46 protein-coding genes and 3 pseudogenes (1 of these 49 running past the window's edge) are annotated in these 57,398 nt (G+C 68.5%); 24 read left to right on the forward strand and 25 right to left on the reverse strand.

The annotated features are described in order from the left end of the window. The coding region (locus ACZ4N5_RS34995) for an RNA-guided endonuclease InsQ/TnpB family protein (protein ID WP_467761063.1) at window positions 1-561 on the forward strand (561 nt) is incomplete at its 5' end. Window positions 562-1,057: 496 nt separating this feature from the next. Here ACZ4N5_RS34995 and ACZ4N5_RS35000 read toward each other — a convergent pair. The 4 genes and pseudogenes from ACZ4N5_RS35000 to ACZ4N5_RS35015 form a co-directional block, all read right to left on the reverse strand. Further along, window positions 1,058-1,522, reverse strand: coding sequence for a DUF4279 domain-containing protein (locus ACZ4N5_RS35000; RefSeq protein WP_467761064.1), 465 nt, complete (start codon window positions 1,520-1,522; stop codon window positions 1,058-1,060). 531 nt (window positions 1,523-2,053) lie between these two features. Continuing rightward, complete coding sequence (locus ACZ4N5_RS35005) at window positions 2,054-2,881, reverse strand: class I SAM-dependent methyltransferase (protein ID WP_467761065.1); 828 nt, start codon at window positions 2,879-2,881, stop codon at window positions 2,054-2,056. Between the two features lie 1,592 nt (window positions 2,882-4,473). Next, the gene (locus ACZ4N5_RS35010; protein ID WP_467761066.1) at window positions 4,474-5,049 is read right to left on the reverse strand and encodes a DUF6461 domain-containing protein; all 576 of its coding nucleotides are present in this window, start codon (window positions 5,047-5,049) and stop codon (window positions 4,474-4,476) included. 97 nt (window positions 5,050-5,146) lie between these two features. Beyond that, a pseudogene (locus ACZ4N5_RS35015) lies at window positions 5,147-5,266 on the reverse strand (DUF6461 domain-containing protein); the annotation flags it as partial. Between ACZ4N5_RS35015 and ACZ4N5_RS35020 the strand changes: the two are divergent. The 3 genes from ACZ4N5_RS35020 (at window position 5,265) to ACZ4N5_RS35030 (ending at window position 11,109) form a co-directional block, all read left to right on the forward strand. Beyond that, complete coding sequence (locus tag ACZ4N5_RS35020) at window positions 5,265-5,813, forward strand: hypothetical protein (protein WP_467761067.1); 549 nt, start codon at window positions 5,265-5,267, stop codon at window positions 5,811-5,813. The pseudogene ACZ4N5_RS35015 and the gene ACZ4N5_RS35020 overlap by 2 nt on opposite strands. 178 nt (window positions 5,814-5,991) lie before the next feature. Beyond that, a complete protein-coding gene (locus ACZ4N5_RS35025; protein ID WP_467761068.1) occupies window positions 5,992-10,068 on the forward strand; it encodes a beta-galactosidase in 4,077 nt (1,358 codons plus the stop codon). Between the two features lie 90 nt (window positions 10,069-10,158). Beyond that, window positions 10,159-11,109 carry an IS110 family transposase gene (locus tag ACZ4N5_RS35030; protein ID WP_467761069.1) on the forward strand — a complete coding sequence of 317 codons (951 nt, stop codon included), beginning with the start codon at window positions 10,159-10,161 and terminating at the stop codon, window positions 11,107-11,109. 31 nt (window positions 11,110-11,140) lie between these two features. On the opposite strand, the gene ACZ4N5_RS35035 is transcribed toward ACZ4N5_RS35030, so the two are convergent. Further along, entirely contained in the window at window positions 11,141-11,416 is a 276-nt protein-coding gene (locus ACZ4N5_RS35035; protein ID WP_467761070.1) for a hypothetical protein, read from the reverse strand. 902 nt (window positions 11,417-12,318) lie between these two features. Between ACZ4N5_RS35035 and ACZ4N5_RS35040 the strand changes: the two genes are divergently transcribed. Further along, a complete protein-coding gene (locus ACZ4N5_RS35040) occupies window positions 12,319-12,522 on the forward strand; it encodes a cold-shock protein (protein ID WP_097282459.1) in 204 nt (67 codons plus the stop codon). A gap of 918 nt (window positions 12,523-13,440) precedes the next feature. On the opposite strand, the gene ACZ4N5_RS35045 is transcribed toward ACZ4N5_RS35040, so the two are convergent. Continuing rightward, a complete protein-coding gene (locus ACZ4N5_RS35045) occupies window positions 13,441-14,181 on the reverse strand; it encodes a DUF6292 family protein (protein WP_382314815.1) in 741 nt (246 codons plus the stop codon). A 1,007-nt stretch (window positions 14,182-15,188) separates the two neighbouring features. On the opposite strand from ACZ4N5_RS35045, the gene ACZ4N5_RS35050 reads away from it, so the two are divergent. Continuing rightward, on the forward strand, window positions 15,189-15,527 hold the full coding sequence (locus ACZ4N5_RS35050) for a MerR family transcriptional regulator (protein WP_355589134.1): 339 nt from the start codon (window positions 15,189-15,191) through the stop codon (window positions 15,525-15,527). A gap of 501 nt (window positions 15,528-16,028) precedes the next feature. Here ACZ4N5_RS35050 and ACZ4N5_RS35055 read toward each other — a convergent pair. The 5 genes from ACZ4N5_RS35055 to ACZ4N5_RS35075 form a co-directional block, all read right to left on the reverse strand. Beyond that, entirely contained in the window at window positions 16,029-16,745 is a 717-nt protein-coding gene (locus ACZ4N5_RS35055; protein WP_467761071.1) for a ParA family protein, read from the reverse strand. A gap of 192 nt (window positions 16,746-16,937) precedes the next feature. After that, complete coding sequence (locus ACZ4N5_RS35060; protein ID WP_467761072.1) at window positions 16,938-17,507, reverse strand: helix-turn-helix domain-containing protein; 570 nt, start codon at window positions 17,505-17,507, stop codon at window positions 16,938-16,940. Beyond that, window positions 17,504-18,727, reverse strand: a complete 1,224-nt coding sequence (locus ACZ4N5_RS35065; RefSeq protein ID WP_467761073.1) for a helix-turn-helix domain-containing protein — start codon at window positions 18,725-18,727, stop codon at window positions 17,504-17,506. The genes ACZ4N5_RS35060 and ACZ4N5_RS35065 overlap by 4 nt, the downstream gene beginning before the upstream one ends. Before the next feature lie 701 nt (window positions 18,728-19,428). Beyond that, a complete protein-coding gene (locus ACZ4N5_RS35070; RefSeq protein WP_467761074.1) occupies window positions 19,429-20,544 on the reverse strand; it encodes an FAD-dependent oxidoreductase in 1,116 nt (371 codons plus the stop codon). 343 nt (window positions 20,545-20,887) lie between these two features. After that, window positions 20,888-21,859, reverse strand: coding sequence for a Clp protease N-terminal domain-containing protein (locus ACZ4N5_RS35075; RefSeq protein WP_467761075.1), 972 nt, complete (start codon window positions 21,857-21,859; stop codon window positions 20,888-20,890). Window positions 21,860-21,926: 67 nt separating this feature from the next. Here ACZ4N5_RS35075 and ACZ4N5_RS35080 point away from each other — a divergent pair, with 67 nt between their 5' ends. Next, window positions 21,927-22,286 carry an excisionase gene (locus tag ACZ4N5_RS35080; RefSeq protein WP_467761076.1) on the forward strand — a complete coding sequence of 120 codons (360 nt, stop codon included), beginning with the start codon at window positions 21,927-21,929 and terminating at the stop codon, window positions 22,284-22,286. A 268-nt stretch (window positions 22,287-22,554) separates the two neighbouring features. Here the strand turns inward: ACZ4N5_RS35080 and ACZ4N5_RS35085 are convergent, their stop codons facing one another. Both ACZ4N5_RS35085 and ACZ4N5_RS35090 read right to left on the reverse strand, forming a co-directional pair. Beyond that, window positions 22,555-22,971 (reverse strand): nitroreductase family deazaflavin-dependent oxidoreductase, encoded by a 417-nt coding sequence (locus ACZ4N5_RS35085; protein WP_467761077.1) that lies wholly within the window; start codon window positions 22,969-22,971, stop codon window positions 22,555-22,557. A 67-nt stretch (window positions 22,972-23,038) separates the two neighbouring features. Beyond that, the gene (locus tag ACZ4N5_RS35090; protein WP_467761078.1) at window positions 23,039-23,722 is read right to left on the reverse strand and encodes a hypothetical protein; all 684 of its coding nucleotides are present in this window, start codon (window positions 23,720-23,722) and stop codon (window positions 23,039-23,041) included. 211 nt (window positions 23,723-23,933) lie between these two features. On the opposite strand from ACZ4N5_RS35090, the gene ACZ4N5_RS35095 reads away from it, so the two are divergent. Together ACZ4N5_RS35095 and ACZ4N5_RS35100 are read left to right on the forward strand one after the other, a co-directional pair. Beyond that, complete coding sequence (locus tag ACZ4N5_RS35095; RefSeq protein WP_467761079.1) at window positions 23,934-24,392, forward strand: MarR family winged helix-turn-helix transcriptional regulator; 459 nt, start codon at window positions 23,934-23,936, stop codon at window positions 24,390-24,392. A 469-nt stretch (window positions 24,393-24,861) separates the two neighbouring features. Continuing rightward, complete coding sequence (locus tag ACZ4N5_RS35100) at window positions 24,862-25,335, forward strand: hypothetical protein (protein WP_467761080.1); 474 nt, start codon at window positions 24,862-24,864, stop codon at window positions 25,333-25,335. Window positions 25,336-26,056: 721 nt separating this feature from the next. Here ACZ4N5_RS35100 and ACZ4N5_RS35105 read toward each other — a convergent pair. Next, window positions 26,057-27,598, reverse strand: a complete 1,542-nt coding sequence (locus ACZ4N5_RS35105; RefSeq protein WP_467761081.1) for a hypothetical protein — start codon at window positions 27,596-27,598, stop codon at window positions 26,057-26,059. A gap of 200 nt (window positions 27,599-27,798) precedes the next feature. Between ACZ4N5_RS35105 and ACZ4N5_RS35110 the strand changes: the two genes are divergently transcribed. The 3 genes from ACZ4N5_RS35110 to uppS are packed head-to-tail and all read left to right on the forward strand — an operon-like array spanning window position 27,799 to window position 29,373. Continuing rightward, on the forward strand, window positions 27,799-28,116 hold the full coding sequence (locus tag ACZ4N5_RS35110) for a hypothetical protein (protein ID WP_467761082.1): 318 nt from the start codon (window positions 27,799-27,801) through the stop codon (window positions 28,114-28,116). Continuing rightward, window positions 28,116-28,661 (forward strand): NUDIX hydrolase, encoded by a 546-nt coding sequence (locus ACZ4N5_RS35115; RefSeq protein ID WP_467761083.1) that lies wholly within the window; start codon window positions 28,116-28,118, stop codon window positions 28,659-28,661. Before ACZ4N5_RS35110 ends, ACZ4N5_RS35115 begins: the two co-directional genes overlap by 1 nt. Continuing rightward, the gene (gene uppS, locus ACZ4N5_RS35120) at window positions 28,654-29,373 is read left to right on the forward strand and encodes a polyprenyl diphosphate synthase (RefSeq protein WP_467761084.1); all 720 of its coding nucleotides are present in this window, start codon (window positions 28,654-28,656) and stop codon (window positions 29,371-29,373) included. Before ACZ4N5_RS35115 ends, uppS begins: the two co-directional genes overlap by 8 nt. Window positions 29,374-29,379: 6 nt before the next feature. Here uppS and ACZ4N5_RS35125 read toward each other — a convergent pair. The 5 genes and pseudogenes from ACZ4N5_RS35125 to ACZ4N5_RS35145 all read right to left on the reverse strand — a co-directional run. Beyond that, a pseudogene (locus ACZ4N5_RS35125) lies at window positions 29,380-29,595 on the reverse strand (transposase family protein); the annotation flags it as partial. A 129-nt stretch (window positions 29,596-29,724) separates the two neighbouring features. After that, window positions 29,725-30,144, reverse strand: a complete 420-nt coding sequence (locus ACZ4N5_RS35130; RefSeq protein WP_467761085.1) for an FKBP-type peptidyl-prolyl cis-trans isomerase — start codon at window positions 30,142-30,144, stop codon at window positions 29,725-29,727. A gap of 543 nt (window positions 30,145-30,687) precedes the next feature. After that, window positions 30,688-31,665, reverse strand: coding sequence for an SGNH/GDSL hydrolase family protein (locus ACZ4N5_RS35135; protein WP_467761086.1), 978 nt, complete (start codon window positions 31,663-31,665; stop codon window positions 30,688-30,690). A 317-nt stretch (window positions 31,666-31,982) separates the two neighbouring features. Further along, a complete protein-coding gene (locus tag ACZ4N5_RS35140; protein WP_467761087.1) occupies window positions 31,983-33,713 on the reverse strand; it encodes a RecQ family ATP-dependent DNA helicase in 1,731 nt (576 codons plus the stop codon). A gap of 365 nt (window positions 33,714-34,078) precedes the next feature. Further along, entirely contained in the window at window positions 34,079-34,549 is a 471-nt protein-coding gene (locus ACZ4N5_RS35145) for a hypothetical protein (RefSeq protein ID WP_467761088.1), read from the reverse strand. A 324-nt stretch (window positions 34,550-34,873) separates the two neighbouring features. Between ACZ4N5_RS35145 and ACZ4N5_RS35150 the strand changes: the two genes are divergently transcribed. From ACZ4N5_RS35150 to ACZ4N5_RS35170, 5 genes are all read left to right on the forward strand, one after another. Then, window positions 34,874-38,029 carry an AfsR/SARP family transcriptional regulator gene (locus ACZ4N5_RS35150; RefSeq protein WP_467761089.1) on the forward strand — a complete coding sequence of 1,052 codons (3,156 nt, stop codon included), beginning with the start codon at window positions 34,874-34,876 and terminating at the stop codon, window positions 38,027-38,029. 59 nt (window positions 38,030-38,088) lie between these two features. Beyond that, window positions 38,089-38,421, forward strand: coding sequence for a CHAP domain-containing protein (locus ACZ4N5_RS35155; RefSeq protein WP_467761158.1), 333 nt, complete (start codon window positions 38,089-38,091; stop codon window positions 38,419-38,421). 2 nt (window positions 38,422-38,423) lie between these two features. Further along, window positions 38,424-38,954, forward strand: a complete 531-nt coding sequence (locus tag ACZ4N5_RS35160; protein ID WP_467761090.1) for a hypothetical protein — start codon at window positions 38,424-38,426, stop codon at window positions 38,952-38,954. 378 nt (window positions 38,955-39,332) lie between these two features. Next, window positions 39,333-39,950, forward strand: coding sequence for an RNA polymerase sigma factor (locus tag ACZ4N5_RS35165; RefSeq protein ID WP_467761091.1), 618 nt, complete (start codon window positions 39,333-39,335; stop codon window positions 39,948-39,950). Further along, window positions 39,943-40,920, forward strand: a complete 978-nt coding sequence (locus tag ACZ4N5_RS35170) for a CU044_5270 family protein (protein ID WP_467761092.1) — start codon at window positions 39,943-39,945, stop codon at window positions 40,918-40,920. Before ACZ4N5_RS35165 ends, ACZ4N5_RS35170 begins: the two co-directional genes overlap by 8 nt. A 454-nt stretch (window positions 40,921-41,374) precedes the next feature. On the opposite strand, the gene ACZ4N5_RS35175 is transcribed toward ACZ4N5_RS35170, so the two are convergent. The 3 genes from ACZ4N5_RS35175 to ACZ4N5_RS35185 form a co-directional block, all read right to left on the reverse strand. After that, on the reverse strand, window positions 41,375-42,718 hold the full coding sequence (locus ACZ4N5_RS35175; protein WP_467761093.1) for a chloride channel protein: 1,344 nt from the start codon (window positions 42,716-42,718) through the stop codon (window positions 41,375-41,377). A gap of 252 nt (window positions 42,719-42,970) precedes the next feature. Continuing rightward, window positions 42,971-43,300: a hypothetical protein gene (locus ACZ4N5_RS35180; RefSeq protein WP_467761094.1), complete on the reverse strand. Its 330-nt coding sequence runs from the start codon at window positions 43,298-43,300 to the stop codon at window positions 42,971-42,973. Window positions 43,301-43,335: 35 nt separating this feature from the next. Continuing rightward, a complete protein-coding gene (locus tag ACZ4N5_RS35185; RefSeq protein WP_467761095.1) occupies window positions 43,336-43,479 on the reverse strand; it encodes a hypothetical protein in 144 nt (47 codons plus the stop codon). Between the two features lie 176 nt (window positions 43,480-43,655). Between ACZ4N5_RS35185 and ACZ4N5_RS35190 the strand changes: the two genes are divergently transcribed. Together ACZ4N5_RS35190 and ACZ4N5_RS35195 are read left to right on the forward strand one after the other, a co-directional pair. Next, complete coding sequence (locus ACZ4N5_RS35190; RefSeq protein ID WP_467761096.1) at window positions 43,656-45,335, forward strand: glycoside hydrolase family 27 protein; 1,680 nt, start codon at window positions 43,656-43,658, stop codon at window positions 45,333-45,335. A gap of 258 nt (window positions 45,336-45,593) precedes the next feature. Then, complete coding sequence (locus ACZ4N5_RS35195; protein WP_467761097.1) at window positions 45,594-45,794, forward strand: hypothetical protein; 201 nt, start codon at window positions 45,594-45,596, stop codon at window positions 45,792-45,794. Window positions 45,795-46,033: 239 nt separating this feature from the next. Here the strand turns inward: ACZ4N5_RS35195 and ACZ4N5_RS35200 are convergent. Together ACZ4N5_RS35200 and ACZ4N5_RS35205 are read right to left on the reverse strand one after the other, a co-directional pair. Beyond that, window positions 46,034-46,612, reverse strand: a pseudogene (locus ACZ4N5_RS35200) (IS5 family transposase); the annotation flags it as partial. 301 nt (window positions 46,613-46,913) lie between these two features. After that, window positions 46,914-47,570, reverse strand: a complete 657-nt coding sequence (locus ACZ4N5_RS35205; protein WP_467761098.1) for a TetR/AcrR family transcriptional regulator — start codon at window positions 47,568-47,570, stop codon at window positions 46,914-46,916. Between the two features lie 133 nt (window positions 47,571-47,703). On the opposite strand from ACZ4N5_RS35205, the gene ACZ4N5_RS35210 reads away from it, so the two are divergent. Both ACZ4N5_RS35210 and ACZ4N5_RS35215 read left to right on the forward strand, forming a co-directional pair. Beyond that, window positions 47,704-50,925: a bifunctional cytochrome P450/NADPH--P450 reductase gene (locus ACZ4N5_RS35210; RefSeq protein WP_467761099.1), complete on the forward strand. Its 3,222-nt coding sequence runs from the start codon at window positions 47,704-47,706 to the stop codon at window positions 50,923-50,925. Between the two features lie 159 nt (window positions 50,926-51,084). After that, window positions 51,085-52,131 carry a zinc-binding dehydrogenase gene (locus ACZ4N5_RS35215; RefSeq protein WP_467761100.1) on the forward strand — a complete coding sequence of 349 codons (1,047 nt, stop codon included), beginning with the start codon at window positions 51,085-51,087 and terminating at the stop codon, window positions 52,129-52,131. 743 nt (window positions 52,132-52,874) lie between these two features. Here the strand turns inward: ACZ4N5_RS35215 and ACZ4N5_RS35220 are convergent. Continuing rightward, a complete protein-coding gene (locus ACZ4N5_RS35220) occupies window positions 52,875-53,528 on the reverse strand; it encodes a TetR/AcrR family transcriptional regulator (protein ID WP_467761101.1) in 654 nt (217 codons plus the stop codon). Window positions 53,529-53,665: 137 nt separating this feature from the next. Here ACZ4N5_RS35220 and ACZ4N5_RS35225 point away from each other — a divergent pair, with 137 nt between their 5' ends. The 3 genes in view from ACZ4N5_RS35225 to mhpA are tightly spaced (each overlapping or abutting the next) and all read left to right on the forward strand, a layout consistent with a single transcriptional unit that may run on beyond the window. Beyond that, window positions 53,666-54,811: a VOC family protein gene (locus ACZ4N5_RS35225; protein WP_467761102.1), complete on the forward strand. Its 1,146-nt coding sequence runs from the start codon at window positions 53,666-53,668 to the stop codon at window positions 54,809-54,811. Next, a complete protein-coding gene (locus tag ACZ4N5_RS35230; RefSeq protein WP_467761103.1) occupies window positions 54,808-55,818 on the forward strand; it encodes a fumarylacetoacetate hydrolase family protein in 1,011 nt (336 codons plus the stop codon). Before ACZ4N5_RS35225 ends, ACZ4N5_RS35230 begins: the two co-directional genes overlap by 4 nt. Continuing rightward, window positions 55,815-57,398, forward strand: partial view of a bifunctional 3-(3-hydroxy-phenyl)propionate/3-hydroxycinnamic acid hydroxylase MhpA gene (gene mhpA, locus ACZ4N5_RS35235; protein ID WP_467761104.1) — the 5' portion only. It continues 30 nt past the right edge of the window; the window shows 1,584 of its 1,614 coding nt (coding positions 1-1,584); its start codon is at window positions 55,815-55,817; its stop codon lies off the right edge, out of view. The genes ACZ4N5_RS35230 and mhpA overlap by 4 nt, the downstream gene beginning before the upstream one ends.

Consider the following 57,398-nt stretch of genomic DNA (forward strand, 5'->3'; position numbering starts at 1 on the left):
CGCAAGCCCGGCGAGCGCACCAGCCGCCGGCTGCACCGCACCCATGACCAGATCGCAGGACTGCGCGCGAAAGCCAAGCGCCGGGCCTTGGACTGGCAGCACCAGACGACCACCGTCATCGCCCGCACATACGGCACCGTCGTGGTCGAAGCACTCAGCATCACGAACATGGTCAAGTCCGCCAAGGGAACGGTCGAAGAGCCGGGGAAGAACGTTGCCCAGAAATCTGGGCTGAACCGCTCCATCAGCGGCGAGGCGTGGGGCCGTACGGTCACCATGCTGGCGTACAAGACTGCCCGGTTCGGCGGCACTCTGAACAAGGTCCCGGCCCCGAACACATCCCGGCGCTGCTCAGCATGCGGTTTCATCACGCCCGGGAGCCGGGAGAGCCAGGCCGTGTTCGTGTGCAGGAACCCGGACTGCGGCTGGTCGGGCAACGCCGACCACAACGCAGCCCGGAACGTCTTGCACCTGTACCGGATGGGCCTCGCGCTCGTCCCGGCTGCCGGGAGGGCAGTCGTCAGGCGCGCGAAGCGCGTCAAGCCCGCTGCCGCGAGGTAAGCAGGAATCTCCCGGCTTCAGCCGGGAGAGCACTTCAATCGAAGAGATCACGGGCGCGGTCCGCGAGGAATCCGAGGCGGAGCCGAGGCCCGGTTCGGATCGTCCAGTTCCGCCGTTCTCGCCGATGTCCAGGTGCAGGCGCTTGGTTGGTGTCGTCGGGCCACGCGCGTCAGGGGCAGAGACCCGGTTGGGCGACGTGACGTAGGGCCGCCGCTTCGGCAGCGGGAACGAGAGCCATGTGTTCCTGGTGCCGCGACCCGCCACGTTCGGAGCAACCTGATCGACGGGGTACGGGGCCGATTGGCCGGGCCAGGCTGTGCGCGTTGATCACGGTCGTGTCAGGAGGCCGGGGTGGTCTTGTCGCATGAGTTGCTGGTCGACACCGGTGCCGACTCCTACCGGCTGGCGGCGACCGAAGCCGAGGGCCAGATCGGCTGACGGCACGCGGACGCGGGGGGCCTCTTCGCCACGACCGCGGTGGGGCAGCTCGCCGCGATCACTGCGAAGCAGGCAGGGCGTCGTCGGGAGTCGGCGGATACAGGTCCAGCACCACGTCGAGCCCCAGCAGGCCGATCTTCCTCAGCAGGCGGGCCGGGAAGACACATCCGCCCTGACCGTTCTCGCTGCCGAAGCCGAGGAACAACTCCATCTCGCAGTCGTCGGCTAGCCGCGACAGTGCCTCGTCTCGCCCCTCCAGCATCCCGACCAGCACGGCGGCGTGCTCCTCAGGCCGGCGGTCATTCCCCAGGCCGCTGCTGCGGATCCACACGCTGAAGTCGCGCTGGAAGGTGTCCGGACTGCACGGGACAGCCAAGCCGCCGTGCTCGAAGTGGTCGTCCGGGTCGATCCCGAGGACCACGGAGATGTCATCCGCCCCGATGGTCCGGCTCGTGATCCGCAGCGAACCGGCCGACCACTTCGAGTCCGGCATCGGCGGCTGCGTCGTCAGTTCTTCTGGCACGCCATCACCATGGCAGCCCACGACCAGCAGGACCAGCGACTTCTTCAGCTCGGTCCCAACGGAGCCGGGTCCTCCAGAGCCGTGCCTGTCAGGGACACAGCCCGAGGGGACCCGGGACCACAAACCTACCGACGGTTGGCCCTCCGCACCGCAGCCACATGCCGACATGACCACACGTCACCCGATCGGTCAGCTCCGAAACTCGTTGCCGATGACGCGCTTCGAATCGAAGTGCGGCGGTCGGAGTTGGCGCACGCTGCCCACACTGCGACTTGCACGACTCGTACCTGCGATGCCCGGCTGATCCTCCGCCGGAAATACGGTCTCTGGACCCAGAACCAACTGACTGTGGTCGGCGACCTCGCCAACGACCCGCTCGCGCAGTTCGATGCCGACGCGTGTCGCTCCGCTGCGGTCGGCCTCGTCATGCCCGACTTCGGTCGGATCGCCCTCTGCACGCGGGAGAGCGGGGAAGCCCTCTCCCGCTGCTGACCAGGCAGCGGCCGGTAGTTCGGAGATCGGTCCCCGGCCTCACTCGGCGCGCTGTCCGACACGGAGGACACTCAGATATCGGCGTGACGCCCGGTCGCCCATCCGCGTGCGGATGCGCTCGGCGATGGCATCGAGCAGGGGCTCACGGACGTCGTGGGCGAGCCTTAGATACAGCGACGTCGAGCGAAGGAGATCGGCGAAGCCGTCCCCGTTGAGCCATTGAACGGTTGGGTACCAGCGCACGATCGTCGGGCCGAAAAGTCCTCCGGGATCGTCGACCAGGCCCCAACCCTCGTCGGTGGTGCGCACGTCGTCCTCCAGCGGCGGATGACCCCAGTCGGGGTTCCCGGGGCAGAACCGCTCGTGGAGATCGGCGGTCTCGGCGTACACCTCGGGCTCTCCCGGCCGGCGGACAACGACGTTGCCTAGCAGCGCCGTCCACCCGCCGGGACGGAGCACGTCGTGTGCTCGCTGCCAGCCGATCGACGGGTCGACCCAGTGCCACGACGACGCAGCCACGAGAACATCGAAACGTCGACCGCGGTCGTCCCACTCCTCAAGCGTCGACGTCTCGACTTCGACGTTGCGGAAGGTGGCGATCCGCCGGCGAGCGAGTGCGGCCATCTCTGCGCCCGGCTCGATGGCGGTCACTGAGCATCCGAGCGCTGCCAGTGACCGCGTCGCCTGCCCGGTACCGCAGCCCACCTCCAGCACCGACGACGTTTCGTCGATGCCGGTGACGGCGACAAGGTCCGCGAACAGCTCGTCGGGGTACCCCGGCCGGACCCGGTCGTAGAGCTCCGGTACCTGGTTGAACACTCGTCCGAGCTCGTGTGGACTCGGGTGCGCCATCGGGTCATCAGCCACGAGCGCACAACCTATGAGGCTCGTACACGGAGACGCCACTGGATTACCACGAGTACCCGGTTTGATTGTTTTCCCGCTGCATTTTTGCAGGTCAGAGGGGGCGCTCGAAGTTCGGCGGGTGAGCGGGGTCGATTCGGGGTTGGGGATCATTTTGGTAAGCGGCAGTCTGCCCTGACTGCTTTCGCCAAGAACCACTGGTTTCCAGCAAAAGCGGTGATGTGCGGCATGGCGGTTCCCGTCCCTGTCGGCGGGGCGCCGTCGCCCCGCGTGCCGTGGTTGCAATCAGGGTCGTGAGGCTTGTATCGGCTCCGCAAGGCGGCTTCTGCCAGGCGGAAGGATTTCTGTAAAGGGGCTGGTCAGAGCCCTGTTCTGTCAGCCCCTGGTCGCCGGAGCGGAGGGCCGCGTGGCGCCGCCATTTGGTTCGCGCTTGGGGGTAGTCGGCGAGGGCGGCAGCGGGAGCGACTACTCACTGCGTGGCGTTAATCGTCCAAACATGTCCACTTAGTTTCGATTGCGAGACTCCTCTGTCGATGGGTGCTCGGTACAGCGGCAAGAGTCAGCATTGCTGCAGGTCAACTACTGATCGTTTGGGAGTCTGGGGTCCTCGGGTCGAATCCGGGTCGAATCCGCACCCTTTTAGGGTGTTGGGCGTGTCGCCGCTGGTCAGGGTGGTGTGAGGTCACGTGTTGGTTCGCCTCGCGGATGATGGCGGCTCGGCGAGCAGTCGGACCGATGAGCCGCTGAAGAGGAGCTGAGTGGCTGTGTCGGCGGCCAGGGGCAGGAAGCTCACCAGCAGATTCTTCGCTGCTGGTGGTGCACATCCTTTGTGGTCGTGTCCTGCGGAAGTGTCTTCAGGCGGGGCAACTGATGTGCGACGGTCCGGGATTGGCGGTTCCTGGCCGAGGCCGACCTGTCGAGCGTCAGAGGCCATCCAGGGGGCTCGGTAGGTGGGCTTCGTGGCCGGGGCTCCGCCGTCTCGCGCGGCGGCCGGCGCTCTCGCAACATCCGGTACACCCCGGAACTGCCATTCCTTGGCGCCGACATCAGTACAGCCTCGGTCGGCTCGCCGTCACCGACGCCGAACTGGAAATCTCGGTACCTCAACGAGTTCATGGACCTCTGCGAGGGTCCTTGAGTGGTGCTCAAGTAAGTCCTGCCCATGACTGGGCAGTTGAGGGAGTTCGCGCCTTCTGTGTCCAGGTCGACACTGGTGTCGCCGGTGGCGGTGAGGTCCCCCGCGACGGGTGACGGACGCCCCGTGCGCCCCCGGCGGACGGAGCAGTCTGAAAGCCCGCTTCAGCGGGGCGGCCCTCGCTTGGGACACCGTGGAGGCGGCTGGGCGGGGTCGGTCGACGGAACTCACCTCGCGGTACGAGGCGAACGGCGTCCTGACCGCCGCGCGTGACGCCATCGTGCTGAACCTGATCCGCGAGGGCGGCAACCGCACCGGCGAGGCGATCGTCGGCCTGGTCTTTCGTCGTACGCGGAAAGACCGCCTCGAGCGTCAACAGCGCAACCCTTCGGGTGACTTGGGAACCCGGTGGTCGACCCGGCTCGGCTCGTGTACGAGTTGTCGACGGCCCAGCAGCAGATCAGGTCCACAGCGCGGGACTCTCCCACGCTGTACGGCTCATCGTGGGGGCCGAACAGTCCGCCGTGCTCGACCCTGACGGGCGGGCGCAGCGACCGGGATCAGGTGCCATCACCGAAGCCGCCTCAGGATCTCGACGGCCTGACCGCCGCCGCCCTCGAGGAGGGAGGTCATCACACGCGCACCTGATCTCCGCGCTTCCGCAGACGAAGGTGGTGTCCTGCAGGAGATCCGGCGTGATGCGCCCGCCCGTCAGGTGCTCGGCGAGGGCGAATGCTGCTTCCGTGGCCAGGGGTTCTGCGGTGTCGGAGGTCTCGTCCCAGAACTGGAAGCCACTGTGGTGCATGGCGTCCAGGAGTTCGTCAGGGGTTGTTCGCCACCGATGGTCGGGGAGCCCGGGTTCGAACGTCAGGCGCTTCGCTGTGTCCTCGGCCCAGAGGAAGGAATCCAGGCCGTTGATGTTGACGAAGTGCGAGACCCAGCGTGTTCCCGCCGATGTCGGCAGGGCTTTCTCCTCGGTGACGCCGAGATAGCCGTTGGGCTCGATCAGCAGGGTCCGGTCGCCGACGGTGGTCATGGCGATGAACTGCCGAGCGTTGTCCGAACGACCGAGGACGGTCGACGGCCGAGTCTACTATCGCCGCCGTGCCGGTCTGGGAGGGCTCGGTCTGGCCTCTGCGGCGGGCAAGTAGGTCTGAAGGTGGCAGGTTGTGCACCAGCGTGAAGCAATACGCTTCCGCGATGTCAGGGAAGCGCTCATCGAGCCACACGTAGTTGGCAGCAGTCGCAGTCATGGCCGAGATCCTCGCTCACGCCTCTGACATCGGCCGGAGCCAAGCTGCCAAAGCTGTCCGCGGAGCGGCGCTGGCAGCAGGACCGGGCACCTGCATGACCAACGCGGTGAGGGACTGGAAGACCCCGGAACTTGCCCACAGAAGAGCGGGACTGCCTACACATCGCTGGGACCGGACAGCGTCGAACTGGACGCCGGCGGATTCTCCCCACGGGAGCCTGTCCGATTGGCAGGATCGGCGCGATAGCGTGCGTGAACGGCACCTCAGCAGCGGCACGCACTTCCTGACCGTGCGCATCGCGGCGCCGTCGGTGGCCGACGAGAACGAGACGTCGCTCACCTCGGACCTCGTCATCCCGGCGCACGCGTACACAACCGGCCTTGCCCCGTTCGTACTTACGGACCTTCTGGACGAAAGCGCTTTATCGAAGGCGGTATTTGAGACGGCGCTCGGCCGTGGCTGCGCGCAAGCCGGGCAACCAGCCCTGCATACAAGGGATTTGCAGCCCCGCATTTCTCATCTGTCCTTTCCCGCCCCATTGTGTTGAGCCTTGTGCGGCCCTACTGTTCGACTTTGCCTGAGCCTGTTTGGTACTGATCGTTCGGGCCGTATGGAGGGCCGCAGTGCGGGGTAATCGGATCAGTTCAGAAGTTACGAGGCCCGGTCGGGGGAGACGGTGGAGGGCGGTCCTCGCAACCGCCGCGACCATCGCCTTGGCCGCGGGCATGAGCGCGCCTACCGCGGCGGCGCGGGACGTCGGCGCACAGGCGCCCGCCGCCGCGCCCGCCGTCAGTCCGCGGGCGCACACGGTGAGTATCGACGGCTACTCGTTCCTCGTCGACGGCAAGCGGACCTACCTGTGGTCCGGCGAGTTCCACTACTTCCGGCTCCCGAGCCCGGACCTGTGGCGCGACATCTTCCAGAAGATGAAGGCCGCAGGCTTCAACTCCACGTCGCTGTACTTCGACTGGGGATACCACTCGCCGAAGCCGGGTGTGTACGACTTCAGCGGGGTGCGTGACGTCGACAAGCTGCTCGACATGGCCGAGCAGGCCGGGCTCTACGTCATCGCCCGCCCGGCGCCGTACATCAACGCGGAGGTCGACAGCGGGGGCCTGCCCGGCTGGCTGACCACCAAGGCGGGGAACAACCGCAGTGACGATCCGCGGTTCCTGAAGTACGCGGACGAATGGCTGACCCAGATCGACCGGATCATCGCCCGACACCAACTGACCAACGGGACCGGCTCCGTCATCGCGTACCAGGTCGAGAACGAGTACTACAACGGCTCGGCCGCCGGCCACTCCTACATGAAGCACCTGGAGGACAAGGCCCGCGCCGACGGTATCACCGTGCCGCTGACCGGCAACAACAACGGCACCTTCAACTCCGGTACCGGCGCCCTGGACGTCGACGGCCCCGACTCCTACCCGCAGGGCTTCGACTGCTCGAACCCCTCGAAGTGGAACGGCGTTCCAGACATCAGCTACGACCACCCCGCCGGCAGGCCGCTGTACTCGCCGGAGTTCCAGGGCGGCGCCTTCGACCCCTGGGGCGGGCCGGGCTACGACAAGTGCGCCCAGCTGATCAACGACCAGTTCGCCAACGTGTTCTACAAGCAGAACATAGCCGTCGGCGCCACCGCGCAGAGCTTCTACATGACCTACGGCGGCACCAACTGGGGCTGGCTGGGCATGCCGCAGAATTACACGTCCTACGACTACGGCGCCGCGATCCGCGAGAACCGCCAGCTCGACCCGAAGTACGACGAGGACAAGCTGATCGGGTACTTCACACAGTCGGTCGCACCGCTGACCAAGACCGAGACGATCAGGGCCACACCGCCCGACGACTCCGCGGTCGTGGACACCGCCCGGATGAACCCCGACACAAAGACGCAGTTCCACGTCCTGCGGCACGGCAACTCCACGTCCACCGCGGTCGACAAGACCCACATCGCGGTGGACTTCAACGCCCAGCCCTCCGCCGACACCACCTACACGTGGGACGACCCCGACTCAGCGCTGCAGTACACCGGTTCGTGGTCGCACGTGGCCGACCAGAGCTACACCGGCGGCGACTACAAGCACACCGAGTCCTTCTCCAGCAAGGCCGGTGACTCGGTCACCGTACCCTTCGACGGCACCGCGATCTGCTGGATCGGCTCGAAGACCAACAACCACGGCAATGCCGACGTCTATCTCGACGGCACCAAGGTCGCGACGGTCGACGACTCCGGCAGCGAGAACCAGGCGGTGATCTTCCAGAAGACCGGCCTGCCGGACGGAGCGCACACCCTGAAGATCGTCGTCGACGGCAGTCACAGCTCGGGCTCCACCGACGACTACGTGGCCATCGACGCCATCGACGTGCCGACGGGTACCGCCGCCGCGGAGCCGACCTACCCGGTCGTGCCCCAGCAGCCGGGCACCGCGATCACGCTCGACGGACGCGACTCACACGTGATCGTGGCCAACTACCGGCTCGGCGACTCGCAGTTGCAGTACTCGACCTCGGAGATCATGACCAGCGCGACCATCGGTGACCGGGACGTCGCCGTGCTCTACGGCGATGCGGGCAGCGACGGCGAGACCGTGCTGCGCTACGCCTCCAAGCCGACGGTGACCTCCAGCGGCGGCCCGGTCACGACAACCTGGGACGCGGCCACTGGCGACCTTCGGCTGAACTACACGCACAAGGGCCTGATCCGCGTCAGCATCACCGGCGGCGGACAGCGCCCGCTCGAACTGCTCGTCGGCGACAAGGCCACGGCCAAGACCTTCTGGCGTCAGGACACAGCGGCCGGCCCTGTCCTCGTGCGCGGCAGCCACCTGCTGCGGACGGCGACCAGCCTGCATGGCGGCCGCACCCTGGCACTCACCGGCGACAACGCCGACGACAAGAACATCGAGGTGTTCACCTCCGCCGACCACATCACCTGGAACGGTAGGACCGTCGACACCCGGGCCGGCGGCACAGGGAGCCTCACCGGGAAGATCCCGACGGCAGCCCCAGTACACCTGCCGGCACTCACCAACTGGAAGCACAGCGAGGAGTCACCCGAAGCGGCCCCCGGTTTCGACGACACCAGCTGGCAGGTGGCCGACAAGACGACCACCAACAGCGTCTCCGGCGTCAACGCGCCGCCGGTGCTCTACGCGGATGACTACGGCTTCCACACCGGCAACACGTGGTACCGCGGCCGCTTCCACGCCACCGGCAAGGAGACCGGCGTCCGCCTGGTCTCGGACTCCGGCGGGGGGGCGCAGGCGTTCTCCGCCTGGCTCAACGGCACCTTCCTGGGCAGCTCCACCACGGGCAGGGCCGACTTCACCTTCCCGGCCGATGTGCTCAAGTCCAAGGGTGACAACGTCATTTCCGTGCTCACCGTGAACATGGGTCACGAGGAGGACTACAACTCGACCAACGGCAACAAGACAGCCCGAGGACTGACGAGCGCCTCCCTCGCCGGGGCACCGCTGACCGCCGTCACCTGGCGGCTGCAGGGCGTACGCGGCGGCGAGGACCTGCAGGACACGGTGCGCGGGCCGCTCTCGACGGGCGGCCTGTACGGCGAGCGGGCCGGCTGGTCCCTGCCCGGTTACCCGGACGGCACGTGGAAGAAGACGTCCCTTCCGACGACCGACACCCGTCCCGGGGTCTCCTGGTACCGCTCCGACGTCGCCCTGGACCTGCCGCACGGCCAGGACACGTCGCTCGGGCTGACGTTCACCGACGACCCGTCACGCAAGTACCGGGCCACGATCTTCGTGAACGGCTGGCAGGTCGGCACCTACGTCAACTACCTCGGGCCGCAGCACACGTTCCCGGTGCCGAACGGGATCCTGAACCCGAACGGCCGCAACAGCATCGCCATTGCTGTATGGAACCTGGACGGCAGCACCGGCGGCCTCGGCAAGGTGTCGCTCACCAACTACGGCAGCTACGCCTCGTCCCTGCACGTCGCGCAGAACGACAGCCCCCGCTACGACGCCCACACGTACGCGATGCCGAAGCGGCCGGGGGCGGACGTCACCCTGGACGTGCCCGACACCGCCCAGTCGGGACGGGCTTTCACGGCCGAGGCGACGGTGCGGGTGCCGAAGGACAAACCGTCCGCCGCCCGGCTGACGGCCTCGCTCTCCGCGCCCGACGGCTGGGACGTGAGCGCCGCGAGCCCCGCGTCGGTCGAGCGCCTGCAACCCGGCCAGTCGGCCACCTTCACCTGGAAGGTCCAACCGCAGACGGGGAAGCTGCCGTCCGCCTCGGCACTCACCGCGACAGTCCACTACCTGCAGAACGGACGGCAGGCCACCGGCACGGACGAGCGCATCGTCGGCGCGATACCGCCTGCTCCACCGGCCGGGAAGAACGCAGTGAGCGACCTGCCGTTCTTCTCGTCCACCAACGGGTGGGGTCCGGTCGAGCGTGACACTAGCGTCGGCGAGCAGGCAGCCGGCGACGGCCGTCCGATCAGCATCGCCGGTGCGAGCTACGCCAAGGGCCTGGGCACCAACGCGGACAGCGACATCGAGCTCTATCTCGCGGGGAACTGCTCGCGGTTGACGGCCGAGGTCGGTGTGGACGACGAGACCAGCGGCGCGGGAACAGTGACGTTCTCCATGACGGCCGACGGCAAGACATTGGTGACCACGCCGACGATCCACGGCAAACAAGCTGCCGTGCCGATCGACGTGGACGTCAGTGGCGCCCAGGTGATCGACCTCAAGGTCGGCGACGGCGGCGACGGCAACGGCAGCGATCATGGTGACTGGGGGCTCCCCATGCTGACGTGTGGGTAGTGCCTGTCGCGCAAGCCCGGCTTCGACGGCGCAACAGAATCAAGCAGATCCTGAGCGCCGATCGCGGGAGGTGAGTGATCCGCGGGGGAGGTGGTTTTGGGAGTGGACACGCACCGGGATGTGCATGTGGCTGCGGTGCTCTCCGTGATGGGGACAGTCCTCGCCACCGACCAGTTCCCGGCCACCGCGGCTGGATACCGCGATCTGCCGAAGTGGGCCAGGAAGTCGGGAGCCGTGAGGCGGGCCGGAGTGGAGGGGACCGGCTCCTACGGGGCGTCCCTGTCGCGCTATCTGCTGACCCAGGACATAGACGTGTTTGACGTGAACCGGATGGACCGGGCAGATCGCCGTCGGCGCGGCAAATCGGATCCGCTCGATGCCCAGAACGCGGCGCGAGCCGTGCTGAGCGGGCGGGCCCGCGCCCGGGCCAAATCGGGCGACGGACCGGTGCAGATCGCGAGAATGTTCAAACTCACGAAGGCGTCGGCCGTCAAAGCCCGCACGCAGGCCATCAACCAGCTCAAAGCCGTCCTCATCACTGCCGACCCCGCCTTGCGGGAAGAACTGGCCGGACTGGGTAATGCCGAACTCTTCCGTACCTGCGCACGGTTCACCGACGTGAGCAGTCTCGAGGAGGTCGGCGAGGAGTCGGTGCTGCAGGCCACTCGGATCACGCTGGGTCTGCTGGTGGGGATCGGTCCGGACACGGCCGTCGCTTTGCTGATCACGGTGGGGGACAACCCGGAACGGCTGGACAGTGAGGCGTCCTTCGCCGCTCTGTGCGGGGTCAGCCCGGTCGAGCGTTCCTCGGGACGCCGGCAGTACCGTCGCCTTAACCGCGGCGGCGACCGGCAGGCCAATGCTGCACTGCATCGCATCGTGTTCACCCGTCTGCGGGTCGACCCGCGCACCCAGGACTACTACGAGCGCCGCATCAAGGAGGGCAAGGCCCGACGCGAAATCGTCCGTTGCCTCAAACGCTATGCGGCCCGAGAAGTCTTCCACCTGGTCAGATGGCTACAGCCAGGACCCCGCTCATAGGGGCTGTGTGACACCTTCGTCGTGCGGCTGGTCAGGATGGATTGGTGCTCGTGCTGGCGGCTCCGTTGTACTCGGGCTCACCGCTTTCGAGTACGCGGAGGAGCGAGGCGGTGACGACGCGGGCTGCGGGGCCGATCAGCAGCACGCGGCGAAAGAACTCCCCACGACGCACAGGGTCGTAGCCCTTCGATCTCGACATGCCGAACGCCTGGGCGGCGTCCTCGACGCTCGCGATACCACTCCAGGTGGCACGGATGCGCTCGGGGCTGAACGGTTCGTGCTGCAATTCGCTGCTCTGGCTGGGCATTCCCGTTAGCACTGCCTTTCGGGTTTGGTTGCTTCCGGGGCAGAGGGGAAGCGGGGAGACGCGGTGGACTGCCAACAATCCGAGGGATCACCGGTTTCGGTAGCTGGCCATTGACGCCTACCCTGCTCCGCTCGGCGTTGTCTCCACGTGTTCCCGATGACCTCGCACGTGGAGTGTGTGGCGATTCTTGAACCGGTCACGAAGGGTGCCTGACCTGCTGTTTTCCGGCTTCTGCCGATCCTGGTCAGAACGAGTCGACGTGTTTCCCGACGTGCACGACGTGGACTGTACCGAAGGGCCGGGCAGTGCTGTTGACCTGCTGTCCACTGGGGCGCCGTGGGAATGACGGATGGAGTGCCCCGTCTGTGCGTGGACGAGAGCGAAGTTGCCGCGACGCTCTTTTGACGCTTGTTCTGATGAAGCGTCAGGAAACGGACCCACCCTGCATGCCTCCGCCTGGAAGGCGGGAACGCGTTGGTGCGTTCGCCCGTCCGGCGGCCCTCGACCTCATCATGCTCGATCCACTCCCTGGGACTGCTGCCAGCGGGTTCTTGCCGCTGTGGTGTTCAGCGGTCGGAATAGCTGAAGTCGTCCATGGTCCAGGCGCCGACGTCGGTGATCGCAACGCGGTACAACGGCCACGGACGGCGGCCTGAGGTGGGCGTGCCCGCCGGTGTCCCGGGCCGCGCATCCGCGCGTGTCTGAGGCGTGCCGCGGGCTCGTTTCCTCTGGTGACGGGGGGTGTGGGCGTGTAGCGTCTGCGTCAGCTGTCGTGGTTCGGAGTTCCCCTTTGCCCACGCCTTTGGTGTGGGCGTTTTGCTGTGCTGTGCCGCAGGGACCAGGGCGATCACCTCCGCCTTCCACATGGAGTGGGAGGCGTTCATCGACTGGAAGGCATGGCTATGGCTACGGGAACTGTGAAGTGGTTCAACGCGGAGAAGGGCTTCGGCTTCATCGCCCAGGACGGCGGCGGCCCGGATGTCTTCGCCCACTATTCCGCGATCAACTCCTCGGGCTTCCGTGAGCTTCAGGAGGGCCAGATCGTGACGTTCGACGTCACCCAGGGCCAGAAGGGCCCGCAGGCCGAGAACATCAACCTGGCCTGACCTTCCCCACCCCCCGCCCGCGCTCGGCGTGCACGGCTGCCCCATTCGGCCGTACCGCCCGACCCGAACAACGGACGCCTGGACTTGTCCGGCGCGTCGGCGGGATCTGAGATGCACGGATCAGGGCCGCGCAGCGGCTGTGCGGCCCTGATCCGTGTGGAGAGCGGCGTACCGCGAGGATGGGGCTGGCGCGGGGCAGCGTGCCACGCATCGAAGCTCATCGCCCCGCACGGCGGGGTGCCTCCGGTTGAGCCAGTTGGGGTGTGCGGTCAGCGGGGTGGGTGTTCCCTTCCAGGTGAAGCTGGCGCAAGGTGCTTTCTGTCTCGTGCCTGAGGTGTTCGGGAGAGGCCAGACGCTGCCACAGCGGGTCGGGGCGGCAGGGGACGGTGGCGCCGCGGGCGGCCCATTCCGCGGCGAGCTGTGTGTACACGGGTGTGCCCTGGTCCGGGGCTTCTCCAGGGGTCTGGCCACGGGCGTGCGCGGGGTGCCTTCGGCGCGTTTGTTCAGGAAGACGGGCATCGGCTCTGCGTCTACCGCTGCCTGCCTGCGCGCCGTGGCTGGAGCTCATCCAATGATCATCCGTCACGTTCGTCAAAACGATCCGTCTGCCCTCTTGGACACCGTTTCTGGTGCGCTGGGACGACCTCGGCCACTGTCCTCCCTCGGCGAGGTGCGCACACCGTTGGGCCGCCCGGCCGGAAACCGGTTGGCCTGTCTGGTCGTTGGGTGTTCTGGGATGCACTCCCGCCCCGGGGTATTTCCCGAGCGCCCTCGGGGCGGGGCCCGCGCGGGCCTGGCATCTGACACGCTCCGCCCGCGCCGTCGCGCCGAGCGGGATTGCGTGGAGCGGGAAGCTGCCGGGGCGGGGCCGTGAGCGGGCGGCTGGCCGGCACGTTCTGCCGCTGCGCTCCGCCTCTGTCAAGGCGCTTGCCGCCGGTGGTTCGCTTCCTGGAGGGCGCCCTTGTGTGTCTCCGCGGCTTCGGGGGGTCGGCCCGCGCGGGCGCCGAGGTCGGCCGCCAGCAGCCTGTTGAGGGCGCTGGGGTTGGTGCTTTCGGCGTACTCGAGCAGGTGCAGGAGGGCTGTGAGCTCGCCCTGGCGGAGGTACAGGTGGGTCAGGGGGTCGGAGGCGCGGGAGACCAGTGCCCGGCGCACGCGGTTTTCGTAGGCGCGTCTGTGCAGGTCGGCGAAGCGGATCTGGGGTTCCTCGAACAGGCAGGGCTGGGCGGGAAGGTAGGGGGCCAGGCTGTCCAGCAGCGTGGGGAAGTCGTGGACCTCCTGACGGTAGGACGGCTGTTCGCTGCTGCCTGACATGGCCGGGTCGAGCCTGAAAGCGTCGACGAAGGCCGCGACGAGCCGGGGCTCGGGAAGCAGGCCGGCCCCGGGCCACCGGACACCGGACAGGTACCGGTCCTCCTTGCCGGTGGTGTAGAGACACCAGCCGGACATGGCCGCCCAGTGGAGCCCGCAGTCGCCCCCGCCATGCTGATCCGCAAATGCCTGCGTGAACGAGATGCCGGCCTCGACGTCCAGGTACTCGCCGTCCGTGTCGAGCCAGGGACCGCAACTCTGAATCCCCGTCACCGGCAGACCCGCTTCCAGGAGGCGCTCGGCGACAGCAGCGGCATAGTGGCCCGCCCGCCTCGACAGCTCAGCTGACATCTGGGGACTGGTTTCGCAAGCCACGGAACTCTCTCTCCACTGTCGGGATTGGACGGTGACGTCGCCGTAGATCCTGCCGGGCCGGATCGGCGTCCGGCGCAGCAGGCGCGCGGCAGCCCGTACCGGCACGCGTCCGCCGGGTACGGCGGCTGGTGAGGGTAGCGACCTGAACTCGGCGCGGCTCGCACCGCTCCCTGGGCTGCGCCTCGGCGGCGCCGGGGGAGCGGCCGTGTTGTTCGAGCTCGACTACCTTCTCACGGGCCATGCGGAAATCTATGTTGGCCGGAGTAGACATTGGGTGGTGGCTTGGTTATGGTTTCTCTCGTAGCCAGGAAGACAGCAGGACCCGGCAGACACGAACTGCCAGGTAGCAGTACGTAGTTGCAGAGCGCAGGACGGTGCGGTGGTGGAGTTCCGAAGCCAGGGTTGTTGCAGGACGGCGACGGGACTGACGACCGGACCGGGTGGCCCGCAGTGATCAGGGGCCACCATGGGTAGGACCGCAGGTAATGCGGTGGCAGTACCGGTAAGTGCAGTACGCAGTACCCAGCAGTGGAGTCAGTGAGCGGTACCTCGGTGAAGGCGTCGGCTGCGGGCGCGCGCATCGGGAGGTTCGGCAGTGGGGTTCCAAGCCAGAGCAGTCGCAGGACGGGCGACGGGGCTGGCTGCCGGAGAGTGGCGCTGTCACAGGCCACTGAGCAGTACGCAGTACCAGCAGTACGCAGTCCTCGTTCAGTAAGTGATGGCAAGAGGGAAAGAACGGAGGGGCCGAGCGCCATCAGGATCGCCCGGGCGTGAGTGTTGAGTCCGGGTACCGCAGGACATCGATAGTGAGGTGGTCTCCGGTCGAGCAACCGCGATCCCCGCATCCCCGACAGCATCTCGGTCGGTTCAGCGGAAACAGAAGGCCGGCGCAGTATCAGGGCCGGTAGATGGTGTAGCAGTTCCTTCGGGGCCCTGGCGGCAATAGCGCCAGGGCCCCTCCACGCGTTCCACAGAGAGGTGCAATGACAGCAGACGACTCGTACGGCCGGCTCGATGACGACGACTACCCCGCCTACACCATGGGGCGGGCCGCCGAGATGCTCGGCACCACCCAGGGCTTCCTGCGCGCCATCGGCGAAGCCCGCCTCATCACCCCGCTCCGCTCCGCGGGCGGACACCGCCGCTACTCCCGCTACCAGCTGCGCATCGCCGCTCGCGCCCGCGAACTCGTCGACCAGGGCACACCGATCGAGGCCGCCTGCCGCATCGTCATCCTCGAAGACCAGCTCGAAGAAGCACAGCGCATCAACGCCGCACACCGCCGCGCCGCCGAATCAGCGAACCCGACGGCCGCAGCCTGACGCGCTTTGGACCAGCCACTCCGTCTTCCGGTCCGGTACTCAGCTTCGGCGCGCTGGCTGTCTGCCGAACCGCCACTTCGGCTGCGACGGGATGAGGCTCGGGCCCACCGGAGTCCGGTGCTGGGGCGCTAGGCAGGATTGGCTCAGCCTGCCGTGCAGACAGCGTCGAGGCCTCGACGACCGAGGGCGTCGGCCCTTCGGAGAAGCGCCGGGTCTCCTGCTCTGGAGGAGTAGAAGGGGCGACGCTCCTCGCGGATTGCTGAGGGCTGGGTGACGCGGTGCTCTGGGGCGTCGAGGGCGGCACCTGTGGAGCGCGGGCTGTCGCGCGCTGCGTGCTGGTCTCGGCAGTGACAGGTGTCTGGGCCTGTGCGGCGGGGCCTTGTTCGGCAGCGAGTTGTTCGCGGGTGAGCTCGGCTGGCGGGGGAGGTGAGGTCGCCGCCTTCTTGGCCGCGCCACCGAGGACGCGGCCTTTGGGGCGGGACGGGGGCTTCATACGCTCGGTCATGCCGCGTTCAGCTCCTTCATCAGGCTGCCGTACTCGCTCAGCTCGGTCGGGATCTCACCGAAGGCCTCCATGTAGTGCACCCACGCGTGGATGACGGTGTCAGCGAGGGGGAACGGCTCGTCGCGGTCGGGGCCGATGCCTTCGCCCGCGGCGGGCTGAAGCAGCCTCGCCTTCGCCGTGCGGGGCAGGCTGGTGCGGTCGTCGGCCTTCACCAGCACCACGTGGGCTGTGATGTCGCGTGCGTTGCAGGTAGCTGCGCGCTCCGCTTCGTCGAAGGTGGCCACGAGCTTGCGGCGTTCGATCTTGGTGGGGGCGACGGGCACGATCAGCCGGTTCGCCTCTGTGACGGCTTCGTGGAACAGCTTGGCGCTGCCACCGCCGGCGTCGACCACGATCGCGCCGAACTCGGCTCGCTTGAGGCGGATGTACTCGGCGATGTCGTCGAACGGATACCGCTCGACCACCAGGTGCTCGGGAATCTCGAAGCCCTCGGCCTTAGCGACCTTGAACCAGTCATAGGCGGACTGGCTCGTCGCATCCGCATCCAGCAGCAGGGTCGGCAAGCCGAGGACGACGGCGTAGTACAGGGCGATGAACCACGCGGAGGTGGTCTTGCCGGTGCCGCCCTTGAGCATGCCGACGACGACTACGAACGCGTCCCATCCGTCGGCTGTGACTGCTGCAAGCGTCTGTTGACGGGTGTTCTCGTTCACGTGTGCTTGTTCTCCTGAGATTGAGGGGCGTGATGTCTCAATGCGGGCCCGTGAAGGCGCCGTTGCGGAAGGGCCACTGACGGGCGGGCCACGGGGGTGCCCGTGCCGCGGGGCTCGAAGGTGAAGGGCGCCGGCGCAGGGTGTAGTTCTGACCGGGACGGTGGGCAGCCTTGGCGCATGGCGGGACGGGGATCATGAGCGTTTCCGCGTGCCGCGAGCGGGCCCATGACGGTGTTGCGGCCGCATCCGAGTACCTGCCTGGTGCAGGAGCCGGTAGACCGTGGCAACCGAGTAGCTGCACTCCTTGGCAAGCCCCGGCACCGAGGCGCCGGCCTCGTAACGGGCCCGCAGTGACGCGGAAAGCGCCTCGCAGGCCGCCCTGTCTGCCGCCGAGCGGATGCGCAGGGTCTCCCGGGTGGTGCGGGGTGAGCCGCCGGCCTCGATCAGCAGCCGCCTCGCCGTACGTCGTGTGCCTGCTCCGGCCGCGGCCAACTCGGTGAGCGTCGCGCCATGCTGCTCATAGAGGCGGCGCAGGCGGGCTGCGAGGTTCTGGCGGGCCTGGAGATCGCGCATTCTGCGTGTCTGCCAGGAGGTGCGCATGACAGTTCCGGCCTCGTGCAGACGGTTCAGTACCGTGCCGTACGAGAGGCCGCTGACGGCGACGAGTTGGGCCACCGTGGCCCCTGACTCGTACCGCTCACGCAGATCCGAAGCCGTTGCTGCTTCGATCTCGGCACCGGCCGGTGAAGGATTTGGGTTCACGCGGCGGACTCCCATTCATGGAGGGCTTCGGCATATGCGGCCGCCAGCTCGTCGTAACTGCGCTGGTCAGCTGGGGTGATGAGGATCAGCCGGCCGGCTGTGGCGACGCGCCAGTCCGCGGCAGCGTGGCCGGTGGCCGGATCGCGGACAGACCCGGCAGCGCACTGCCAGGCAGCCGGGACCTCGTCAGGGCGGGGCGCCGGAATCAGGACCTGGCGCCCATCGCGGACGACCACAAAGGCTTTGCTGCGGTGGCCTGCGAGGCGTTCCAGCGCCCCCAGATACGCCGTGCGTTCGACAGCGTGCAGGGCCTTGCGCCGGGCTGCGACGCCCGCAGTCCCATGTAGCCGGGCCACTTCATCCCAGCCCTGTACCGACCGTGGGTCCGGGCTGGTATTGGAGTCCGCTGGAGTCTTGCCGAGGCCCTGCAGCGCTCGGGAAGTGAGGGTCCAGGTCTCACCGGAGTGGCTCACGAGCCCGTGGTCGGCCAGGCGTCGCAAGGTCCGGTAGGCGGTGGCGCGGGGAACAGAGGCCGTCCCGGTGAGCTCACTGACCGTCTGGGCGGACCGGACGTACAGTGCCCCGATGATCATGAGGGCGGCGCTGCCGAGGCCGTGGTGGGCGAAGGCGTCGTGGCCCATCAGGCGGGCGATGACCGTGGAGTCGATGTCGGCTTTCGTGGCTGTCTCAGGAGCGGGCCACTCTTCAAGTTCCAGGTCGGGGGGGAACTGAGTGGTCCGGAAACGGGACGCCGCGGCGGGAGAGAGACAGCCGTGAGCACTGCCGCCATCGAGGTACCAGGTCGAGCCCTTCCGGCCGTGGCCGATCCGCAGACGGCGCAGCCAGCCGCCAGGCTTGAGGACCAGCTCGTAGACCACCCGCAGGGTCGTGCGGGAGATGCCTGCTTCCTCCGCGGTCTGCCGCTCGCTGGCATGGTGCAAAGGGCCGCCCGCCGTTTCGGCGAAGTTCAGATGGGCTCGAAGGACCCGCAGCGCGGTCCGGCCCCTCTCACCGTGCCAGGGTGTCGTTTCGATTCGGTCGCGCAGCGAGGCGAGAACCTCGTAGGCGTGGTGGCGGGACTCCACTTTGATCGTGCTGTTGACGGCGGTCGTCGCGCTGGCCCAGACCCGGCCGATGTAGTCGAGGGCGCGGGCCTGTCCGGAGCGCAGGACGATGTGCCGGGCGTGCCGTCCGGCCTCGTGCTCGGGGTGCAGCAGCAAGGAGGCCAGCTGGCCGACGCTCCCGCCGACGCGGGCGACGTGGCAGGCAATGGCTGCCGTGATTCTGTGGCCGTGCTCGGATGCACCCTGACGGTCGCCCCGCGGGGCAACAGTTCGCCCGTCGGAGCCGAGCCTGCTGTAGCTGCCTGTCGCGTAGCGGCCGGTGAGGTCGCCAAGCAGGACGAGATCGGCCGCCGCTGAGGGTAGTAGCTGAAGCCCGAGTGAGTCATATGAGTGAGAGAGCTGTCGTTGTGGTGCTGCATGGTGGTCGTGGTGTGGCACGGTGGGGTCGTCTCGCAAAGACAGGGACGCCACCCAGGCCCGCAAAAACCACGGGTGGTGTCCGGGAACCGACCTCCAATCGGTGCCGGCGACGCCTCCGGGATTGCAGTCCTGGAGGCATTCGCATGCCTGGCTCGAGTAGAGGTAGGCGTCCCCATCACGGCTCGACCGGGTAAATCGCGATGGCAGTCAGGGGGACTACACATTGATCGACACCGCCGCCCCAGGGCCGGATCAGAGCCGGAGCAGAGGGCAATTGCCTCTGACCGGCTCCGATCGGCCCCGGTCGAATCAGAGCGTTTTCCTCTGGCTGCCTCCGATCGCCTCTGCAACCCGTCCTAGCAGGTCACAGCCGATTCAGCCCCTGTAAGCCCAGGTCAGAGAGGTGCGGCAGAATTACCAGGCGTACCCGGTTACCTTCAGCCCGGTTGGAAGAACGCGAGCATGTTCCGGCCGGCGTCCGGCGACGCGAGGATTTCCTGGACGTGCGCGGACTGCCGACCGGCGGCGCTGGTGCGTTCGAACATCTCACGTTCGTATTCTTTGACGGCGGCGGGAAAGTCGTCCGGGTGCGCGGCCAGTGCGAGGCCGAGCAGGGCGCCGTCGAGCAGAGCCATGTTGGCACCCTGCCCCACCGGCGGCATCAGGTGCGCGGCATCGCCGAGCAGCGTGACGTCTGGCGTCGAGGGCCAGGTCAGGCCGACCGGGAGAGTGGTGATCGACCGCGGCACGACCGTGTCGTCGCAGGCTGCGATCAGTGCGGTGAACCGGGAGTCCCAGCCGGTGAACAGGTCGATCAGCCGCACCCGGGCGACGGCTGGGTCGCCGAACGGGATCCCATTGGTCGCCAACCAGTCCTCGACGCTGTTGTAGAAGCCGAGGTAGATGCGTACGCGGCCGTCGCCGTTGCGCTGCGCCGACAGGGACTGTCCGTTGCCGAGCACCCAGTAGTTGCCGCGCCCGACCATCGCCGCGAGGTCGGGGTGGGTGCGGTCGATGTCGGGAATGCCGAGCTCAACGACGTTCTGGCCGGTGTGTGCTGGGCGCGCGTCGGTGAGCAGCGCGCGGACCCGGGAGTCCGCGCCGTCGGCGCCGACCAGCAGGTCGTACGTCGTACTGCTGCCGTCGGCGAAGTACAGCAGGCCATTGTCGGCGGATTCGAGCGCGTGCCCCCAGCGCACCGTGTGTTCGGGGAGAGAGGCCAGCAGCAGATCGCGCAGATCGGCACGGTCGACCTCAGGTCGCTCGAGCGGGGCGTCGTCGGGCGTTTCCTCCTGCAGCAGCAGGGTGCCGTCCGGCTCGAGAAGTCGCAGGTCCTGGCCCTCACGACGGGCAATCGCGTGGAACTGGTCGATCAGGCCGGCCTCGCGCAGCGCCCGCTGCCCGGTCCCGGAGTGCAGATCGAGCATGCCGCCCTGACCGCGCGCGCCGCGCGACGAATCCCGTTCGTACACGACGGCGTCGATGCCGTTCACGTGCAGCACTCGGGCAAGGGCCAGGCCGCCCAAGCCGGCACCAACGATGGTGATGGTCATGGCTGCCTCCGATTCACCGTATTGCCTGCTCGCGGGACATCGGCCCGGGGTGTGCGTGGGCCACCACCGGCAGGGGGGCCGAACGCGATCGCGGCATCGCTGATCGCCTCGGCGGGGAACGTGGTCAGCCGGCCCCGACCGGCTCGGCGAGGCGCGACCACCAACGCGTGCCGGCCGGCGGCGACGGGCCGCCAGGCGCCGCGCTGCGCCTCGGTGGGCGCGGCGAACGCGCTGGTGAACGACGCCCTGGTCGCCGCCGAGAACGGCGCCGGCACATCGTCGCTCACCACGCCCCCGTCCTCGCCTGTCCCAGCGACAAGTTCCGGCCCGCTGATCAGCCGGTTCACCGGCGGAGCCGGGGCGCCAGGACCGTACGTACGACCTTGGCGACATTGTTCGCGGCGGATCCGTCCTCTTCTCCGGGTTCCGGTTCCAGCACACGCTGGATCTGCAGCAGCAGTTGGTTGGTCGACCGCCAGAGCGGGACGAACATGCCGGCCACCGGCCCGACGCCCTGGATCGGGCCGTTGGACAACTCGGTGACCTTCTTGGCCATCGTGACCGTTGCCGGGTCCCGCAGGATCAAGTGAACCTCGTCGTCGACCAGCCGGATTTCCATCTTCCGTGCGGCGGCCTCCTCCGGGTTCGCGTCCGCGGTGGTCTCCGGATCGAGTTCGTCGATCTTGGCGGCGACCACGTCCGGGTCGACCCCGAGTTCGCGCAACACCTTGGCCGCCATGCTGTTCTCCGTCCGCAGCATCGCCTCGAGCAGGTGATGGCTACCGACCGGTGCGCCACCGGCCAGCGCGCTGGCGGCGGACACGGTGTCCTGGGTGGCAGACGTGCCGGCCGGCCATGGACCGGCCGCGACGTCCTGCGCTCGCTCGGACGACGCCAGCACCGCGGCACGGATCTTGCTGATCGGATTGATCCGCTCGGCAAGTACCTTCGCGCCGACGCCCTCGCCTTCCCTGACAAGGGCGAGCAGGATGTGTTCCGTACCGATGTAGGTGTGGTGCAGGTGCAGCGCCTCGCGTAGGGCGAGGTCCAGCGTCTTCTTCGCGCGCGGGGCGAAGGGGATATGACCGCTCAGCTCCTGCGTGCCGGGCTTGACCACCGCGGCAATATCGGCCTGCGCCGTCTTCTTGTCGTACCCGAGCTGGTGCAGAACTTTCGCCGCCGTGCTGTCGGGCGCGTCGAGCAGCCCCAACAGGATGTGCTCCGTGCCGATGTAGTTGTGATTGAGCAGCCTCGCCTCCTCCTGAGCCGTGACGACCACCTTGCGGGCTTCCACCGTGAACCGTTCAAATGGCATGCTTCATGGTCTCAACCATGTCAATACACTGCTATTGATAGGGTCACCATGCTGAAGGGAGGGTGTGATGGAGACACCGTCGGACTGGGAGGACCGGCTCGCGCGCTGGCAGAGCGAGTTGGAGCTGTTCGAGCAGTTGGACGAGACCCCCTGGGTCACGCTGGCCAAGGCGGAAGCCGAGACCGGCGTTTCCCGCTCGGCCCTGCGGTCCTGGTACCGCAACGGCGAGATCCAGTCCCGGCTGGTGGACGGCCCGAACGGGCCGCAGCGTCTGGTCCAGCTGGACGCGGTGATCGAGCGAGCCGCCGCATCACCGCGCATTCAACGCAGGGCGGAACGGGAAGTCGGCCTGGAAGCCCAGGTCACCCTGCTTCGGCACCGGGTTGACCAGCTGGAGCTGCGGCTGGCCGCGCTGGAGCGGAAGTGACCGGTGCGAGCGGCACCGTGCCATCGGTCCGGAACGGTGCCACCGTCGCCAGATCCGTCTGCTCATCCACGACCAGGGTGTACGTCCGGTCCAGCGGCGCCCAGTAGCGGAACGGGCCGGCACCGAGCCGTCTGCCTCTGATCTTGCGCGAGTGCCACGGCCTTCAGACCGGGGCGAACCGCATCTCTGGACCGCTCTGAGAGGGCGATCCGAGCTTTGATATCCGTTTTGGCTGGCCGCTGAGCCTGGCCACTGAGCCTGGCGGCTGTCATCGCGGGGTCAGCCTGAGCGCTCGTGCACCGCTTTCCCATGCCAGCTGGAGGTCGTCCCGGTCTGGCTCGCCGTCCTCGCCGACACGGATGCTGTTGAACTTGGCGAAGGTCGGGTTGACCCGCGCCATGTGGGCGTAGACCGAGACGACTTCAGACTCTTTGGTATAGGTCTGCACATCGGCCCAGTGACGCTTGCCTCTGAGCCGGATCGCGACCGGCTCGCCGGTGCGCAGGTTGCGACCCCATCCAAAGGAAGTGCCGATCAGGAGATCGTCATCTTGAGCCATGTAGGCGACTGGGACCGAATAGCGCTTTCGCGACTTGCGCCCCACCACGTAGAGGGTGACCAGTCGAGCGCCGATGATCCGGGACAGGCCTGGCGTTCGCAGTAGGCCACGGACCAGCAGGTTCACCAGTCGTTGCCCTGGCATCGTCCGGGCCCGCGGCTCGGGCCGGGAGCCTGAACCGCCCGCACTCGCGTCAGTGGTCATTGCTGCTCGTGGTGACCCGGCCGACTTCGGGGAGCCGCTTGTCGTTGGCCGAGGCAGGGACCATCCGTGTGACCGCGTTGGGCATCGCGCCGACTGTGAACACGCGGACCAGGTCGTCGACGGCGACTGTGGTGAAGGAGGCTTCGAACGGCACCCGGTCGGGCAGCGGGATCACGTGGAACCCGGCCTCGAGATTGCCGTCGAAGACCAGCATCGAGGTGCTCTTGGGCTCGGGAGGGGTGAAGGAGGTGTGCCACAGAGCCTCGACGGTGACGTGCGCGGGTTCCTTGAGCGTCAGCTGCGTGCACCGGCGGACGACGTCGTAGGCAATCTCGGCACCGTCCGGTCCTCGTCGCCCGTCGGAGGTGACGGCCTCGACCTGGGCCGCGATGAGGCCGGCGATGCCGGCGAGTCCCTGAACGAAGCTCACTTGCGGGTTGCGCTTGGAGACTTCCCCGAGCAGGTACTGCTTGGTGTCGGCCGGGACCATCCCGCCGAAGACCAGTACGTCGAGGTCGGTGACGTCGTAGTCGTCGAGAATTTGGTCGAACTGGTTGGTCGCGTCGGCGGTGTAGCCCTTGGTGCGCAGGATGTCGACTGCGGCGACAAGGACGCTGGGGCTGCGGCCGACGACGAGGATGCGATCGGGTTCGTTGGTGGGCGTGGTGTCCATCGTCAGTCTCCTTGGTGGATGGATTCGAAACCGGCTACGAGCTGCGGCTGGTCGAGTTGCAGGTGGGCCGACTGTTCGTAGCCGCCGGTGACGGGGACGTGGCGAGTAGGGGGTCGTCGCGTGCTGTGCCGACTCCTATGTTGACTCGGCCAATGTTGGCTTATCCAACATAAGCGTTGTTGGCTGTCCCCACAATTGGTAATCTGAAGGCATGCCTGCGCACCCCGTTCAGCCCGGCCGTACGCCGGATCGGCTCAAGGACCGCCCGACCTGGCTCATAAGCCGCGCCTACGCGCGCTCCGCGGCATTGCTCGCCGCCGGATTCGAAGCCAAGGGCAACGGCCTGCGCGGATACCACTACCGGTTGCTCGCGGCACTCGAACAGTGGGGGCCCGCCAGCCAAGCCGACCTCGGCCGCGATACCGGGATCGACCGAAGCGACGTCACGGCGGCACTCACCGAGCTCGAATCGCGTGGCCTCGTCGAACGCAGGGTCGACCCCGACCACAAGCGTCGGAACATCGTGACGATGACGCCTCAGGGCCTGGACGTCCTCCTTGAGCTCGACGCCGTGATCGACCAGACCCAAGAGGCGCTGTTGGCCCCCTTGACGGCGGCCCAGCGACGCCAGTTCGTCAGCCTCATGTCACGGCTGTTTGCCGCCACTTGATGGTGTGGGTTGGGTGGGATTCGGCTGGCCGCCGACGCCGGGAATGCTGGGCTGAACGGGTGAGCGAGCGCAATCGGTGTCCGAGCGACTCTTCGACGGGCGCTGGGCTCTGATCGAGCCGGTGATCACCGCAGCTGCTCCACTCGCCGCCGGATCGGCTGCAGGTGTGGCTGGACAGATCAATCGACGACGGGCGCACACCACGCGAAGCTCCTGGCGGACACTGGTGATCCTGGTCGAGAACCCGTCTTCCACGAGCTTCATTATTGCGCAGGGCTGTCCAACTCGCGGTCAGTCCCGCTGGCTTGGAAGAGGCTTACGGCCGATCTGCTCCAGGTGCTGTGGCGTCCCGTCGAGCACTCGCCCGGAGTACAAGCCTCCGACCGCACTGTTCTGGCGAACCGCCGCCGACGTCACCAACGTCCTCGCCCCGCCTCCCGAGCCGTCCGAGGTGGAGTACGACGGCTACGTGCCGGAACCGTGCGTGCTCGCGCCGGAGCAGATCACCGAGTACCCCAACTTTCTGGAGTTGAGCAAGGAGTTGCAACAGCAGCTGGCGGACTGGGGCACGTGGCAGGCGGCCGGCGTCGCCGTGGACGACTCCTATGAGAGCGCCCCGCAGGAGTTCTACATGGACGAGTTGTCCGTCGCCCTGGGCTGGAAGGTCGGCGGGTGGCCCCCGTGGGGCCTCACCGATACCGTCGCCCGCTTCTGCGTCGCCTGCGGCGCCGCGATGAGCCCGCTGCTGACCATCGCCTCGGACGAATGGAACGCCAGCAAGAAGGGTTGGGCCCCGTACGAGGATCAAGCCCTCGCCGCTCTCGACAACGCCAGCGTGTCGAACCCGCCCGGGGTCCAGGTCTCCGATGCAAACCATCTGCAGCTCTACGTCTGCCCGGAGTTCCCCGGCCCGGGTCATCCGCACACCGACCTGATCCAGTGAGCCATGTCTGAAGTCCTCCGCGACACCACGTACACCACTGGAGTGGTGGGTGGGGTTCGCCCCACGCAGCAACGCGAAGCCTGTAACAGCCTGGGCCCAGGGATCGACACCGCGATCGTCTCTCCAGTCAGCAGCCTTGTTCACGATCAGATGATCCAAACGACGGCCCCTAGCGTCAGTTCAACTGCGGACGGGCGCGTTTCGATGCCGAGTCGTGTCGACGGCTTGGTGTGTCGTCCAAGCGGGCCAGTACGTGCTCCGGGGTGTGCAGCAGGCTCGCGTGAGCTGCGAACAGGCGAGCATGTCGGTGGTAGTTGTTGCCCCCTCGGCTGTGGGCTTCTCCGCGAACCAGCCCCTGTAGCCCAGCCGATGCCGACCCGGGCCGTCACGCCGACCTGAACATCGCCCCTTTCGGGTGGTCTCGCCCGTCGGCCGCAGTCGGTCGACCGTTGAGTGGCTTGGGCTGACGTCGGCCAAACCCCAACGCGTGTGGGGAACCTTCGCGCAGGGCCCCGTGCGGCTGGGCAGGGATGGCCCCCCACGCATGCGGGGATGAGGCCAGTTTCCGAGGCCTGGGATATCGGGCGGGGAGCCAACCCCACGCGAGCGTGGAGAGGAACGCCGTCACTGTGAATTCTGCCATCGGCGTTCTGCTTCCGAACCACTCCACATTGGTCAGCGTGGTGCGAGCCGGATCCGTGTAACTACTGTGCTCCCAACCCTATTTCGCCTCGCTCAGTTGGAAGGCTGCTGCACCTCGCTGCCCTCGAAGAAGCTTCTGGGCTTCAGCGGCCGCAACGGAGTCCGAGCCGCTGGCCAGACCTTCGAGTACGGGCCACGCCCCCAACCGTGCCGCTGACAGCGCCACGACCCGGCGCGTGGCCGTGGTCGTGGCCGATCGACCAAGGTGCCGAAGCAGCGCGGAGTCGCGTTCCGGGGAACCTGCGCCCAGTGCCCATGAGACCGTGAGCCGAACGCTGTCATCCTGAACGCGCGACCATCCAATGGCACGAATCGGCTCCAAGGCCTCAGGGCGTGTCAGCTTTGTGAGAAAGCGTACGGCGGCACGTTGTACGCCGTAGTTCTTCTTGTCCACGTTCTCGCTGATCACCGTCCCCAGGGAACTGCCCAGCAATCCACTCAGTTGCCAGGGCCTTATGAGGACGGACGCGGTGAGCCGGTCGATTCTCTCCGCCGAGAAGAGGCCGTCCTGGATGAAGGTCCGAAGTCCAGGGACAGCGAGCGGCGTTCCTGGCGATGCCAGAGCCGAGGCGGACAGATCTTTGCTGAAGCGCCCCGTCACCTCAGTAGCGAGTTCCCGGCGATAGGGCTCACCGGACACCACGCGCAACTGCTGAAGATCTTCATGCAGTGCGTGCATACGCGCTCGTTCTCGCGGCGTGAGATCGAAACGGCCCCAGCGGAGGAAGGAAAATGCCTCTTCCCTTGCGGTGAAGAACTCGTCGGTGTTGTCCAGAACCTTGAGCGCGTACTCCTTGAATGCGGGTGCCCGGTGTTCCAGACCCGCCGGCCCCAGCCTGTGCGAGTGGAGGCTGCGGCGCAGGGGCTCCAGGAGCGTCGCTGTCACGGCACCGTCCCGCATCCCCAGTGCGAGGTCTGCAAGGAACTCGCGGCTCTGCGTACCGGTCATGAATCCGGCCGCCTCACACGTGGTGAAGTAGCGCATCGGGTCTGTGCGCAACCGCTCCCGCAGGACTGGCAAGACGTCTGTGCCTGTGGTGATGAGCACCTCGCGCACCAGACGTTCCTCCTTCTCGAAACTCTGACCGGCGTTGTCCAGGAGTCGGTGAAGGAAGCACTCGCGTATACGGGAGTTGGCCAACAGATCGGGGCGGTTTCGGTAGAGGTAGGCAAGCCTGAGCCACTCCGCCGTCGTCAAGTGCTCACCCTCCGCGAGGCGCCAGATCAACTCGATCTCCGCGCCTGTGGCCTCGGCCACGCGCGCTGCCGACGTCTTCGGGGTGCGATTCTCCGCGCGGCTGGCATACAGGTAGCAGTCGACGAGATCCAGGGGATCCATGCCGAGGGTCTTTTCGTATGCCGTGCAGCGTTCGATGGTGAAGTCCGCGCTGCCGCTCTCAAGGCGGTTGATGGTGGCGGGCTTCAGTTCCTCGTTCTCCAAATGATGATTGAGAGCCGCTGTGAAGCTGTTTGTTTCTTTGATCTTTGGATCCTGGTGAAACGCGCGTATCGCCCGTACAAGCCAAGCGAACTTCTGCAACGGCAGACGCGGCTGTTCCATGGGCAACGGCTTGCGACCGGATGGCATACGGCCAACTCCCCTCACCTGTAGGGACAGTGTGATGGAAATGGCCTCGATGAACCCCTTGAAGCCGCATTCCTGCGTAACGATGAGCCGCCCACGCAGGAAGTCTTTGGTGTCAGGGGGTTCGGCGCACCATCGGAACCGAAGTGACCGCCACGGTCCGGGGAGGCAGTCCGATGGGCAACAACGGCCGAGCGATGACGCGCCGACGTCGCAAGAACAGAATGTCCAGGCTCGCAGCGCACGCACCGGTGCTGGGCATTCTGTGCGAGGCAGCGATCCAGGATCCCGCGTGGCCGGTGCGTCTGGCGCTGCTGGGGCTCACCTGCCTGCTCTCTGCCCTCTCCGAGTGGGCGCACCAGGGCTGTCCGGACATGCATCGGCACTGCGATGCCCTGTGTGAACCCCGGCCGGCGCCGACGAGCGGTGCTTCGGGAAGCAGCGGACTGCACAACACCTCTGCGGACGCCTCGACCAGTGAAGTGGAGAAATAGTGGATCACGAGTACCGCACCAGCTCCCGGCCCCTCGAAGGCCCGGCGTTCTTCTCCGTAGAGGAGACGCGCACCACGCATCCCACCATGCTGCAAGAGCACCTCCACCATGTGGTGAGGCACCCGGGCGGATCCGCCGTCATTGCCGTGTTCGACGACCACGTACTGCTCGTCGAGCAGTACCGGCCTGCCGTGGACGACGTGCTCCTGGAGCTCCCCGCGGGTCGTACCGAACCGGGAGAAACCCCCGAGGACACCGCTGCACGTGAGCTGCTCGAGGAGACCGGCTACGCGGCTGAGACGTTGGTTCCACTCCTCGCCTTCCACAACGCGCCGTCCTTCTGCGACGGCGTGACCCGGCTGTTCGCAGCATTCGGCTTGAGTCGCGCACCCGGCGCCGACCTCGAAGGTCTTCCTCTTCGCACTCGGCACGTCCCGCTCGTCGAAATCCCGCGGCTGCTGGCCGAAGGCCGTGTCACGGACGCCAACGCCATCATCGGCCTGCTGTACATGATCAATTACAAGGGCGGGGATCTCAGTGGCTGACGGCACACTGCACGTAGCAGTGATCATGGACGGCAACGGGCGGTGGGCCCGCGCTCTCGGCCTGCCGCGCTCTGCCGGCCACGAACGCGCGCACCTGTCGGTCGAGTCCACGATCACCGCCGCTCTCGAATGCGGCGTGACCCACCTGTCCCTCTTCGCCTTCTCCAGCGAAAACTGGAACCGTCCGGATGACGAAGTGGCGCTCCTCATGCAGCCCGAATGCTGGCTTCTGACCGGCGAAGAACTGGAGAGCTACCGACAACGGAACATCCAGGTCTCCTTCCTGGGCGATCTCGCCGATCCGCGCATCCCCGCCACCTGCTCAAAGTGGCTGCACGTCGTGGAACAGCGCACCCAGTCGCAGACCCCCCGACTCCGTGTGACCGTGGCCTTCAACTACGGCGGACGACAGGAGATCGTCGAGGCCGTGCGCGCTTGCGCGGCGAGTTCGAAGAGCGGCGAAACGGAGGGCTTCCACCAATACATGTGGAGCGCCCACCTGCCCGATGTCGACCTGCTCATCCGAACGTCGGGCGAGCACCGCATTTCCAACTTCATGCTCTGGTCCCTGTGGTACGCCGAGCTGTTCTTCACGGACATCCTGTGGCCCGACTTCCGCGGCAGCCACTTCTCCCATGCGATGGCCGAGTACCGGAGGCGACACCGACGCTTCGGCACGGTAAGGGGATGTCCGCCGAAAGCGGTCCAGTGAGCGTTTTCAGCGTTGCCTCTCCAGGGTGAGGACGGCTTTGGCGATGACGGTCATGCGGTTGGGGTTGATGTGGGATCTGCGGAAGACCTGCCAGGACTTCAGCCGTGCCATGGCGCGCTCGACCGGCGCCCTGGCTTGGGCAAGGGCGCGGTTGACGGTGTGCTGGGTCGGGGTCAGCTCTCCGTTTGGTGGTCGTTTGAGGCCGGTGGTGACCAAGGTGCCTGGCGCCCGTGACGGGCCGTCATTGCGCCCGCCACGGGTTGAGGAGGTGTCTGTCGAGGAGTGCAGTGGTCGTTACGTGGCAGCGACAGGGGTTTCCAGGGTGTCTCCGGCCCCTCAGGAGCGCCGGGCTCAGGCCGAGCCGGTCGAGCCGGGCCTCGCTCCGGCGGGCCCGCCCACGACCGTGAGCAGGTCCACGACGAAGATCAGCGTCGAGCCCGCCGGGATCAACGGAGAGGGGGACTGCTTGCCGTAACCGAGACGCGGGGGAACGATGATCTCGCGCCGGCCGCCGACCTTCATTCCCCTTACTCCCCGGTCCCAGCCCTTGATGACCCTGCCACCGCCCACGGCGAACTTGAACGGGCTGCCCCGCTCCCAGGAGGAGTCGAACTCTCTTCCGGACGCGAACGTGACCCCTACATAGTGAACCTGGACGACCCTGCCCGGCTGCGCCTCGGGTCCGTCCCCAACCACGAGGTCCCGGATCGTCAGCTCGGTGGGCGCGTCACCCTCGGGAACCTCGATTCCGGGCTTCGTCAGTTCGCTCATCGCGGTCCCATCGCTCGCCACCGGAATCCCTCGCACGGGCCGGCCGGACACATGGACATTCCATGCGGCAGGCGATCACGCTACCGGCAATGCCCATGCTCCGAGGTGCACCCCGTGCCACGGCACACGGCTCTCGCGTCCGGGGGATGTACCGGAGGGAGAGCCGGCACCCCCGCGGGCGCCGGGGAGGGAGCCCAGGGTCGCCGGTGATCACCAGGGGGTACGGGGAGCCGATCGCCAGGATGTGGACCACACGGCCCCAGGGACACCGCCCCACGCTGGAGGACCCCAAGGACACAGCCCCACGCTGGAGGGCGTGGCCCGACAGTCCGGGGCGTCACGCTCCAGGGGCCGGCGGCCGCGTGAGACTTCCCGACCTGCACGCCCGCCTTCTTGCGGATGACGGGCTGGAACTGTCAGGCAGGTGGACGGTCCACGCGGTCACTCCGGGGCGCGCACCGATCGGTCCTTGAGAAGACGTCGGCAATGAAGGAGAAGGGGTCGTGGCGGCATCGAGCAGGGCCTTGGGGCTTGGCCGCGAGGTCAGAACGACGCCGAGGCGACCGTGCGGGTGATGGCGCGCGCGATGCGCAGGATTCCGGGGGAGCGGACCGGACAGGGCCTCGGCATCGAGGTGGTGGGTGCCAGGCAGAAGTGGAGGGGGTCGTCGTCGCGGTGGAGCGCGGTACGGCCGCCGGCGGGCTGGGTGCAGTAGGGGGTGTGCTCGCGTTCGTACGTCGTGCAGGGCAGGTACTGGGCCCAGGCGTAGCGGCCCGAGGCGGGGCTCACCGCTTTCCCGGCATCGGCGAGCAGCGCCCCGGACGCCCGTGCCTGCCGCTCGTAGACCGTGTTGACGCGCCTGACCCGTTCGGGGGTGAACGGATCCGGGCCCTGGAGCACCCATACGACCCTCGCCCCGCCGGCTCCCGCGATCTGGTTCGCCAGCCTGTCCGCGTCGGCTGCGTAGCGGGCCAGGTAGGTGTCGCGCGCCTTGTCGTACGTGATGCCGCCCATGCACGGTGTGTAGCCCCACGCGTTGCCCCAGAACTGGAGCACCACGAAGTCGGGCCGCAGCGAGCGCACCAGCGCCGCCGCCTTGTCCTTCGGCGGGACGAGGGAATCCTCGTGCGTACCCTCCAGGTAGTCGCAGAGCGTCGTGCCCGAATACGGGGCACTGGTGTAACGCGCGCCCAGTTCGCCGCGCAGGAGCCCGCCCAGCACCTTCTGGCTCTCCATCGCGAGGGAGTCACCGAGGTAGAGGACGGTGGGACGCCTCGCGGGCGTCCGGCCGCCGGTCGCGGACGCGGGCCTCGTTCCGGCCGCTGACGCGGTTCCTCCGGGGGACGCGGTTGCTCCCGGAGACGAGAGGGAGGACCCGTCGCGCGGCCCGCCGGGGCGCCAATGCGTGGTGGACGACGCCTCGGGCAACGGCGCTGCGGCATCGGGCACGGAGGACGGATCACCGCACGCACCGAGCACGAGGAAACACATCGCCACCACGGCCGTACACGGTCTGCGCATACGGCAACTCCCGTCCCCGGCATGGAAAACGGCCCCCAGACAAGCACACGGGGACACGAGGGGAAAGGTGCGTGCGAGCCGGAGGACCAAAGGGGCGCGTCCCCGCCGCCCGTCATCCCCCGCCTGTCAGGAGTCCCGTTCCACCGCTCCGGACCCTGCAGAACAGCTGACGGCCCGAACGGCACCTGCACGGGGCGCGGGCCGACGCCCGGCGTCACTCCGGCCGGTGACGCGGTGTCGGCTGCCAGGGTGCGGTCCTCTGCGGGCCGGGCCGGGTATGGTCGCCCGACCACGCGGCCGACGAGGCCGAGGTGGCGTCAGCCCCTCGTCGCGGCGGACGACACCGGCGTCAGCAGGCCTCGCGCCCGGACGGCGGGGAGGGACAGCGTGCGATAGCCCACGCTCTCGAACAGGACCGTGATCCTGTTCCCCTCTTCGCTCATGACCTCGCCCTCGCCCCACGTGCTGTGCCCCACCCGCATCCCTGGCGGGAAGGCGCCGTCGGCCGCCATGGGTTCCAGCAGGTCAGGGCCTGTACCGGACAGGACATCCCCGGTCCGGACGGGGGTTTGCTTCAACTCCTGTGCGCGGGTGCATATGTCGCAGCCCGCGCAGTCGCCTTCTGCCAGACTCTCACCGAAGTATCCGAGCATGTGGCGCCGGCGACAGCCATTCGTCTCCGCGTACGCCCGCATCATCTCCACCCGGGAACGCTCCAGATCGACACGGGCGGAAGCGATCCGCACCGCCTCGCGGACGCAGATGTCCCGCCGTGCACCGGGCACGGCCCGTATACCGCCGCGCTTCTCCGTCGTCACGGCGCCTGCCTCCTCCAGCAGGTGCAGCATCGACGTCAGCGGCGTCTGGGACAGACCGGTGCGCTCGCGCAGGCCAGTCGCCGTGACCGGTCCCCGGCTCTCGCGCACCGCGTCGATCAGCCCGCCCAGCGTCTGCGGGTCGGGGTGGGCGCCCGTCCGGAACCGCTGCACGCCGAGGTCCTCGGGCCGGTACGCCAGGATCGCCGTCGACGGTTGTCCGTCGCGGCCCGCCCGGCCGATCTCCTGGTAGTAGGTGTCGAGGGAACCCGGCACCGATGCGTGCAGCACGAAGCGGATGTTCGGCTTGTCGATGCCCATCCCGAACGCGGAGGTGGCGACGACCACGTCGAGTTCGCCGTCCCGGAAGCGGTCGTGCGTCCGGGAGCGCTCAGCCGCCGACAACCCCGCGTGGTAGGCGGCGCTGTCGAATCCGAGCGCCGACAGTTCCTGCGCGTACTGTTCGGCCTCCCGCCGCGTTCCCGCGTAGACGATGCCGGGTTTTGCCTCGGCCGCGGTCCGTTCCACGACCCACCGGCGCTTCCCCGCGTTCTCCCGGTGCCGTACGACCTCCAGAGTGATGTTGGGGCGGTCGAACCCCGCGACCACCTCGTGCGCCTCGTGCATGCCGAGTCGCTCCACGATGTCCGCCCGCACGGGGGCCGCCGCGCTGGCGGTGAGGGCGAGCAGCGGAGGCCGCCCGATGCGTTCACGCACATGGCACAGGGACAGGTAGTCGGGCCGGAAGTCGTATCCCCACGAGGACACACAGTGCGCCTCGTCGACCACCATCAGCGCGGGAGCGGCCGCGGCGATCTGCTCCACCACCTCGTCCTTCGCGAGCTGCTCGGGCGAGACGAACAGAAAGTCCAGGCTGCCTTGGCGTACGCGCTCCCACACGGCTTCGTTGTCCCGTGCGCGCTGCGCGGAGTTGACGGCCGAGGCGCCGGATCCCTCGATACGGGCGAGATGGGCGACCTGGTCCCGCTGGAGCGCTATCAGGGGCGACACCACGACGGTCGGCCCCTTGAGCAGCACACCCGGCACCTGGTAGACAGCGGACTTCCCCGCACCCGTCGGCATCACCACGATCGTGTCGCGCCCCTCCATCACGGCTGTCATGGCGGCGAGTTGGGGCGGGCGCAGACTCTCCCAGCCGAACACCTCGCGGGCACAGCGGCGCAGGCGTCTCCTGAGTGACCTGGTCCTGAAGTATCCGACCTTGACGCGCATGGCACTCCTGACGCCGTTCTCCAGTGGGGTTCGGCGCCCGTGTACCCCCGACGGGACGGAAAACGAGCCGCTCGCGGGGAGTTGTCGTTCCGTGTCCCCGGAGGGCAGGTCGGGTGAGCGAGTATCAGTACTACGAGTTCCTGGCCTTTGACCGTCCCCTCAGCCGAGAGGAACGCAGCCGGCCCCGGCCTCCTCGACGCGCTGCCGGCCTCTGACCACCGGTCGTGGCAGTCGTGGCCGGATGCTCACGCCACGCTCGACGCGAGCGGACGCGCGTGTGGCACGGAGATCCGCGCCGGGCGGATCACTCGACGGTCACGCCGCAAGGCGGCGGGCACACGTGCCCGCCGCCTTGCGGGGCCCGCTCAGGCCTGCACGAGCACGGTGCACCAGACCTCGTTGTTGTCGCCGATACCGCAGTCGCCGATCTCTCCGGTCCGGACCTTCGTCCAGACCCCCTTCGCCCGCCAGTGCCAGGTACCGACCCGCGAGAACCGCTCGTGGTAGCCGTGGCCGACGAACGTGAAGGCGTCGACGTCATTGCCGGTCCCGTTGCCGCCCCGCGTTCCGTTGCCGAACGACTCCTGCTTGCACTTGGCGTGCTTGAACTCGCTGTCGGTGCCGCCGCCCCAGTTCCACACGTCGCAGTAGTGGGGGCCCTCGCCGAGACTCATCGTGTAGTGCATCGTCTCGCCGGTCCTGTTCTTCACCGCGCCGCACAGGGAGCCCCTGCAGCCTTCCGCGGAGGCGGTCGTCGCCCCCGCGACAACTACTGCGGACGCCATGAAGGCGGCGGCAACGACAGTGACAGCCGTGCGGTTTGCTCGGGAAATCATCTTGCGCATAAATGGTCCGTTCTCTTGTTGCGCCGGCTCGGCCGCGCCTCGCCCGACCTTTGGCAGGGCGGCTGCCAGGTTCTCCCTGGGAGCCCTGCGTGAGCCGGTGCTGGCGTTCCCCGCGGCCGCGGCGCTTGCCGTGATCCGCCCGAAGGCATGTAGGTTGAGGATCAACGGTGAACCTTGCGAAAACCTTGTGACGGCTGTCCTGCGACCGCCCCGGAACCAATGACGGAGGGCCGTTTGGAATCCCGGCTCCCGCTCGGGTGGACCAAGTCCCCGCCGCAGGACGGCCATTCCATCGCCCATCCCATCTGAGGCACGATGAACCTGCGCCTACTCGGACCTGTGGAACTGCACGTCGCGGGGCACGTGGTCGACGTCGGGCAGCCACGTCGTCGAGCGGTCCTCGCAGCGCTGGCGGCCGACACCGGCTGGCCGGTCCCCGTGAGCACGTTGGTGGAACGTGTCTGGGGCACCGCCGCGCCCGACGGCGCGCGGTCGGTCCTCTATTCGCACATCAGCCGTCTGCGGCAGCTCTTTGACGGTGCGTCACCCGCGACGGGCGAGGGCGAGGCGCAGCCGCCCCGGACACCCCTTTGCATCCGGCGATCCTCCGGTGGATACATTCTGGAGGCGGACGAGCACACCGTCGACCTGCTCCGTTTCCGCTCGCTCGTCCTGCAGGGCCGCGAGCCGCACCTGTCCGACGGCCGCCGCGCACACATCCTGGAGGAGGCGCTGCGCCTGTGGCGCGGTGCGCCGTTGGCAGGGCTGGCAGGGGAGTGGGCGGAGCGCACACGGACCGCCTGGACACAGGAACGCCTGCAGGCGGCGCTCGCCTGGGCCCACGCCCTGCCGCGACAGGAAAGGCACAAGGAAGTACCCGCTGTCCTGCAGCCCTTACTGGCGGAGCACCCGCTGTGCGAGCCGCTCGCCGTGGCGCTGATCCAGAGCCTGGCGACCGCCGGAAGAACCGCCGAAGCGGTGGACACCTACACCGGGATCCGCCGTCAGCTCTCCCTCGAACTCGGCGTGGCCCCGGGCCGTGAACTGCAGGCGGCCTACGAGGAGATGCTGCGCTCCACCGGACGGCAGGAGCCGCCGGGCGTGGGATCCGACCCGGCCGCTGTCCGTACGCGCGCCCAGATCCTCGCCCCGATCCCCGCTCAACTCCCGATGAACGTAAGCCACTTCAACGGGAGAGAGGAGCAACTGGCCGAGCTCACACGGCGCCTGATCTCCGCAGACGGTACGGACGAGGAGCAGTGCGCGGCGGCAGCGGTCGTCTCCGGCATCGCGGGCGTCGGCAAGACCGCGCTGGCCGTGCGCTGGGCACACCACATGCGGGAGGAATTCCCCGACGGACAGCTCTACGTCGATCTCCGCGGCTACGATCCGGACGAACCGGTCTCCGCCGCACAGGCCCTCGCCGGGTTCCTCACCGCCCTGGGAGTACCCGCCCAGGAGATACCGCCGCGGCTCAACGACCGGGCGGCGCGCTACCGCACAGCGGTCGACGGACGCCGGCTGCTCATCCTCCTCGACAACGCCGCCTCCGCCGCGCACGTACGCCCGTTGCTGCCCGGTAGCCCGACATGCAAAGTCGTGATCACCAGCCGGGACTCGCTGTCCTCCCTGGTGTCGCTGCACGGCGCGCACCGAGTGCTCCTCGACGTCCTCTCCCCGCACGAGGCGCACACCCTGCTGCGTGACCTGATCGGAGCACGCGTCGACACCGACCACGCCTCTGCCACCGCTCTGGCCGAACAATGCGGGCGCCTGCCCCTGGCCCTGCGGGTGGCAGCCGAACTGGCCCTGTCACGTCCCCAGGACCCCCTGGCCCACCTGACGGAGGAACTGCGCGATCACCGGCGGCGCCTGGACCTGCTCGACTCCGGCGACGGAGATCCCCGGGCCGCCGTTCGGGCCGTCTTCTCCTGGTCCTACGACCGCCTCCCCGAGCACGAGGCACGTCTGTTCAGGCTCCTTGGCCTGCACCCGGGACCCGATACGGACGTCCACGCGGCCGCCGCCCTGGCCGGCGACAGCGTGGAACGCACGCGACGGTCCCTGGACGCCCTGTCCCGCGCGCACCTGGTGCACCGGATCGGACCCGACCGCCATGGCATGCACGACCTGCTCCGTGCCTACGCCGCGGAACTCGTGAGCCGGCACGACGGGCCGGGGGAGCGTGACGCCGCACTGAACCGCCTGCTGGACCACTGCCTGGCGGCGTCGGCAGCGGCCATGAATATGCTGTATCCCGCCGAACGGCATCTGCGTCCCGCCGTCGAAATACCCGACACCGGTCTGCCGCCCCTGCGTACGGCCGACGAGTGCCGCGCGTGGCTGCGCACCGCGCAGCCCACACTGGTGGCACTGTGCTCCCGGACCGAGGAGCCCGGGCCGTCCCGGCACACCGTACGGATCGCCACCACGCTCCACCGCCACTACGAGCGTTCGGGGCACTTCGCCGACGCGCTGACCCTTCACACGCACGCCCTGCGGGCGGCCCGCGAGGTGGGAGACACCCGTGGTGAGGTCGACGTCCTTGCCTGTGTCGGCGCGGTCCACCGCCGGCTCGGAGACTACGAGAGCGCCCACCAGCACCACATGGACGCGCTGGCGCTGTGCCGCAGCGCCGGATATCCGGCGGGAGAGGCGCGGCACCTCACCAACGTGGGCGTACTGCACGAGCTGCAGGGCCGGTACCGCGAGGCCGCCGAGCACCACGAGAGAGCGGTCGGCCTCTTCCGCACGGCCGACGACGCCCACGGCGAAGCCGACGTACTGAACAACCTCGGCATCGTCCAGGAGCTACTCGAGGACTACCAGGCCTCGGTCGAGCGATACCGGCAGGCGCTGGCGCTGTACCGGCGGACGAACCACGCGTTCGGAGAGGCCAGCACCCTCGGGAACATGGGGATCGTCCTGGCGCGACTGGGCGACCATTCGGCCGCAGCCGAGCGCTTCGAGCGGGCCCTCGCCCTCTTCCGGCGGCTCGGACACACCGGCGGAGAAGCCCACGCGCTGTCCAACCTGGGGGACGCGCGCTGCCATCAGGGCCGGTACAAGGAAGCCGCCGAGCACCAGCACCAGGCCCTGGCCCACTTCCGCCGGACGAAAGAACCCTACGGAGAGGCGGGCGCGCTCAACGGCCTGGGCGAGGCCCTGCACGGCACCGGACAGCACACCGAAGCCCTCGAAGCCCACGCGGCAGCGCTGGAAGTGGCCCGTGGAATCGGAGAACAGGAAGAACAGGCCCGCGCCCACATCGGTACGGCCCTCATCCGACGGGACACCGGAGAGCGGACGCAGGCCATCGACCACCTTCACCAGGCGCTGTCCCTGTACACCGCGCTGGGCTCGCCCCGCGCGGAGGAGACGCGCAAGACCCTCCTCTCCACGCGCCGGGAGCACGGTCAGGGCGTGTCTCCTCACACGGGCGAGGCTCGACCTGGGCTTGATCCGCTGTGACGGACATCCGAGATCAGGGGTTCCGCCCCGGAAGGACGTCGGCCGGGCGGGTCCGGGCGGTGCGGGGCGGGAAGGTCGGCTGCCGCACACCCGCCAAAACCTCGCAACGGTGGGCCGCCGCCGAGAACTTCCGCCGGAACATGATCCGCTACCGCGGGGCCTTATACGTCACGGCCCACTCCGCCAAGCCGGGAGATCTCGTGCTCTTCAAGTGGAAGAAGGAACGGGGCTACAACCACGTGGCCATCGTCGAGCGCAGGCGGCACGGGCTCCGGCTGATCCAGCACGGCAGTGCGAACAGGACCAGCCTCGCGGCTGCGATCCTGCGGTACCGCGGCAAGCCCAACTACGTCGAGCGGGTCATCATCCTCCGCCCGAAGGCGAGGTCCTGACCATGGCACGGAAGACAACGCTCACCCGCTTCGCACTGGCCGCCGCCGTCGCGGGCGGACTCCTGACAGGCTGCACGTCGGACGACGAGTCCCTGACGTATCAGACGGACTACAGCAATCACCGACCGCTGCGGGTCGTCGGCTACCCCTCCACGGGAAGTCTCGAGACGGTGCAGAAGGCCGTGTGGCGGCTCGCCGACGGCGACGTCGACGCATTGGCCGCGCTCGCCGTCGACGACACGCACGCCGACGCCACGGCCCGCAACTGGGTCAAAGCCCTCGGCGCCGCCGCCAAGGGAGACGTGACAGCGGACTTCTACGACGAGGGTTCCGTACGGCAGGTCGTGGTCCTCTACTTCGCCAGGAGTGGCCAGATCAAGGAGATCGAGGCCCGCATGGGAGAGGACGACGACGCCTGGGGACTCACCCTCGCCGAGCCCGACCCGGCCGAGGCAACGGCCAAGCCCACATGGGCCCCGTCGAAGCCGGGCAACTCCGGCTCCCGCACCTTCGGCACCCCGTCCGGGAGCTAGCGGTCAGCTGCCCCGCAGCGCCCATCGAGGTCCGCACTCCGAACAATCGGGGTGCGGACCTCCGTACTCATGGACAGGCCAGAAACCTCCTGTCATCCCGGCCGGGGCAGCGCCTCTCCTCCTGTGCCGAGCAGGGCAGTTCGGGACCGGGAAGGAGATGGGCAGGTGGCCTCGTCGCGGCCGCCTCCGGCGCGTAGTGCCGGGCACGAAGCAGATCGGCGAAGCGCACACAATGAGCAGGCCTCCGACCACGCGGCAGCGCAGGAGGTCTGCTTTCGATACACGAGGGGCCCGAGGGAACTCGCCGGGGGCGAGCGGCGAAGGAGAGATGAAAGCCCAAGCCTTCGAAGCACGTTGCCTTGAACGAGAGGAGCCCCGATGACCGTCGAACCAGGCGTCCGCACGGGGGCGGAGAGCGATGCCTCGGTGATTGCACGGTCCCGGGATGAGCCCGAAGCATTCGCCGCGCTCTTCGACCGATACGCGGATGAGGTGCATCGCTATCTGGCCCGTAGGCTCGGTGGCGAGCCGGCCGACGACCTCATGGCGGAGACCTTCACCACCGCTTTCCAGCAGCGGCACCGGTACGACCCCTCGCGGGCCACGGGCGACGGCGCCCGGCCCTGGCTGTTCGGCATAGCGACCAACCTGGTCGGCCGGCACCGGCGGGCCGAGGGCCGCCGCTTCAAAGCCATGGCCCGCATCCCGGCTCCGGCCGATCACGAGGAGCCGCTGGCCGACCGTGCCGCGGCCCGGGTGGGGGCACAGGCCGTACGCCGTGAACTGGCAGCGGCACTGGCCGCACTGCCCGCACGGCACCGGGACGTGTTGCTGCTGGTGGCGTGGGGCGGTCTCGGCTACGAGGAGGTGGCCCAAGCCCTCGGCGTCCCCATCGGCACGGTCAGATCACGGCTGCACCGGGCTCGCGGCAAGCTACGCGAAGCGTTGGGCGGATCCGATCCCACGACACTGCGAGAGGTACCCGGCCATGACTGACGAACTCGAACTCCTGTGGGACTGGGACACGGACGCTGCCCCGCTCACCGACCCGGCCCGGGCGAAGGCGCGCCACCGACTGCTCAACACGATCGCGCGCGCACAACAGCCCCCCGACGCGGCCCCCAGCCGACGCCACGCGCTCCGCCTCGCGACAGCTGTGGTGGTCGCCGTGGCGGTTACGGGAACAGCGGTACTGATCACCGAGGGCGGCGCCGACGGGGGCGACCACCCCGACCGCGTACCGGGCACGGCGACCCCGAGGATGGAAAACGTCAGCGCCGCGACCGTGCTGAACGGGGCGGCAGCGCAGACGGGCAGGCACGAGAAGCCGGTGGCGCCGCGCGACGACCAGTTCATCTACTCGAAGCGGATCATCAAGGAGACGGAACGCAAGACCGGCGCGGTCAAGACCTACGAGGACGTGAACTGGGACTCGGTGGACGGCTCCAAGCGCTCCTTGACCATGGAACTCGGCCGGGTGATCTGGGAGGAGCCCTTGAAGAAGGGCGAGAGCGTGTGGCCGCCTCGGGAGTGGAGCAAGCTGAAGAAGCTGCCCACCGACCCTAAGAAACTCATCCCGGACATCGTCGACAGCGGACCGTCCAGCAGGTCGACGAGCGACTTCACCGCACAGGATTGGTTCAACGCCTATTTCATGCTCGGTGAGCTCCTGAAGTGGCCGGTGCTGCCCCAGGGGCTGCGCCCCGCCGCGTACAAGGCACTGGCCCTGGTGCCCGGTGTCGAGGCGATTTCGGGAGTGAAGGACTCCGCCGGGCGCACCGGGGTGGGGATTTCCTGTCCCAAGAGTCCGTTCGCGGAGGGCAAGTACCTCATCTTCGACCCGGAATCCTATGAATTCCTGGGCTTCCACGACGAACGGACTTCGGCGTCCGGCGACAAGACGTACATCCAGCTGTCACACGTGGTGGACTGGGCGATCGTCGACCGGATGAAGCAGCGCCCATAGCCTCACTGTCTCGTTCGGGGCGCGGCCGTCGCCGACACAGAAGCGTGAAAGTGCCTTCCTGGCCCGGAACTCCAGGCGGAGGGCACTTTCTCGGTGTGGGCTGTCGGGTTGCCGCCCCAAGCTCCATGTCGCTCCGATGGCCCCTGCTCGATGCCGCGCTGCCGCTTCTTCCCCTCCTCTACTGGACCACGGAGCGCAGGGGGCGGAAGGTGCCGGGCCTGATCACGCCGTAGCGCCGGGGCCGGGAGTGCTCCTTGCCGCCCCCGGCATCAAGCTCGGGGCCCCGCCTTCTGCCAGGCCGGTGCAGGCTCACCCAGCCTGCGGTCGACAAGCAGGTCGGTGAGGAGGCGGGCGGCGGCCCGGGGGGTGGCCCACAGCCCGCCGGCGGGATGGATCGCGCCGTCCATGGTCCGGCGCCCGCGGCAAGAGGACGGGCAGGGGTCCCGCAGCGAGCTCACGCCTCCTGCTGCCCCGGCTCCGGGGCAGCAGGAGGCGTGAGCTTCGCCGTCGCGACGTACGAGACCACGACCGCGACGATCACCAGCGGCATGACCGTGAGCCCCTGCGCGCCGATCAGCAGGGTGGCGAGCAGGACGGAGACCAGCGGAAGCCTCAGCATTGAGGCGCTCATCGCTCCGATCCCCATCGCGAACCCCGCGACCAGGGACAGCCCTGGCAGGTGGGAGAACAGGATGCCGCCCGCCGCCCCCACGAACATCGCGGGAAAGATCGGACCTCCCCTGAAACTGCTGAGCGATGTGCAATAGGCCAGGCTCTTGCACAACACCAGCAGCGACAACGCTCCCACCGAGTACGCGGCGCTGTGCGTGAGGAGTGGATCCAGCGCCGCCTGACCCGAATACAACACGTCGGTCGCTGCTTTGCCGGCGCCCTCCGCGTAGCCGATCGCCAGCCCCGCCACGACCAGGCCCATGATCACCGTGGCGGGCACCCGTCGCTTCTCGACATGCGTCTTGAGCCGGACCGCGAGCCATCGGATTCCCACGCCCACGATTGCGGCTGACAGACCGATGGCCAGAGCCCAGCCGAATTCCGCCGCTGTCGGGTGTGTGGCCTCGGGCACGTCGTGCAGCGCCAGCGAGTAGGTGCCCAGCCCGGTCCAGTTTCCCAGTCCGACGAAGATGAGGGCGCCGATGCCCGAAGCGAGCAGGCCCGGCACCAACACCAGCGTCATCATCGGCCCGCCCAACCCTGAGGCTTCCATCAGAAGGAACGCCCCCAGCAGGGGTGACCCCAGCAGCGAGCTGACAGCCGCGAAACTGCCCGCCGCACCCAACACCGCGCTCGCCTGCTTCGGAGGGTCCCGCTTGACCATCCGCACGACGCCGGCAGCGAGCCCGCCACCGAGCGCCAGGAGAGGCGACTCGGGTCCCAGCACAGCAGCGAAGCAGAGCGTCGCCAGAGCGGCGAAAAAGATCCCGGGCAGCTCGATGGGTGTGGGCGGGCCGGCAGTCTTGAACCCGGCTGTCGGCTCATGGCCGCCGTGCCCCGGCAGGTACTGAACCGTCAGTCCCGCCAGCAGTCCCCCCACGGCGAGCAGCGGCAGCGGCCACCACGGTGGCGTTCCATGGAACCCCAGCGACTTCGGCAGATCCGTGTAGATCAACGGCTGGAGTTCGCCGACCAGCGCGAGGAATCCGAACGCCGCCGCGGAAACCGGCACACCGATCAGCGCAGCCATCACCAGAAGCACCAAGTACGAGCGGCTCCGAAGAAGGGCCAGCGGATCCGGGGGCGACGCGGCCTCGGACCCGGTCTTGGCAACCGGCATGCGCATTGCCTCCTCGCGATGCGGACCTTGTTCGTGGTCTCACCGGCTGGTTACAGCGAACCTGGAACGCCCCGCCACCTGATGCGAGCGGCGCGGCTCCGAGCCTGTCACGCCGTTCCCATGCAGGCATTCCAGCGCAGTCCATGCGTGTAACTCGACGCGTCACCCCGACCAGCCGGACCTTGCGAGGTCGGCGGCTGGCCGGAGCCGGCCGATCACCGCCACCAGAATCACGTCGGCCGGCATCCCCGCTGACGCTCACCACTGGGCGGAGCTGTCCCAGCGCCCCACGGCCGAGAAGAAGACCCCAGAGCGGGCCTTGCTCGGCGAGGTGTCGCCGGTGATCCTCCAGCAGCCGCTGGCGTGGGTGTTCAGCCGGTCCCAGACCAGCACGATCGGCGCCCTGACGAGCCGGTGGGGGAGGACGTACGCGAGCGCGCCGCGCAGCCGTCCCTGCTCCGCTCCGGCCGGAGAATCGAGTTCCCGGCCGACGGCCGAGGCGCAGTCGTGGGCGGTCTCCGCGGCGCGCAGTGTTCGCCATGCGGCGCGCCGCGTTCGCCGGCCCGGGCGCCCAGCCGGAAACTCCATGACAGGCAGATGTGGAGGACGGTGAGGACGGCCGGTCACAGCAGCAGCCGACCGCTGTCGCCGCTGCTCACGGCCTGGTCGACGACGACGCCGATGAGCACCGGCACCAGAGTTTCGCTCCGGTTGCTGTGTACACCCTTGACGGAGCCTGTGTGGACTGCGACGGTATGGCCCGACATTCGCACAGAATCCAAAACTTTCCACCCTTACCCATCATGCGTCTTTGTCATCCCCTCGGCTGTTCTCACACCTGACGCGGGGTCACTCAAGCCTGTTCGCGAGCCTGAGTGCCCATTGGGTAGCCCGCATCCGAAAGAAGGACAACGTGCGCCTCCACATGCCCCGCACGCTCCACATGGCCCGCACACTCCGGACACGCCGCGCATTCCACCCTGAGCACGTCTCGGCCCGCACCGGCAGCCGCCACAACCCCGCCCGCAGACGCACCGGTACCGCGGTCGGCACCGTCCTGGCCCTGCTCGCGGCGTCAGCCGCCTGGGTCATGGGCGCCGCACCACAGGCCGACGCGCTGCCCAATGGGCTGGCCCTGACCCCGCCGATGGGCTGGAACAGCTGGAACAAGTTCGGATGCAATGTCACCGAGCAGAAGGTCGAGGCCGTCGCCGACTACCTGGTCTCCTCCGGGCTGGCCGCGGCCGGCTACACCTACGTCGACATCGACGACTGCTGGATGGCCGGCAGCCGCGACTCCGCCGGCCGTCTCGTGCCGGACCCCGTCAAGTTCCCGGACGGCATCAGCGGCACCGCTGCGTACGTGCACGGCAAGGGCCTGAAGCTGGGCATCTACGAGAGCGCGGGCACGAAGACCTGCGCCGGCTACCCCGGCAGCCTCGGCCACGAGCAGACCGACGCAAACAGCTTCGCCTCCTGGGGCGTGGACCTGCTCAAGTACGACAACTGCAACGACGACGGGACCTCGGCCCAGCAGCGCGACACCACCATGCGCGACGCCCTGGCCGGCAGCGGCCGCGCCATTTTGTTCAGCCTGTGCGAGTGGGGCGTGGACAACGTGTGGACGTGGGGCGCGGGCGTGGGCAACATGTGGCGCACCACCGGCGACATCAACGACAGCTACGGCTCCCTGGTGTCGATCTTTCACGCCAACGTCAAGCTGGCGCAGTACGCCGGCCCCGGTGGCTGGAATGATCCCGACATGCTCGAGGTCGGCAACGGCGGCATGTCGTTCACCGAGGACCGCAGCGAGTTCAGTCTCTGGGCCGAGATGGCGGCCCCGCTGATCACGGGCAACGACCTGCCCAACTCCACTGCCGCCACAGCGTCCATCCTCGGGGACCGGGACGTCGTCGCGGTCGACCAGGACGCGCTCGGCAAGCAGGGGGTGCAGGTTTCCTCCGCCGGAGGCCTGAACGTACTGGCCAAACCGCTGGCCGGCGGCGACGTGTCGGTGGCGCTGTTCAACGAGAACTCCGGCGCGGCCACCATCTCCACGACCGCGTCGGCGGTCGGCCTGCCCGCCTCGCCCGCCGGCTACAGCCTGGACAACCTGTGGTCGCATGTGAAGACCACCACCAGCGGTGCGATCTCGGCCACCGTGCCCGGCCACGGCACGGTCCTGTTCCGGGTGTCCACCGGCTCGGCCACCAGCACCGGCACCACGCACGCCCTCGTCGGCGCCTCCTCCGGCCGCTGTCTCGACGCGTTCGACAACCAGACCGCGCCCGGCACGAAGATCGAGATCTGGGACTGCAACGGCGGCGCCAACCAGAAGGTCACCCTGACCGCAGCCGGCCAACTGCGGCTGTACGGAGGCACGCAGTGCCTGGACGCCACCGGCGCCGCGACCACCGCGGGCGCCAAGGTCGAACTGTGGACCTGCGGCAGCGGCACGAACCAGCAGTGGCGCCTGAACGCCGACGGCACGATCACCGGCGTCCAGTCCGGCCTGTGCCTCGACGTCACCGGCGGCGACCAGCCGGCCGGCAACGTCGACGGCACGCAGCTGGAGCTGTGGGACTGCAACGGGGGCGCCAACCAGCAGTGGCGCCTGAGCTGAACGAACCGGGGCACACCGCGAGTGTATGAACTCGGTGCGGGTGACGGGGGCCGGGATGCTGGGGGGCGGCTTGGCCGATCCGGCGGCGCGGGTCGGGGGATGAGCACATGCGGTCTCCTCAAGGTCGTCGGTGAACAGCACCGCGCCCCGCCGGAAGTGAGGGCCGGCGGGGCGCGGTGTGGGAGTGAGGGGCTGTCAGGACCGGCTGAGGTAGGTCACCCTGGAGCGTGGGAGCGCGCGGCGGAGGGGAAGTGACCAGTGGGCTGGTCCAGCGGTCCGGATCCGGTGGTGGTCGACGCGGTGATGGATACAGGTGATTTTTCGTGGCGGGCGACGTTCGATGAGGACGGTCGGGTTCTCACGGAGGTGCCGGCGGTGGTGGACCGGGCGATCGTGGACGGCTACGTGTATCCAGCCCACGTGGATGACGATGGGCATTTGATCGTCGAGATCGACTGAGTGGAGCCGGTCGTGGAAGTAAGCGGGGCTCGCCGGTTCACCAGGCATTCGCGGTGGGGCCGTCCTCGGCCTGTCGGAAGAGCCGCGCCCGGGGGACTGCCTTCGGTTGGATCAACGGTTCAAGGGGCGTGGCAGGCCTCTGCCCGCCCGTCGGCAGGCGATGGGCGGGCAGAGGTGTCACAGATTTCAGCCGGTGCGGACTGATGCTCCGTATCCATCGGTCTGGCGGAGCACTGCCACTTCCGGCGGACCTTGTCCCGGTAGACCTCGTGGTCACAGCCGCGGTCGGCGTACAGATACCTGGGGCGGCGCAGTGGCTGTCCGCGCTTGCCGCGGATCGGCGGGACGGCCTGGATCAGCGGGATCAGTTGGGTGACGTCGTTGCGGTTGGCGCCGGTGGTGATTGCCGCGGGTGGGGTTGCGTGAGCCTCGACGATCGGGTGGTGCTTGCTGTCGGCCTTGCCCCGGACCACCGGGGACGGACCGGTGGCAGGCCCGCCCTAAATCGCGCGGATGTGGCTGGAGTCGACCGCTGCGCGGGAGGAGTCCAGCAGGTCTGCGGCCCGCTGCTCGGACAGCAGCAGCTCGTGCAGGCGCTGCCACGGCCTCGTTCCAGTCCCGCAGCCACCGCCAACAGGTCATTCCCGAGCCGAAGCCCAGCTCCTGGGCCAGAAACTCCCAGCGGATCCCGGTGCACAGCACGAACAGGATCCCGCACAGCACTTGCGACTATCCAGACGCCTACGACCCGGACGCCGCGGATTACACGGGACGACCGGCAGCAGCGGCTCGATCCGCGCCCACAACTCGTCGTCGATCTCCCACGGTCTGGCAGCGGTCTTCCGCTCAGCAGGGGTCTGGAAGTGCTGACGGTCGCCCTGTCCGAGAGTGTCAAGGACGGGGGTGACGCCGTCCCCATCGTCATTGCCGCCCTGATTGCCGGGGTGCCGGAGAAGCGAGCGAGTGCCGTCGTGATTGGCGTCCTGGCCGCGAGCAGCGCCCAGTCCGCGCTCCGACGATGGTTCTGACGGCGGTCGTTGCCACTGCTTCGAGTCGCCCGGTACTGCGGGGCCACGAGGGGGAGGCTGATTTCGAAGCCACGCGGCTGCCTCTCCTCTGTCATCCCTTTGCGCGGGTTCGCGCTGGGTGGGCTTCCACGCCCGCGATCACGGCGTCCAGCGCACGGCTGAACATTGTGTCGATCACATCGTTCGAGGGTGCGGGTGCCTCATCCCCGCCAGGGTCGACTGCTGCTGGCGGGAAGGTGCTCCACCGTTGCAGCGCTCCTGTCAGTTCGCTGGCCAGCAGACCCGTGAACACGGCACGCAGGGTGGCGGCGACGCGCGGGATTTCCGGGGTGGGCAGTTCGGCGGCGGCGAGTGCGTCGGTGAGTCCACGCCAGAACGGGTCGTCCGGCTGGATGAAGTCGGCGCGCCCGAAGGAATACCCCATCAGGTTGGGGTGACGGTGCGCCAGCGTGCGGAAGTCCAGCGCCAGTTGACGTAGCCGGTCCTGCCAGGGGGCATCCTCCCGCTCCGGCGTACGGAACTGCGAGCCGACGCGTTCGGTCACGCCGCGCAGCACGGCGTCCTTGTTCGGCACGTGGTGGTACAGCGACATCGGGTTCGCGTCCAGCGCCGCCGCGAGTCTACGCATGGTCAGTGCATCGACCCCGTCGGCGTCGATGAGTTCCAGTGCCTTGGTGCAGATGCCGTCCTTGGTGAGTGGTACGTCCCTCTTCCTCGTCCCCCGAGGAGCCTTCTTTGGAGTTTCCATACGGCGTATGGTATCACTGGAAGCAGTTCCATACGGTGTATGGAAAACGGCGATCCCGCTGCCCGTCAACGGCTTCCCCGGCAAGCCCGGCGCCCTTGCCCCGTCCGACACTCTCCGCACGAAGGAGCAAGCCATGGCCACGCAACCCGTGACCGACCTGCGTCCCATCCGGTCACCGCGGGGGATCCCCCTCCTCGGCCACACTCCGCAGATCCCCGACACCAACCCGGTGGAGTACTTCGGTGAGCTGTCCAAGCAGTTCCCCGAGGGCATATACGGCATGCACATCGCCGGTATCGAGCAGGTCTTCGTCTACGACCCGGACCTGGTGGCCGAGGTCTGCGACGAGACCCGGTTCTTCAAGCAGATCGAGAAGACGCCGCTGCACCACGTCCGGGACTTCGCCGGCGCGGGCCTTTTTACGGCCCACCAGGACGAAGAGGAATGGGGCATGGCGCACCGTGTCCTGTTGCCGGCGTTCAGCCAGCGGGCCATGAAGGCCTACTACGGGCAGATGCTGGAGATCGCCCAGAATCTGGCGGGCAAGTGGGAGCGCCGGGAGGGTCAGCCGGTCAACATCACCGATGACTACACCCGCCTGACCCTGGACACCATCGCCCTGTCGGGGTTCGGCTACCGGTTCCGGTCCTTCGACAAGGAGGAGCTGCACCCCTTCCTCAACGCGCTGCTGGGCGCACTGGTGGAGTCGCTGCGGCGCTCGCAGGAACTGCCGATGATGACCAGGCTCCGCAAGGCGGACGACAGGAAGTACCGCGACAACGTCCGGCTGATGCAGGACCTGGTCGAGAGCGTGATCAAGGAGCGCCGCGGGGGGAAGAGCACCGGTGAGGAGGACCTGCTGGGTCTGATGCTGGAGGCCACCGACCCGGACACCGGCAAGCTTCTGGCCGACGACAACGTCCGCGACCAGGTGCTGACGTTCCTGATCGCCGGCCACGAGACCACCAGCGGCCTGCTGTCGTTCGCCACCTACTCGCTGATGCGCAACCCGCACGTCCTCGCCCAGGCCTACGCCGAGGTGGACCGCCTGCTGCCCGGTGACACCGTCCCGGACTACGACACGATCATGCAGCTGGACGTCATCCCGCGGATCCTGGACGAGACGCTGCGCCTGTGGGCTCCCATCCCGGCGTTCGGCAAGGCTCCGCTGGAGGACACCGTCCTCGGCGGCCGCTACCAGCTGAAGAAGGGCACGCGGGTCAACATCCTCGAGGGCCCGCTGCATACCCATCCCAAGGCGTGGGAGCGGCCGGACGAGTTCGACATCGACCGGTGGCTGCCGGAGAACCGTGCCAAGCAGCACCCGCACGCTTACAAGCCGTTCGGCAACGGCGTGCGTGCCTGCATCGGCCGGCAGTTCGCGCTCACCGAGGCCCGCCTGGCGCTGGCGCTGGTTCTGCAGAAGTTCAAGCTCTCCGACACCAGCGACTACAAGATGGACGTGCGAGAGGCGCTGACGCGTAAGCCCGGCAACTTCGAACTGATCGTCCGTCGTCGTCAGGAGCACGAGCGGACCGTGTTCGGCGCCGCGGACCTGCACACCGACGACACACAGGCGCAGGCCTCGGTCAGCGGCGTCGGGGTGAACCTCACCGTCGCCTACGGCTCGAGCCTGGGTTCGTGCGAGGACCTGGCGCGTACCATCGCCGACCGCGGTGAGCGCTCCGGCTTCGGCACCACGCTGATGAGCCTGGACGAGCTGGGTGACAACCTACCCACCGAGGGCCTGCTCGTCGTCGCCGCCGCCAGCTACAACGGCAAGGCTCCCGACAACGCCCAGCGCTTCGACGACCTGCTTGCCGCCGGACTGCCCGAGGGCTCCCTGTCCAATGTGCGGTTCGCCCTGCTGGGCGCCGGCAACACCCAGTGGGTGGCCACCTACCAGGCCTTCCCCCAGCGGATCGAGGAAGGCCTGCTGGCAGCCGGCGCCACCCCCGTCATCGAACGCGGCATCGCTGACGCCGCCGGTGACTTCGACGGTATGGCCACCCGCTGGATGAACACCCTGTGGACCACACTGGCCGAGGAGTACGCCGCCGACACCTCCCAGGCGAGCGGCCCGCGCTACCAGGTCCAGCTGCTCACCGAGGCGGACGTGCGCCCCGCCATCGTCTCCGAGCAGGCCTACCCCCTCGCGGTGGTGGCCAACGAGGAACTCGTGGCCGACGCGACAGGCCTGTGGGACTTCAGCATCGAGCCGCCGCGCCCGTCAGCGAAGTCCATCACCATCGAACTCCCCGGGGGTGTCACCTACGACACCGGCAACCACCTGGCCGTCTTCGCCAAGAACGAGCCCGCGCTGGTCGACCGCGCCCTCGCCCGCCTCGGCGTCGACCGCGACCAGGTTCTGCGCCTGAACCAGCCGGCCGGTGGCCGCACCCACCTGCCGGTGGGCACCCCCGTCACCGCCGCCCTGCTGCTCAGCGAGTTCCTGGAGCTGCAGGATGTGGCCACCCGCTCCCAGATCCAGACGCTCGCCGAGTACACCCAGTGCCCGTGGACCCGGCCGCAGCTGCAGGCGTACACAGCCGACACCGAGGAGGCCGAAGAGCGCTACCAGAAGGAGATCCTCGGCACGCGCATCTCGGTGCTGGGCCTGCTGGAGCGCTTCCCCGCGGTCGAGCTGCCGCTGGCGGTCTTCCTCGAGATGATGGGCCCGATCCGACCCCGCTTCTACTCCATCTCCTCGGCCCCGCTGGGCAACCCGCACCACGTGCGCCTGACCGTCGGCCTGCTGGAGGGGCCGGCCCTGTCCGGCGACGGCCAGTACCGCGGCACCTGCTCCTCCTACATGGCAGGCCTCGAGCCCGGTGATGTCATCTACGGCTACGTCCGTGTGCCCTCCCCGACGTTCGCCCCGCCGGCCGACCCTGCCACGCCGCTGATCCTCATCGGCCCGGGAACCGGCATCGCGCCGCTCCGCGGCTTCCTGGAGGAGCGGGCACGTCAGCACGCAAACGGCACGCAGGTCGGCCTGTCGCAGGTCTTCGTCGGCTGCCGCCACCCCGAGCATGACTACTTCTACAAGCAGGAGATGCAGGACTGGGAGCAGGCCGGCATCGCACAGATCCACACCGCCTTCTCCGCGGTGACCGGCCACCCGGCCCGGTTCGTACAGAACGCCATAGCCAACGCCGCCGACACGGTGTGGCAGGCCATCGAGGACGGCGCGTACATCTACGTCTGTGGTGACGGCCGCCGTATGGCACCCGCCGTCCGCGAGGCCCTCGCTGCCATCTACCGCCGGGGGACCGGCAGCGACGACGAGAGCGCCCAGCAGTGGCTCGCCCAACTCGAGGCCGACGAGCGCTACCAGCAGGACGTCTTCGCCTGACCGTCGCACGCCGCAAGGCGTGTGCCCCCGACGCCGGGAGGCGTGCGGCCCCGTCCTGACACTCCGCACGCCTCCCGGCCACCACAAGCCCACCAGATCGCACATGGCACCCAGAGGCCCGAACCACCGGGCGGTGCCGCTCAAAGAAGGCAGACCACCATGGACACCATGCTCGCAGGCCGCTTCCACCTGGACAGCAGGAAGTTCGCCGTGGAAGAGGTCCCCATCCCCGTGCCCGGCCCGGGCGAGGTGCTCGTCGAGGTCAAGGCCGCAGGCGTCTGTCTCTCCGACGCCCACCTCCTCGACGGCTCCCTCATTCCGCTGTTCGCCACCTCCGACACGATCACCGTCGGCCACGAGGTCTCCGGCGTGATCCACACCCTCGGCCCCGACCTCAAGCGCGGTCTCACCCCCGGCACCCGCGTCACCCTGGAGGCCGGCAAGACCTGCGGCCAGTGCGCCGGCTGCGTGCGTCGCCGACCCTGCACCCAGATGCTCACCGCCGGCATCGACTACGACGGCGGCTGGGCCGAGTACGTGATCGCCCGCGAAGACACGCTCATCCCCATCCCCGACAGCCTCCCCTTCGACCAGGCCGCGATCATCCCCGACGCGGTGTCCACCCCCTACGCAGCCGTCGTCGCCACCGCGGGTGTCCGTCCCGCACAGTCCGTCGGCGTCTGGGGCGTGGGCGGAGTGGGCGCGCACAACGTGCGCCTCGCCCGCCTGGTCGGCGCCGCCCCGATCATCGCCGTCGACCCGCTGCCCAGCGCCCGGGAGCGCGCCCTGGCCTTCGGCGCGGACCTGGCCCTGGACCCGGCCGCTCCCGACTTCGCCGACCAGGTCCGCGCGGCCACCGACGGACGAGGCCTGGACTTCGCCTTCGACTGCGCCGGCGTGCCCGCCGTCCGCGAGCAGGCCGCCTCCGTGCTCGGCCTGGGCGGTTCCCTGATCCTGGTGGGCATCACGCCGCACCCGCTCACCATCAGCGAGGGCCTGACCTTCAACTACCTGAGCAAGCAGGTGCGCGGCCACTACGGCGGCTTCCCCGAGTCCGTCTCCGAGCTGGTACGGCTGAGCGCAGCCGGACGCCTCGACCTGGCCCCCTCCATCACGGACCACATTCCGCTCGTCGACGCGGCCGACGCGGTCAACCGTCTGGAGAACAAGATCGGCGACCCGATTCGCCTCATCCTCGTCCCCTGACACCTGTCAGCAGGACATCAAGCCACCCTGGGCAGGGGTGTGAGGGCGCCGGTGTTTTGAGGGAGCGCCGGCGCCCACGGCTCTCCGGCAGCCAGAACTCGTGGAGAGGGAGCCATGCAGACGACCGATTCCCTGGGCCGCACCCCGCAGCGCAGGGATGGTCGTTCGAACCGCCGACGCCTGCTCGCGATCGCTCGGCAGAAACTGCGGGACGACCCCGACGCGAGTCTCGACAGCGTCGCTCTGGCGGCCGGTGTCGCGCGGCGTCCCCTGTACGGACACTTTTCCAGCAGGCAGGCGCTGGTCGCCGATCTGACGCAGGAAGCAGCCCGACCGCATCAAACAGGCGTTCGCCGCAACCCGTATCCCGGGCGCCGATCCGCTGGAGGCCATGGCGCGGATGGCCCTGGCGGCATGGGCGGCGGGCGACTAGTACCGCATGCTCATCTCCTTCGGCCGCCGGCATCTGGGAGAGGTGGCGATCCGCGCCCACTGTGGCGCCAGTCCGCGAAGAGGCCATCGCGACCCTACGACGTGGTCAGTGTGCAGGCGTGTTCGCGGAGCACGTCCCTGCGCCGGTTCTCGCCCCAGCGCCGGAAGCACTGATGCCGGCCCTCGCCCAGCAGGACGAGACGTCCACCTGGGAGGACCCCATGGGTGAGGCTGCGGTGACCGCGTTCCTCATTGCGGCCGGCGTAGCACCTCAGACAGCTGAGCTCCGGGTTCGAGCCGTTTTGCCTGAGTCAGCGGGGCGTTGACGGTTCGGCGAGGTCGGGCAGCGGGCGCCGGGTGACCTCGTGCGCGTCGTCCGGGGGAAGGCCCAGCATGCGCAGGACCATCTCGGCCAGGTCGGAGGCGGCCTCGTCGCCGTCGAGGTCGGGACGGGCCAGCCTCAGCGCCACCAGGGACAGCAGGGTTCCGCCCAAAGCGGACAGGGCCATGGTCGGATCGGTGCTGGTGAAGCGGCCCGAGGCGATGCCGCGTTCCACGTCGCGGCGCGCTCGCGCGGACAAGCCGCTCTCGGAGTGGATGTGGGCCAGACCGCGATCGCGCAGGATCCGCATGAGTTCGGGGTGGGAGTCGGCCATCCGGCCGGCGAGCCGGAACCCTGCCGCGACGAGCTCGGCGGGGTCCTCGACCCCTTCCACATGCTCGTCGATGACTTGGCCGAACTCCTCCAGCGCGTCCGCCACCGCGGCGTCGAACAGCTCCGTCTTGGACTCGAAGTGGTTGTAGAAGGAGCCGAAGCCGACGTCCGCACGCTCGGCGATCGTCTGGATGCTGGCGCTGGTGTCCCCGCTCTCCGCGAGGATCTGCCGGGCCGCACGGACGAGCGCCTGACGGGTCTCGGCGCGGCGCCGTTCGAAGCGGTTCCTGGGCGGGGCTGACGTCGGCATACGGCGAGTGTAACAACCGCCACGATGAGTCTGCCATTACTGATGAAATTATCAATTATTTGTGTCCACTCTATTGACGATGGGTATCGGCAAAGTTGATGATTTCCTCATTACAGCAGTGTTGCTTGGAGGGCACCATGTCCCACACCCCCGTTAACAGGGCCGCTCCCCAGACGCCCCACCAAGACCTCCACAGTCAGCAGGGCGCCCTGCGCGGAGATCACCCCGGACGTTCCGGGAATCCCGTGATCAAGGTGGCGGATCTGGCCTGGTTGGAGTTCGAGAAGCCGGACCTGGAGCGGGCCGAGACGTTCGCCCTGGACTTCGGGTTCGCGATCGCCGCCCGCACCGAGGAGGAGCTGTGGCTGCGAGGCACCTTCGCGGGCTCACCCTGCATGGTCATCCGGCGGGGGCGTGCGTCCCGGTTCATCGGGCCGGCGTTCCGAGCGGCCGAGCGGGCCGACCTGGACCGGCTGGCCGGTGCCACCGGCAGTACCGTCCGGGGCATCGGCGTACCGGGCGGTGGTCAGTCGGTCGCCCTGCTGGATCCCTCGGGCCTGCCGGTCCGGGTCGTGCACTGCGCCGAGCAGCTGCCCGCCCTGCCCGAGCAGGAGCCGCTGATCCTCAACTTCGGTACCGATCACCGGCGTACGAACGCCACCCAGCGTCCACCCCGTGAGCCGTCCCGCATCCAGCGGCTGGGCCATGTGGTGCTGGAGACACGGGTGTTCGCCCGCACCCTGGACTGGTACCTGGACACCCTCGGGATGATCGTGTCCGACTTCCTGTTCCTCGACGGGCAGCGCGGGCGCGGCCCAACGATGGCATTCATCCGGTGCGACCAGGGGAGCGTGGCCGTCGATCACCACACGCTGGCCCTGCATCTCGGGCCCGGAACCGGCTACGTCCACTCGGCCTACCAGGTCACCGACCTCGACACGATCGCCGCCGGTGCGGAGTATCTCGCCGAGCGCGGCTACAAGCGCAGCTGGGGCATCGGCCGGCACATCCAGGGCAGTCAGCTCTTCGACTACTGGCGCGACCCCGACCACTTCATGCTGGAGCACTTCGCCGACGGCGACCTGTTCTCCTGCGATCTGGAGCCCGGCTGGGCGCCGATGTCGGCGAGCGGCCTGGCCCAGTGGGGCCCGCCGGTCACCCGCGACTTCCTGGGCGCCAACCCGTCCCCCGCCAAGCTGCGCGAGGTCATGACGGCCCTGCGCGGCGACAACGAACTCGACCCCGCACGCCTGCTGGGCCTGATGAAAGCGATGAGCTCATGAGCACCAACGTTCTGCGCGCCACTGGGGGCACCTCCCGCTCATGGGGGTCCCCCCGCTCCAGCGAAGCCGAGAGTGGGGGAGAAGCCGAGAGTAGGGGAGGTTGGTGGGTCGTCCGGGACGAACGCGCCGTCCGCATCGAGACCAAGGCCGTCACCACCGCCGAACTGCTCGCCGACCGGGACGCGGTCCGCAAGGCCGCCGCCTCCGCCGAGACCGGCACGCCCGTCGTCGACCTGGTGGCGTTGCCTCCGGTCACCACCCCATGCCGGGTGGTCGCCCAGATGGTCAACTACCGGAGCCACGCCAAGGATTCGGGCTTCACCGGCGACATACCGCCCACCTTCTTCCGCAAAGCCTCCGGCTCGGTCAGCGGCCCTCATGACACGATCATCCGCCCCGCACACGTGAAGTTCCTCGACTACGAGGTGGAACTCGGCCTCGTCATGGGTGCCCCCTTGCCGGTGGGCACCGTCGTGGAGGAGCGGGACCTGCCGTCATACGTCGCCGGGCTGGTCCTCACCAACGACGTCAGCGCCCGCGACGTCCAGCTGACCAAGACCCAGTTCTACGAGAGCAAGTCCTACCCGACCTTCACACCGACGGGGCCGTACCTGGCCCTGCTGGAGCCCGAGGACTTCGACCGTCTGCTCGACCTGAGGCTGCGGCTGTCGGTCAACGGCGTGTCACGCCAGGACCGCACGCTTGCCGACATGATCGTGCGGCCCGCACAGGCGCTCACCCTGCTCGCCCGCTTTCAGACCCTCGACCCGGGCGACCTGCTGCTGACCGGCACTCCCGGCGGAACGGCCCTGAAGGCCCCGCCCAAGCCGGCCGAGAAGATCGGTGCGCTGCTGCCGCCTTCACTGAAGTGGAAGGCGTTCTTCAAGGGCCAGGCCAAGAACCCGCGTTACCTGCGCAACGGTGATCTCATCACGGCCACGATCGCCACCGCGGACGGGCGGATCGACCTCGGCGAGCAGCAGACCCCCGTTGCGGACGCATCATGAAGGCCGCATCCCGGAGACCAGTGGTGATCATCGGTGCGGGACCCGTCGGGGTCATGGCCGCCCTCATGCTCGCCCAGCGCGGCGTGCCCAGCCTCGTCCTGGAACGCCACCATGGCATCTACCACCTGCCGCGTGCCGTCGTCGTGGATGACGAAATCCGCCGAATCCTGCAGAGTGTCGGCGTCCACGAGGAGTTCGCCGCCCTCGCCCGCCCGGCGCGCGGGCTACGGCTGCTCGATGCCGAACACCGCGTGATCGCCGAGTTCCCGCGCTCCTCGCACGGACACCACGGCTTCCCGGAGACCAGCATGTTCGACCAGCCCGAGCTGGAACGCCTGCTGCGCGACGCCCTGGCGCGCCGCCCGGAGTGCGAGCTGCAGGGCGGGGTGGAGGTCGTGTCCGTCACCCAGGCCACCGACGGGCCGAACGATCCGACGGGTCCGGTCCGGGTCACCTTCCGCCGCGACGGCAGCGACGAGGAGGAGCACGTGTGGGCCGATGCCGTCCTCGGCTGCGACGGCGCGGGCAGCCTCACCCGTGACTCCATCGGCGCCGTGCTGGAGGACCTGCACTTCCAGGAGAGCTGGAGAGTCATCGACGTGCGCACCACCCGCCAGGTGCGCAGCTGGGAAGGCGCCGAGCAGATCTGCTGCCCCAACCGGCCAGCCACCTTCATGCGCGTCGGCGAGGACCGCTACCGCTGGGAGTTCCGGCTGCCCGAGGACGAAGACCTGGACGGCCCGGACGGGCAGGAGCGCCTGCGCGAGCTGGTCGCCCCCTGGGTGGACCTGCCGCCCGACGCCGCCTCGCCGCCCGACGACTTCGAGGTGATCCGGCAGGCCCAATACACCTTCCGGGCCCGCCTCGCCGACCGGTGGAGTCAGGGGCGCGTCTTCCTGCTGGGCGACGCCGCCCACCTCACCCCGCCCTTCGTCGGGCAGGGCCTGTGTGCGGGCTTGCGCGACGCCCAGAACCTCACCTGGAAACTCGCCCGTGTGCTCCAACAGGGCGCACACGAGGGGCTACTGGACACCTACGAACGCGAGCGCAAGCCGCACGCCCGCCACGTGATCCGCGTCGCGGTCGCCGTCGGCTGGGCCATGACCGGCGGACAGGACCGCGGTGCGGCGCTCCGCCGGGCCGTCGTGGGCACGGCCTGTCGCATCCCCGGCGTGACCGCGGCGGTGAGCCGTGACCTCAGCCCCGCCCTGACCGCCGGTCCACTCGTACGACGCCGCCCCAGGCTGACCGGCCGCGTGCTGGCCGGCACCTTCTGCCCGCAGCCCTGGGTACGGCACGACGGCAGGCGAGTGCGCCTCGATGAGGTCCTCGGGGACTCCTTCGCCGTCCTGACAGCTGTGCCGGCCACGTCGCAGATGACGGCCGTGGCCACGGCACTGGACGCCCCGACGATCCACGTCGACGACCTGAGCGACGACGGCACCCTGGCCGCCTGGCTGGCACGCGGCCGGTTGGACGCCGTCCTGCTGCGCCCCGACCGCGTCGTGATGGACACCGTCCCGGCCGGCACCGGCGACTTCACGGGCACCGTCACCTGGGCCCCCCTGCTGCACACGGCC

The organism is Streptomyces sp. NPDC026500 (assembly GCF_055567635.1).

What these genes read in the sequence shown, in the direction of transcription:
- ACZ4N5_RS35010 (WP_467761066.1), bottom strand. Translation starts at nt 5,049, where the DNA reads ATGACCACCGTCGGCGACCGGACCCTGCTGATCGAGCCCAACGGCTAT.
- ACZ4N5_RS35020 (WP_467761067.1), top strand. Translation starts at nt 5,265, where the DNA reads ATGGCCGAGATCCTCGCTCACGCCTCTGACATCGGCCGGAGCCAAGCT.
- ACZ4N5_RS35025 (WP_467761068.1), top strand. Translation starts at nt 5,992, where the DNA reads ATGAGCGCGCCTACCGCGGCGGCGCGGGACGTCGGCGCACAGGCGCCC.
- ACZ4N5_RS35035 (WP_467761070.1), bottom strand. Translation starts at nt 11,416, where the DNA reads ATGCCCAGCCAGAGCAGCGAATTGCAGCACGAACCGTTCAGCCCCGAG.
- ACZ4N5_RS35040 (WP_097282459.1), top strand. Translation starts at nt 12,319, where the DNA reads ATGGCTACGGGAACTGTGAAGTGGTTCAACGCGGAGAAGGGCTTCGGC.
- ACZ4N5_RS35045 (WP_382314815.1), bottom strand. Translation starts at nt 14,181, where the DNA reads ATGTCAGCTGAGCTGTCGAGGCGGGCGGGCCACTATGCCGCTGCTGTC.
- ACZ4N5_RS35050 (WP_355589134.1), top strand. Translation starts at nt 15,189, where the DNA reads ATGACAGCAGACGACTCGTACGGCCGGCTCGATGACGACGACTACCCC.
- ACZ4N5_RS35070 (WP_467761074.1), bottom strand. Translation starts at nt 20,544, where the DNA reads ATGACCATCACCATCGTTGGTGCCGGCTTGGGCGGCCTGGCCCTTGCC.
- ACZ4N5_RS35075 (WP_467761075.1), bottom strand. Translation starts at nt 21,859, where the DNA reads ATGCCATTTGAACGGTTCACGGTGGAAGCCCGCAAGGTGGTCGTCACG.
- ACZ4N5_RS35080 (WP_467761076.1), top strand. Translation starts at nt 21,927, where the DNA reads ATGGAGACACCGTCGGACTGGGAGGACCGGCTCGCGCGCTGGCAGAGC.
- ACZ4N5_RS35090 (WP_467761078.1), bottom strand. Translation starts at nt 23,722, where the DNA reads ATGGACACCACGCCCACCAACGAACCCGATCGCATCCTCGTCGTCGGC.
- ACZ4N5_RS35095 (WP_467761079.1), top strand. Translation starts at nt 23,934, where the DNA reads ATGCCTGCGCACCCCGTTCAGCCCGGCCGTACGCCGGATCGGCTCAAG.
- ACZ4N5_RS35105 (WP_467761081.1), bottom strand. Translation starts at nt 27,598, where the DNA reads ATGGAACAGCCGCGTCTGCCGTTGCAGAAGTTCGCTTGGCTTGTACGG.
- ACZ4N5_RS35110 (WP_467761082.1), top strand. Translation starts at nt 27,799, where the DNA reads ATGGGCAACAACGGCCGAGCGATGACGCGCCGACGTCGCAAGAACAGA.
- ACZ4N5_RS35130 (WP_467761085.1), bottom strand. Translation starts at nt 30,144, where the DNA reads ATGAGCGAACTGACGAAGCCCGGAATCGAGGTTCCCGAGGGTGACGCG.
- ACZ4N5_RS35135 (WP_467761086.1), bottom strand. Translation starts at nt 31,665, where the DNA reads ATGCGCAGACCGTGTACGGCCGTGGTGGCGATGTGTTTCCTCGTGCTC.
- ACZ4N5_RS35140 (WP_467761087.1), bottom strand. Translation starts at nt 33,713, where the DNA reads ATGCGCGTCAAGGTCGGATACTTCAGGACCAGGTCACTCAGGAGACGC.
- ACZ4N5_RS35145 (WP_467761088.1), bottom strand. Translation starts at nt 34,549, where the DNA reads ATGATTTCCCGAGCAAACCGCACGGCTGTCACTGTCGTTGCCGCCGCC.
- ACZ4N5_RS35150 (WP_467761089.1), top strand. Translation starts at nt 34,874, where the DNA reads ATGAACCTGCGCCTACTCGGACCTGTGGAACTGCACGTCGCGGGGCAC.
- ACZ4N5_RS35160 (WP_467761090.1), top strand. Translation starts at nt 38,424, where the DNA reads ATGGCACGGAAGACAACGCTCACCCGCTTCGCACTGGCCGCCGCCGTC.
- ACZ4N5_RS35165 (WP_467761091.1), top strand. Translation starts at nt 39,333, where the DNA reads ATGACCGTCGAACCAGGCGTCCGCACGGGGGCGGAGAGCGATGCCTCG.
- ACZ4N5_RS35170 (WP_467761092.1), top strand. Translation starts at nt 39,943, where the DNA reads ATGACTGACGAACTCGAACTCCTGTGGGACTGGGACACGGACGCTGCC.
- ACZ4N5_RS35175 (WP_467761093.1), bottom strand. Translation starts at nt 42,718, where the DNA reads ATGCGCATGCCGGTTGCCAAGACCGGGTCCGAGGCCGCGTCGCCCCCG.
- ACZ4N5_RS35180 (WP_467761094.1), bottom strand. Translation starts at nt 43,300, where the DNA reads ATGGAGTTTCCGGCTGGGCGCCCGGGCCGGCGAACGCGGCGCGCCGCA.
- ACZ4N5_RS35185 (WP_467761095.1), bottom strand. Translation starts at nt 43,479, where the DNA reads ATGTCGGGCCATACCGTCGCAGTCCACACAGGCTCCGTCAAGGGTGTA.
- ACZ4N5_RS35190 (WP_467761096.1), top strand. Translation starts at nt 43,656, where the DNA reads ATGGCCCGCACACTCCGGACACGCCGCGCATTCCACCCTGAGCACGTC.
- ACZ4N5_RS35205 (WP_467761098.1), bottom strand. Translation starts at nt 47,570, where the DNA reads ATGGAAACTCCAAAGAAGGCTCCTCGGGGGACGAGGAAGAGGGACGTA.
- ACZ4N5_RS35210 (WP_467761099.1), top strand. Translation starts at nt 47,704, where the DNA reads ATGGCCACGCAACCCGTGACCGACCTGCGTCCCATCCGGTCACCGCGG.
- ACZ4N5_RS35215 (WP_467761100.1), top strand. Translation starts at nt 51,085, where the DNA reads ATGGACACCATGCTCGCAGGCCGCTTCCACCTGGACAGCAGGAAGTTC.
- ACZ4N5_RS35220 (WP_467761101.1), bottom strand. Translation starts at nt 53,528, where the DNA reads ATGCCGACGTCAGCCCCGCCCAGGAACCGCTTCGAACGGCGCCGCGCC.
- ACZ4N5_RS35225 (WP_467761102.1), top strand. Translation starts at nt 53,666, where the DNA reads ATGTCCCACACCCCCGTTAACAGGGCCGCTCCCCAGACGCCCCACCAA.
- ACZ4N5_RS35230 (WP_467761103.1), top strand. Translation starts at nt 54,808, where the DNA reads ATGAGCACCAACGTTCTGCGCGCCACTGGGGGCACCTCCCGCTCATGG.